The sequence below is a fragment of the Streptomyces sp. NPDC002785 genome, from assembly GCF_040295565.1.
In the GTDB taxonomy this organism is placed as follows: Bacteria; Actinomycetota; Actinomycetes; order Streptomycetales; family Streptomycetaceae; genus Streptomyces.
In genome coordinates, this window is the sequence record NZ_JBEOVN010000040.1 from 1 (window position 1) to 44645 (window position 44645).

38 protein-coding genes, 3 pseudogenes and 1 riboswitch are annotated in these 44645 nt (G+C 70.4%); of the genes and pseudogenes, 31 read left to right on the forward strand and 10 right to left on the reverse strand.

Annotated elements, in window-relative coordinates; genetic code table 11:
* Positions 1–538 precede the first annotated feature (538 nt).
* The 12 genes and pseudogenes from ABTZ94_RS12850 (at position 539) to ABTZ94_RS12905 (ending at position 12149) form a co-directional block, all read left to right on the forward strand.
* Entirely contained in the window at positions 539–1132 is a 594-nt protein-coding gene (locus tag ABTZ94_RS12850) for a sigma-70 family RNA polymerase sigma factor (protein ID WP_351200384.1), read from the forward strand.
* Entirely contained in the window at positions 1117–1797 is a 681-nt protein-coding gene (locus tag ABTZ94_RS12855; protein ID WP_351200386.1) for a hypothetical protein, read from the forward strand. The genes ABTZ94_RS12850 and ABTZ94_RS12855 overlap by 16 nt, the downstream gene beginning before the upstream one ends.
* A 545-nt stretch (positions 1798–2342) precedes the next feature.
* Positions 2343–3419 (forward strand): YncE family protein, encoded by a 1077-nt coding sequence (locus ABTZ94_RS12860; RefSeq protein ID WP_351200388.1) that lies wholly within the window; start codon positions 2343–2345, stop codon positions 3417–3419.
* A 238-nt stretch (positions 3420–3657) separates the two neighbouring features.
* Positions 3658–3828, forward strand: a pseudogene (locus ABTZ94_RS12865) (transposase); the annotation flags it as partial.
* A gap of 271 nt (positions 3829–4099) precedes the next feature.
* Positions 4100–4225 carry a hypothetical protein gene (locus ABTZ94_RS12870; protein ID WP_351200390.1) on the forward strand — a complete coding sequence of 42 codons (126 nt, stop codon included), beginning with the start codon at positions 4100–4102 and terminating at the stop codon, positions 4223–4225.
* Between the two features lie 207 nt (positions 4226–4432).
* Complete coding sequence (locus ABTZ94_RS12875) at positions 4433–5680, forward strand: substrate-binding domain-containing protein (RefSeq protein WP_351200392.1); 1248 nt, start codon at positions 4433–4435, stop codon at positions 5678–5680.
* Positions 5681–5683: 3 nt separating this feature from the next.
* Entirely contained in the window at positions 5684–6475 is a 792-nt protein-coding gene (locus ABTZ94_RS12880; RefSeq protein WP_351200394.1) for an ABC transporter ATP-binding protein, read from the forward strand.
* Entirely contained in the window at positions 6472–7236 is a 765-nt protein-coding gene (locus ABTZ94_RS12885) for an ABC transporter ATP-binding protein (RefSeq protein ID WP_351200396.1), read from the forward strand. Before ABTZ94_RS12880 ends, ABTZ94_RS12885 begins: the two co-directional genes overlap by 4 nt.
* Positions 7236–8123 (forward strand): branched-chain amino acid ABC transporter permease, encoded by an 888-nt coding sequence (locus tag ABTZ94_RS12890; protein WP_351200398.1) that lies wholly within the window; start codon positions 7236–7238, stop codon positions 8121–8123. Before ABTZ94_RS12885 ends, ABTZ94_RS12890 begins: the two co-directional genes overlap by 1 nt.
* A complete protein-coding gene (locus ABTZ94_RS12895; RefSeq protein ID WP_351200400.1) occupies positions 8120–9271 on the forward strand; it encodes a branched-chain amino acid ABC transporter permease in 1152 nt (383 codons plus the stop codon). Before ABTZ94_RS12890 ends, ABTZ94_RS12895 begins: the two co-directional genes overlap by 4 nt.
* Entirely contained in the window at positions 9268–10179 is a 912-nt protein-coding gene (locus ABTZ94_RS12900) for an alpha/beta hydrolase (protein ID WP_351200402.1), read from the forward strand. Before ABTZ94_RS12895 ends, ABTZ94_RS12900 begins: the two co-directional genes overlap by 4 nt.
* 500 nt (positions 10180–10679) lie before the next feature.
* Positions 10680–12149, forward strand: coding sequence for a M1 family metallopeptidase (locus ABTZ94_RS12905; RefSeq protein ID WP_351200404.1), 1470 nt, complete (start codon positions 10680–10682; stop codon positions 12147–12149).
* A gap of 67 nt (positions 12150–12216) precedes the next feature.
* Here ABTZ94_RS12905 and ABTZ94_RS12910 read toward each other — a convergent pair whose 3' ends face one another.
* Positions 12217–12525, reverse strand: coding sequence for a hypothetical protein (locus ABTZ94_RS12910; RefSeq protein ID WP_351200406.1), 309 nt, complete (start codon positions 12523–12525; stop codon positions 12217–12219).
* A gap of 386 nt (positions 12526–12911) precedes the next feature.
* Here ABTZ94_RS12910 and ABTZ94_RS12915 point away from each other — a divergent pair, with 386 nt between their 5' ends.
* Entirely contained in the window at positions 12912–13217 is a 306-nt protein-coding gene (locus ABTZ94_RS12915) for a hypothetical protein (protein ID WP_351200408.1), read from the forward strand.
* A gap of 23 nt (positions 13218–13240) precedes the next feature.
* Here the strand turns inward: ABTZ94_RS12915 and ABTZ94_RS12920 are convergent, their stop codons facing one another.
* Both ABTZ94_RS12920 and ABTZ94_RS12925 read right to left on the reverse strand, forming a co-directional pair.
* A complete protein-coding gene (locus tag ABTZ94_RS12920) occupies positions 13241–15229 on the reverse strand; it encodes a helix-turn-helix domain-containing protein (RefSeq protein WP_351200410.1) in 1989 nt (662 codons plus the stop codon).
* Between the two features lie 30 nt (positions 15230–15259).
* Positions 15260–16102: a 3-hydroxybutyrate dehydrogenase gene (locus ABTZ94_RS12925; RefSeq protein ID WP_351200412.1), complete on the reverse strand. Its 843-nt coding sequence runs from the start codon at positions 16100–16102 to the stop codon at positions 15260–15262.
* 371 nt (positions 16103–16473) lie between these two features.
* On the opposite strand from ABTZ94_RS12925, the gene ABTZ94_RS12930 reads away from it, so the two are divergent.
* Entirely contained in the window at positions 16474–17940 is a 1467-nt protein-coding gene (locus ABTZ94_RS12930) for an extracellular catalytic domain type 1 short-chain-length polyhydroxyalkanoate depolymerase (RefSeq protein WP_351200414.1), read from the forward strand.
* A gap of 104 nt (positions 17941–18044) precedes the next feature.
* On the opposite strand, the gene ABTZ94_RS12935 is transcribed toward ABTZ94_RS12930, so the two are convergent.
* The 3 genes from ABTZ94_RS12935 to ABTZ94_RS12945 all read right to left on the reverse strand — a co-directional run bounded on the left by ABTZ94_RS12935 (position 18045) and on the right by ABTZ94_RS12945 (position 20798).
* Entirely contained in the window at positions 18045–18929 is an 885-nt protein-coding gene (locus ABTZ94_RS12935) for an aldo/keto reductase (protein WP_351200416.1), read from the reverse strand.
* A 172-nt stretch (positions 18930–19101) separates the two neighbouring features.
* Entirely contained in the window at positions 19102–19335 is a 234-nt protein-coding gene (locus ABTZ94_RS12940) for a ferredoxin (protein ID WP_351200418.1), read from the reverse strand.
* Positions 19335–20798, reverse strand: coding sequence for an aldehyde dehydrogenase (locus ABTZ94_RS12945; RefSeq protein ID WP_351200420.1), 1464 nt, complete (start codon positions 20796–20798; stop codon positions 19335–19337). Before ABTZ94_RS12945 ends, ABTZ94_RS12940 begins: the two co-directional genes overlap by 1 nt.
* Before the next feature lie 286 nt (positions 20799–21084).
* Between ABTZ94_RS12945 and ABTZ94_RS12950 the strand changes: the two genes are divergently transcribed.
* From ABTZ94_RS12950 to ABTZ94_RS12980, 7 genes are all read left to right on the forward strand, one after another.
* Complete coding sequence (locus ABTZ94_RS12950; RefSeq protein WP_351200422.1) at positions 21085–22164, forward strand: Strvi_7410 family MBL fold metallo-hydrolase; 1080 nt, start codon at positions 21085–21087, stop codon at positions 22162–22164.
* 110 nt (positions 22165–22274) lie between these two features.
* Positions 22275–22348: riboswitch (cobalamin riboswitch) on the forward strand.
* 127 nt (positions 22349–22475) lie between these two features.
* Positions 22476–23750, forward strand: a complete 1275-nt coding sequence (locus ABTZ94_RS12955; protein WP_351200424.1) for an SCO2321 family membrane protein — start codon at positions 22476–22478, stop codon at positions 23748–23750.
* Positions 23747–24430: an SCO2322 family protein gene (locus ABTZ94_RS12960; protein ID WP_351200426.1), complete on the forward strand. Its 684-nt coding sequence runs from the start codon at positions 23747–23749 to the stop codon at positions 24428–24430. The genes ABTZ94_RS12955 and ABTZ94_RS12960 overlap by 4 nt, the downstream gene beginning before the upstream one ends.
* Positions 24427–25581, forward strand: a complete 1155-nt coding sequence (locus ABTZ94_RS12965) for an energy-coupling factor transporter transmembrane protein EcfT (protein WP_351200428.1) — start codon at positions 24427–24429, stop codon at positions 25579–25581. The genes ABTZ94_RS12960 and ABTZ94_RS12965 overlap by 4 nt, the downstream gene beginning before the upstream one ends.
* Complete coding sequence (locus ABTZ94_RS12970; RefSeq protein ID WP_351200430.1) at positions 25578–27296, forward strand: ABC transporter ATP-binding protein; 1719 nt, start codon at positions 25578–25580, stop codon at positions 27294–27296. The genes ABTZ94_RS12965 and ABTZ94_RS12970 overlap by 4 nt, the downstream gene beginning before the upstream one ends.
* Positions 27293–28111: an ECF transporter S component gene (locus tag ABTZ94_RS12975; RefSeq protein ID WP_351200432.1), complete on the forward strand. Its 819-nt coding sequence runs from the start codon at positions 27293–27295 to the stop codon at positions 28109–28111. The genes ABTZ94_RS12970 and ABTZ94_RS12975 overlap by 4 nt, the downstream gene beginning before the upstream one ends.
* Before the next feature lie 334 nt (positions 28112–28445).
* Complete coding sequence (locus ABTZ94_RS12980) at positions 28446–29072, forward strand: hypothetical protein (RefSeq protein ID WP_351200434.1); 627 nt, start codon at positions 28446–28448, stop codon at positions 29070–29072.
* 350 nt (positions 29073–29422) lie between these two features.
* On the opposite strand, the gene ABTZ94_RS12985 is transcribed toward ABTZ94_RS12980, so the two are convergent.
* Positions 29423–30592 carry a steroid 3-ketoacyl-CoA thiolase gene (locus ABTZ94_RS12985; RefSeq protein ID WP_351200436.1) on the reverse strand — a complete coding sequence of 390 codons (1170 nt, stop codon included), beginning with the start codon at positions 30590–30592 and terminating at the stop codon, positions 29423–29425.
* Between the two features lie 339 nt (positions 30593–30931).
* On the opposite strand from ABTZ94_RS12985, the gene ABTZ94_RS12990 reads away from it, so the two are divergent.
* Positions 30932–32218: a cytochrome P450 gene (locus tag ABTZ94_RS12990; protein ID WP_351200438.1), complete on the forward strand. Its 1287-nt coding sequence runs from the start codon at positions 30932–30934 to the stop codon at positions 32216–32218.
* A 133-nt stretch (positions 32219–32351) separates the two neighbouring features.
* Positions 32352–33332: an AEC family transporter gene (locus ABTZ94_RS12995; RefSeq protein WP_351200440.1), complete on the forward strand. Its 981-nt coding sequence runs from the start codon at positions 32352–32354 to the stop codon at positions 33330–33332.
* 130 nt (positions 33333–33462) lie between these two features.
* On the opposite strand, the gene ABTZ94_RS13000 is transcribed toward ABTZ94_RS12995, so the two are convergent.
* On the reverse strand, positions 33463–35511 hold the full coding sequence (locus ABTZ94_RS13000) for a bifunctional glycosyltransferase 87/phosphatase PAP2 family protein (protein WP_351200442.1): 2049 nt from the start codon (positions 35509–35511) through the stop codon (positions 33463–33465).
* Positions 35512–35845: 334 nt separating this feature from the next.
* On the opposite strand from ABTZ94_RS13000, the gene ABTZ94_RS13005 reads away from it, so the two are divergent.
* Both ABTZ94_RS13005 and ABTZ94_RS13010 read left to right on the forward strand, forming a co-directional pair.
* Positions 35846–36145 carry a hypothetical protein gene (locus tag ABTZ94_RS13005; RefSeq protein ID WP_351200444.1) on the forward strand — a complete coding sequence of 100 codons (300 nt, stop codon included), beginning with the start codon at positions 35846–35848 and terminating at the stop codon, positions 36143–36145.
* A 120-nt stretch (positions 36146–36265) separates the two neighbouring features.
* Positions 36266–36742, forward strand: coding sequence for a GNAT family N-acetyltransferase (locus tag ABTZ94_RS13010; RefSeq protein WP_351200446.1), 477 nt, complete (start codon positions 36266–36268; stop codon positions 36740–36742).
* 48 nt (positions 36743–36790) lie between these two features.
* On the opposite strand, the gene ABTZ94_RS13015 is transcribed toward ABTZ94_RS13010, so the two are convergent.
* Positions 36791–38839, reverse strand: coding sequence for an MFS transporter (locus ABTZ94_RS13015; RefSeq protein WP_351200448.1), 2049 nt, complete (start codon positions 38837–38839; stop codon positions 36791–36793).
* A 205-nt stretch (positions 38840–39044) separates the two neighbouring features.
* Here ABTZ94_RS13015 and ABTZ94_RS13020 point away from each other — a divergent pair, with 205 nt between their 5' ends.
* Positions 39045–40106, forward strand: coding sequence for a peptidoglycan-binding domain-containing protein (locus tag ABTZ94_RS13020; protein ID WP_502967233.1), 1062 nt, complete (start codon positions 39045–39047; stop codon positions 40104–40106).
* A gap of 165 nt (positions 40107–40271) precedes the next feature.
* Positions 40272–40934 (forward strand): HAD-IA family hydrolase, encoded by a 663-nt coding sequence (locus tag ABTZ94_RS13025; RefSeq protein WP_351200452.1) that lies wholly within the window; start codon positions 40272–40274, stop codon positions 40932–40934.
* 41 nt (positions 40935–40975) lie between these two features.
* On the opposite strand, the gene ABTZ94_RS13030 is transcribed toward ABTZ94_RS13025, so the two are convergent.
* Positions 40976–41710: an ABC transporter permease gene (locus ABTZ94_RS13030; protein ID WP_351200454.1), complete on the reverse strand. Its 735-nt coding sequence runs from the start codon at positions 41708–41710 to the stop codon at positions 40976–40978.
* A 267-nt stretch (positions 41711–41977) separates the two neighbouring features.
* On the opposite strand from ABTZ94_RS13030, the gene ABTZ94_RS13035 reads away from it, so the two are divergent.
* From ABTZ94_RS13035 to ABTZ94_RS13050, 4 genes and pseudogenes are all read left to right on the forward strand, one after another.
* Positions 41978–42622 carry an HNH endonuclease family protein gene (locus ABTZ94_RS13035; protein ID WP_351200456.1) on the forward strand — a complete coding sequence of 215 codons (645 nt, stop codon included), beginning with the start codon at positions 41978–41980 and terminating at the stop codon, positions 42620–42622.
* A gap of 104 nt (positions 42623–42726) precedes the next feature.
* Positions 42727–43549 (forward strand): annotated as a pseudogene (locus ABTZ94_RS13040) (alkaline phosphatase D family protein); the annotation flags it as partial.
* Between the two features lie 83 nt (positions 43550–43632).
* Positions 43633–44088: a DoxX family protein gene (locus ABTZ94_RS13045; protein ID WP_351200458.1), complete on the forward strand. Its 456-nt coding sequence runs from the start codon at positions 43633–43635 to the stop codon at positions 44086–44088.
* A gap of 242 nt (positions 44089–44330) precedes the next feature.
* Positions 44331–44645 (forward strand): annotated as a pseudogene (locus tag ABTZ94_RS13050) (hypothetical protein); the annotation flags it as partial.

Sequence of the window (44645 nt, forward strand, 5' to 3'; positions counted from 1 at the left end):
GCGAGGGCGTCAGACCTCGCCCCGACCGATTTGGATGGAGCCGCAGGTCCCGGCAACGGGACGGGGCTTGGGGTTGTCGCCGCACGTCGCTCTCCGGATGACCGGTAGGCCCGCTGACGGCATCGGGCTGAACACGTGCGCCGTCGTGACTGTCCGCGCCCGGGAGGCAGCGGGTGCCCGCAGACTTCGCATGTCCCCGGGGGTGTCGGTGTCGGGTTCCGGGGGTGGGCCGATGGGCGAGTTGGACGCGGTGGGGTCGCCCGCCAGCGGTATGCCGCCGGGCGCGGCGGTCGTCGTGGGTCTTGTCGACGCAGCGGTGATCGCCTCCTGCCGTTCGGCCGGATGGGTGGGATGAGCCCCTCAACACCGGGTGCGGCACTTCAAAAGGGAAGAGGGAGGACGTGGCCAGGGGGCACGGGTGGCAGCGACATTCTTTCCTGCCGTTTCAACACATGGGGTAGGGCCTGCGTATCCCCTCATGAACGTCGTCTCCGGAGATGGGGAAGCAGCTTGAAAGCCTGGCGCCGAACGGATGTGAGTGGCCGTGACGGTGAGCGGTAGTCCTCTGCGGTGGTTTCGCGGACGGACCGCAACGACCACCTCGGAACCCACCAGATTTCGCACCGAGCGCGAAGTGGGGGCCGCCTATGATCTTTACGGTGGTGAGCTCTTCGGGTTCGCCTTCAAAGCACTGGAGGACCGGCAGCTCGCCGAGGACGTGGTGCAGGAGACCTTCATCCGCGCCTGGAGGTCGCCTCGCGGCTTCGACCCGGATCAGGGCAGCTTGCGGACATGGTTGTTCGCCATTGCCCGGAACAGCGTGGCGGATGCCATGCGGCGGCGCAAGGTCCGGGAGGGACCCGGCCTCTCGTCGTGGGACGTCGTATCCGAGTCGTCGTCGGCGTTCGACGGTGTCGATCAGCTGCTTGACCGGATACAGCTCGGAGAAGCATTGGAGCGGCTGAGTCCGCAGCACAGGGAGGCAGTGGTGGAGGTGTACTTCAGTGGTCGTACCTGTGCCGAATTGGGTGAGGAGCTGGGTATTCCGGCGTCCACTATGCGCAGTCGTCTGTACTACGGCGTGCGGTCGCTCCGGCTCGTCCTGGAGGAGAATGGGTGGCTGGCGCCATGAACAAGGAATGCTTCCCCTACCGACCGCTCCTGACCGAGCATCTGCTGCTTGGAACGCCGCTACCGAAGGAACTCTCCCGGCATCTCGACCAGTGCCCGGACTGCACGCGTGAGGCCTCCGAGACCGAAGACGTAGTCCGAACGCTGGAGCGGGTGAACCCGCTTGCGGAATGGACCCGTACGCCGGCGTCAGAGCTGCACGCGCGGCCTTCGCGAGAGCTCAAGTCCCGGACCCGTCGGGAGATGGCCGGAGCCAAGGTCCCCCGGTTCAGTCCCGGCCGACGAATCGCCCTGGGCGTCGCCGCTGCGGCCGCCGCGGTCACCGCAGTGATCATTCCTCTCAACACGGCAGACCAGGAAGGCGGCGGAGCGCCTCAGGCCACCTCGGCCGTGATGGTTCGCCAAGGGAAGATGATCGACCGGCCGTGGGGCACCGAGGTTCCCGTGGCGCTGTCGGGCCTCAAGGCGGGGAAGAACTACCGCTTGATGACCGCCAACGCCGACGGCAAGCGCATTTCCAGCGGCAGTGTGCGGGCAGAGAGCGGCGAGAAGGTCTTCTTCCGCATGATGACCGCCATGCGCAAGGACACCATCACCGAGCTGATCGCGGAGGACGAGCAAGGGCGCGTCGTGACCCGCGTACCTGTGTCACCTTCCCAGACCTGACAGCCGAAGCGAGAGCCACCTGGCGCTGAGAGGAGCGGTAGCGACGGCCCGAAGGCAGGCTGGAGCAAGGCCTCCAAGCGGCGTCGCTGTCATGCAGGCCTGCCCCTGGCCCTGGTGACTCCGGACAGCGGATCGGCACGGGGCCCTGAGGTGCGCTCGTGCGTACACGGTGTCCTCGGAGCCAAGCTCTCCGAACCGACCTGCGGCATCTCGCCTGGCAGCGGGCAACTGGGGAAGTTGATCCATTTCCGTTCAACGCGATGTGGCGCCGGCGCGTATCCCCTGTGAAAGCAGTCGCCGAGCCATCAGGGAACGCGAGCGGAGTGCAACGCAGCAGGCACCTGAGTGTGGTCGCGGTCGTGCCCCATGCCTTCCGCTCGGCGGAGCAGAGGGGTTCTCTCCCACGTCGGTGAATCCTTCGGCCGGAATCCAGGTCGTAGAAGGCGTCGGGTGACCACGTCGTACGGCTTCTGCGGGCTGCTGTCATGCATGGCAATGAGGGCGTCCACAGCAGGTGGGTGTCCTGAAGCAAGGAGACAACCCAGGTGAATCACGTCAAGGCCACTCGTCGGACGCTTATCGGCGTCGCCGCCGTTGCCGCGCTGACCATCCCGGTCGCGATGGCTTCCGCGGACGGTGCCTCGTCCGAGACCACGGGACGGCACAGCACCGTATCGGCGTTCGGCGCCTACAGCGGAACCCTTAACGGGTCTCCCAAGCCGTTCGACCCCCAGATCAGCAACAACACTCTGGCAATCAGCCCCAATGAGCGCATCGCGGTGGCCACGAACTCCGAGTCGGACCACCTGGACGTGATCGATGTGCGGCGGGGCCGGAAGATCGCTGAGATCAAGGGGTATGTCAGCCCGCGCAACATCCTGTTCGCTCCGGACGGCAAGACCTTCACGGTGTCCGACAGCACACTGGGCGTCGTGGACCGCATCTCCCTGCGCAGCCACCGGGTGGTGAAGCGGCTGCCGCTCGGCGCCGGCGTGTTCGGCACCGCGCAGTCCAAGGACGGCAAGTGGCTGTACGCCAACAACGAAGCCGCGAGCACGGTCACGGTGGTGGACCTGGCCAACAGCAGGGCGGACTCCGTCCTCACCGGGTTCGCCGAGCCGCGCCAGGGAGTCAAGTTGGACCCTGCCGGCGACAAACTGTATGTCACCAACTACAAGGGTGACCGGATCACGGTCGTTGATACCAAGACCAAGAAGACGCTGCAGCAGATCGAGGGGTTCAAGCAGGTGCGGGGGCTGTCCATCAGCCGGGACGGCACCCGGTTGTACGCGGCCAACAGCGAGACCAACACGGTGTCCATCGTCGACACGGAGTCCGGCACCACCCTGAAGCGGGTCACGGTGGGACAGAAGCCCTACGGTGCCGCGCTCGCTCCCAACGAGAAGATCCTGCTCTCGGGGAACCTCGAGGGCAACACTCTGACGGCCGTCAACCCTGCCAGCGGCGAGACGTTCGGTACCGTGAAGGGCCTGAAGGGGCCTCGCCAGGCCATCAGCTTCAGCGCCGACTCGAAGACCGCGTGGGTTCTCAACGAGGACCTGACCGTGGCCGAGGTCGATGTCGATGCTCTCAAGGTGACCCGTACGCTCGGCGTCCGCTGACCACCTGTAGCAGGCCGCCTGTGGCCGTCTGTGGGCGGCGTGACAGCTGAGAAGCCGTATTCCTGTCGATCACGAGGGCGGTTCTGATCGAACAGGGTGCCTGGCCGGGTGATCTTGGCTGGGAGGGCGCATGGAGACAGGGCCTCCGGTGCAGCACGAGGGTTGTTGAAGCCAACTCGTGAGACTGGAGGCCCTGTTGATGCAGTTCTACGTGGTTTCGCCCTCGGGGTTCAACTCGATGCGTCCGGTGTGCGATTGCCTCGCTCACCGGTTCGGGAACGCGGCCGACCGTCCGGAGCGGGTGCGGCGGTATCCCTCGGACATGACGGACGCGGAGTGGGCGGTGGTGCGTGACGCGCTGTCGGTGCCGGTGCCGGCGTGGATGGAGGGCCGGGGCGGACAGCCGGAGGGCTACTGTTCCATGCAGGGCGTCGCCTACAGCTCCCCGCGCAGCGACGCGAACGTCTTCATGCTGATCTTCGGCTGGGGCATGTTCATCTACGCCGGGATGGTCGCCCTGTACTTCCTCGCCCGCGCACTGTGGTCCACCGACGACGAGACCGGCGAGGCCGTACCCGGCGAGGGAACCGCGCGGCCGGAGCTCCACGAGCCGGAGGCCGACACCTGAGCTCTGCTCAGTCCGCAGCCCGGCGTTCGTCGTTGGCGTCTCGGCCCGCCGCATGGCGGACCGGGGCGAGGGCGGAGCCCGCGGCCAGGCGACCGCCGGAATGGTGATGGGGATCATCGGCTGCGTGTTCGCGGGCTTCGGGTTCGCCGTGGCCACGATCCAGGCGATCTGGTACTGACGGGCCACCGCCCAGGCGGTTTCCCCGGCGCGGACGGGGCGTTGACGGGGCGTGTCCTGCGGGCCGCGCCCCTGCCCCCGCCTTCGGCCCATGTGCCGCCCCCACATGTACACCGCGTCAGGTGGGGTGCCCTGCACCATGTCGACGGCGGCACGGTGTTCATACGGTTCGGCGACATCACATGAATCCGCCGAGGAGCCGGTCACCATGCGTCGCAGAACCACAGGCACCGTCCGTCACCACAGATCCCTCTCCGCCGTCGTCACGCTGGCTTCGGCCGGCCTCCTGCTGGTCGGGTGCACCGCCGCCGGGAAGGCGGGCGAGGCCGATTCCGCGTCCGGCAAGGACGCGAAGGACCAGAGCGTGAAGGTGGGCCTGGTCTACTCCCGTACGGGGCTGCTCGCGGACTACGGGAAGCAGTACCGCGACGGGTTCATGGCGGGCCTGGACTACGCGACGAAGGGCACCGGCAAGGTCGCCGGGCACCGTATCGAGGTCACCGAGCAGGACGACGCGGGCGACCCGGGCAAGGCGGTCTCCGCGGCCAAGAACCTGATCGGCAAGGGCTACAAGGTGCTGGCCGGCACCACCGATTCCGGGGTGGCCCTCCAGATGGCGCCGCTCGCCGCCCAGAACAAGGTGCTGTACATCAGCGGCCCGGCCGCCACCGACGCCGTGACCGGTATCAACGAATACACCTTCCGCTCGGGCCGGCAGTCCTACCAGGACATCCTCACGGCCGGGACGATGCTCGGCGAGGCCAAGGGCAAGAAGGTCACGGTGCTGGCCCAGGACTCCACCTTCGGCCAGGCCAATGTCGCCGCCGTGAAGGCCGTCCTCGGTTCCAAGGGCGCGAAGGTGGGCTCCGTACTGGCTCCGCCCAGCGCCACCGACCTGACCCCGTTCGCCCGGCAGGTGAAGGCGGGCGGGCCCGATCTGGTCTTCGTCGCCTGGGCCGGCTCCACCGCACCGGCGCTGTGGACCGCACTGGACCAGCAGGGCGTGCTGGGGGCGAGCAAGGTCGTCACGGGCCTCGCCGGAACGGCCTCGTACCCGATCTTCGGGGACGCCGGTTCCAAGGTGTCGTTCCTGGCGCACTACTTCCCCGGCGCGGGCGGCGGCAACGTCGTTGAGAAGTCCATGCTCGACTCGGTCACCAAGGCCGGCGGCACCCCGGACCTGTTCACCCCCGACGGCTTCACCGCGGCGCAGATGGTCGTGCGCGCCGTCGAGGAGGGCGGCGCCACCGATTCCGCCGCCATGGTCAAGGCCCTGGAGGGCTGGAGCTTCGACGGGGTGAAGGGCAAGGAGCAGGTCCGTGCCGAGGACCACGCACTGGTGCAGCCGATGTTCGTCGCGAAGCTCAAGGGGAAGGGCGCCGGTGCCCAGCCGGAGCTGGTGAGCACCGCACCGATGGACAAGGTGGCGCCGCCCGCCAAGCCCTCGGCGGGCTGACCGATGGCCGTACCGGACACCACCGCGAAGCGCCCGGGCGGGGCACCGACCACCGCCCCGGTGCTTCAACTGGACGGACTCGGCTGGGGCGTCGGCGGGGCGACGATCGTCGAGGACGTCACGCTGAGCGTCCACGAGGGCGAGTTCCTCGCCTTCATCGGTCCCAACGGAGCCGGCAAGACCTCACTGTTCAACCTGATCAGCGGGCTGACCATGGCCACGTCGGGCACGATCGCGCTGGACGGTACGGACATGACGGACCGCCCCGCGCACGCCCGGGCGAGGCGCGGCATCGGCCGCACGTTCCAGACGTCCAGCCTCTGGCCCGGGATGAGCGTGGCCGACCACGTCCGGCTGGCCGCTCAGGCGGCCGGGGGCGGCTCGTACCGGCTGTGGCGGCGCGCCTCCCCGTACACCGCCGAGGTGAACGGCGTACTGGAACGCACCGGACTCGGCCACCGAGCACAGGCGATGGCATCCGAGCTGTCGCACGGCGAGAAGCGGAAGCTGGAGCTGGCGGTGCTGCTGGTGGGCGAGCCGCGGCTGATGCTGCTCGACGAGCCGATGGCCGGGGTGAGCGCGGAGGAGGTCCCCGCGCTGACCGAACTGATCCGCACCCTGCACCGGGACGAAGGCCGCACCGTCCTGATGGTCGAGCACCACATGGACGTCCTGCTGGGTCTGGCCGACCGGCTCGCCGTGATGCACCACGGAAGGCTACTGGCGCTGGACACCCCCGAGGCCGTGACCGCCGACCCGACCGTTCAGCAGGCCTACCTCGGGGAGGGACTGTGACGACAGAGACCCTGCTCGCCATACGGGACCTGCGGGTCCTGATCGGCGGCCGGCACATCCTGCACGGCGTCGACCTGGACGTCGCCCGGCACGGGGTGACCGCGCTCCTCGGCCGCAACGGCGCCGGGAAGACCACGACCGTGCGCGGCGTCCTGGGCCTCGTCCCGCGCACCGGCAGCGTGCGGCTGGACGGCGAGGAGACCGTGGCGATGCCCACCCACACCGTGGTGCGGCTGGGCATCGGTTACGCCCCCGAGGACCGGGGGATCTTCGCCGGACTGACCGTGGCCGAGAATCTGCGCCTGGCCGAGCGGCGCGGCGCGGGCGAGCCCGCGTACGCGCTCGTCCATGAGCTCTTCCCCGAACTGAAGCGCCGGGAGCGGCAGTTGGCCGGGACACTGTCCGGCGGCCAACAGCAGATGGTGGCCATCGGCCGCACCCTGCTCAACGGAAACCGGCTGATCATCGCCGACGAACCCACCAAGGGCCTGGCGCCCAAGGTGGTCACCGAGGTCGCCCAGGTGCTGGAGCGGGCCGCCGAGGCGGTGCCGGTGCTGCTCGTGGAGCAGAACCTGGCCGTCGTGCGACGCCTGGCCGAGCACTGTGCGGTGCTCGCCGACGGCCGGACCGCCCATCAGGGACCGGCCTCCGAGCTGCTGGGTGATGCAGAGGCGGCGCGGCGCCTGCTGGGCGTAGGACACGGCCCGGCGGCGTCCGTGGCACCACACTCCTCTTCTCCGGCCGTGGAGGCGGATTCCTGATGTCCACCGTCGTTCTGCTCACCATGACCGGACTCGGTCTGGGAGCGCTCTACTTCCTGATCGCATCGGGACTCTCACTGATCTTCGGCCTGATGGATGTGCTCAACTTCGCGCACGGGGCACTGCTCTCCATCGGCGCGTACGGCACCTGGTGGGCGGCGTCCGGCAATCTGCCCGGCGCCGGCCCGGGCGGAGCGGGCTTCGTCCTCGCGGTCCTGTTCGGTACGGCGGTGGGCACCGCGGCCGCCGTGCTGCTGGAACTCGCCGTCGTCCGCCCGCTCTACACCCGGCCGCGCGAGCAGGTGCTCGCCACCGTCGGGGTGGGGCTCGCCGTCCCGGCGCTGCTGTCGGGCATCTGGGGCTCGGACGCCCGGACCTTCCCGGGTCCGAAGGCGCTGTCCGGCACCTTCGGGCTGCTCGGCGCCCAGGTCCCGGTCAACCGACTGGTACTGGTCGCGGCGGCGGTCGTGGTCCTCGTCGCACTGCGGCTCTTCCTCGGCCGCACCCGGCACGGTCTGGTCGTACGGGCCGGGGTCGAGGACCGGGCGATGGTCACCGCCCTGGGTATCGATGTGCGCAGGGCGTTCACGCTCGTCTTCGCGATCGGCGGCTGCGCCGCCGCGCTCGGCGGGGCGCTCAGCGGCCTGTACTTCGGCTCGGTCGACCCCCGCCAGGGCACCTCGCTGCTGATCTTCGCGTTCGTCGTGGTGGTCACCGGCGGCATGGGCTCGGTGACCGGCGCCGCCGTGGCGTCCGTCGTCATCGGCCTGGTCCAGCAGTTCGCCAACTACTACACCGCAGCAGGCCTCGGCGACCTGGCCGTCGTCGCCCTGCTCGCCGCGCTGCTGCTGCTGCGGCCGCGCGGACTGACCGGGAGGCTCGCGTGAGCACCGTCACCGAGACACACGACCGCACCGGCGAAAAACACACGGCCGCACCGGCCCCCGGGAACACCGCCCGGCTGCTGCGCCGCTGGTGGCCCGCCGCCGCACTGCTGATCCTCTTCGTCGTGCCGTACAGCGCACTGCCGCTGCCCGGACTCCTGGACGGCCCGCTCGGCAGCCCCGGAAGTCTCCAACTGCTCGCCACCTGCCTGCTGTTCGGCGCACTGGCGACCGGTTACGACCTGCTGCTCGGCCGCACCGGGCTGCTCTCCTTCGGGCATGCGCTCTACTTCGCAGCGGGCAGCTACGCCACCAACATGTTCCTACTGGAGGCGGGCCTCCCGTTCGCCGTGTCCGCGCTGCTCGGCCTCTGCTTCGGGATCGCGCTCGCGCTGGTCCTGGGGTCGGTGAGCCTGCGGGTCACCGGCATCGGCTTCTCCATGGTGACGCTGGCCTTCGCCCAGGCGGGCTCGATCCTGGTCTCCCGCAACCCCGGTGGTTTCACCGGCGGCGAGGAGGGCCGGGCCGCCCCCGCAGATCTGCTGCCGTCCTGGCTCGTGGGCATCGACCACACCGCGAACCTGTACTGGGTGGCGCTCGGCTATCTGGTCCTCACCCTGGCCGTCGTCCACTGGGCGGTCCGCTCCCCCACCGGACGGGTCTGGGAGGGCATCAAGGAGAACGAACGCCGCGTGGAGGTGCTGGGGTTGAAGCCGTACGGCTTCAAGCTGACGGCCTTCGTCCTGGCGGGCGCGCTGGCCGCTCTGGGCGGCCTGGTTCACCTGCTGCTCACCGGCGGCTCGACCCCGCAGACGACCACCTCCGACTTCACCCTCTCCCTGCTGGTGATGGTGGTGCTCGGCGGATCGGGCACCCGCTGGGGTCCGATGGTCGGCGGCATCCTCTATACCTGGGCCGATCACCGGCTCGGCGATCTGGCCGGGTCGGGCGCGGTCGCCGATCTGCCCGCCGTGCTGCGGGTGCCTCTCTCCCAGCCGCTGTTCCTGCTTGGTGTGCTGTTCGTGGCCGTGGTACATCTGCTGCCGGGCGGCCTGGCCCGGCTGCCGTCCCGGCTGGCCGCAGTACGCCGCAGGCCCACCACCGAAAAACTCCCGGCCAGGAAGGCCCGGAAGGAGAACGGACGCCCGTGATTCCGTACGAAGAGGTACAGGTCCCCGTGGCCGGGGGCGAGTTGGCGGCACTGAGGTGGCCGGCCCGTGAGCCGGACGCACCGGTCGTCGTCGCCCTGCACGGCATCACGGCCAACGCGCTGTCCTGGGGCCCGGTGGCGAGGCTGCTGGACGGCCGCATCACCCTCATCGCCCCGGATCTGCGCGGCCGGGCCGGGAGTTCGTCCCTGCCGGGGCCGTACGGCATCGCCACGCACGCCGATGACATCGCCGCCCTGACCAAGGCCCTGGGCCTGGACCGGGTGGTGCTGGCCGGCCATTCGATGGGCGCGTTCGTGGCGGCGCTGGCCGCCGTACGGCACCCGGAACGGTTCGGGCCACTGCTGCTGGTCGACGGCGGCATAGGCTTCCCCGCCCCGACGCATCTCTCCCCGGACGAGCTGATGACCGCCGTGATCGGCCCGGCCATGGACCGGCTGTCGATGACCTTTCCCGACCGGGCCTCCTACCGCTCCTTCTGGCAGGCGCACCCGGCGTTCGCGGATGCGTGGTCGGCCGAGGTGGATGCGTACATCCAGCGCGACCTGACCGGGGACGAACCCGCCATGCACTCCACCTGTCGGATCGAGGCGGTACGCACCGACGGCATCGGCCTCTTCGACGAGGAGGTGCTGACGGCGGTACGGAAGCTGCCGGTTCCGGCGACGCTGCTGTGGGCGCAGCGGGGCCTGATGGACGAGGAGCAGGGCCTGTACGACGAGACGCGCCTGGCGGTGGCCGGCCTCGGGGGCACCGGGGTGACGCCGGTGGCGGTGCGGGACGTCAACCACTACACGGTGCTGACGGGGGACACGGGCGGCCGGGAGGTCGTACGGCACCTGCTGGCCCTGTCCGGAGAAACCGGCAGCTCGGGCCCGTCCAGCGCCTGAGGACACCCCGCGGCCGCCCGGACACCCCGGGCGGCCGGCTCGTTCCCGGACGCCCCCAGCGGCCGGCTACCGCTCTCGGCCGCACCAGCAACCGGATACGCGGCCTGCTCACCGAGTTCCACCCCCAGCCTGGAGCGCGTCCTGGGCCCGCGCCTGGACCACCAGGCCGTCACCTGGCTGCTTGAGCAATGACCGTCCGCTTCACCATCTGGGAGCAGATCACCGGCGTCACCGGCCGGCCCGCCGCGGCCTGAGCCCAGGGCCGGCACCCGGCCCCACCACACCTCGACACACCGTCAGACACCCACACACGCACCAACGTGACAACGCCAGCCGAAGGCCGGTGGTCAGCGCGGCCCATGCTCACCTTGATCACGGATCACGAACGTCGCTATGTCAGCCGCAAGGCACGTAAAGAAACTTTTGCCCATCTTGAAGCAACCAATAGACGATGCTGACTTTCTGGCGTCTCGCGTCCTGCGATCGATGGGAGACACGAGATGAAACCGCATATGGCGAAGGGCAGCCGGCCTCGGTCGGCGGTCCCGGGCCGTCTGTCCGGCTGGGCTCCGGCCACAGCACTCCTCCTGGCCGTGACGACGTCCTGCACCGGCTCCGCACCGGGAAACGGTGCCGTCGCGGTCGGAAAGCCCGGCACGGCCGGAGTGGGGGATCGGCTGTTCCCAGCGCTCGGCAATGGCGGCTATGACGTGGTGCACTACGGGCTGACGCTGGATTACGTGCCCGAGACCAACCACCTGAAGGGCACGGCGGTCATCACAGCGCGGGCCACCCAGGACCTGAGCCGCTTCAACCTCGACCTGTCAGGGCTGCGGGTACGCACCACCACGGTGCAAGGAGCCAAGGCCCAAGTCGCTCGCTCGGGTGACGAGTTGCTCGTGACACCGGCGAAGACGGTGAGGAACCGCGAAGTCTTCAAGACAGTCGTCACCTACGACGGCACACCGCGCACGCTCAAGGGCGACGACGGAGGCCTGGAAGGCTGGATAGAGACCGACGACGGCTCGACGGCCCTGGGTCAGCCGTCCGGCTCCATGACCTGGTTCCCGGGCAACCATCACCCGTCGGACAAGGCCACGTACGACACCACGGTCACCGTGCCCAAGGACGAGGACGGCGACCCCTACGACGTGATCAGCAACGGCAAGCTGATCACGGAGGAGGACAAGGGCAAAACGGTGACCCGGCACTGGCGCACCGAGGAGCCCATGGCCAGCTACCTCGCACACGTCTCCGTCGGCTACTTCGAGATCCACAAGGGCTGGACGGACGATGACGTGCCCGTCTACGTCGCCATCGACCCCGACGAGGCCGAGGACTCCGCCGATGTCGCAGACCTGGTGCCCGAGATCGTCGGCTGGGCCGGCAAACGCTTCGGTCCCTACCCCTTCTCCTCGGCCGGTGCCATCGTCGACCACCTGCCCGGGCTCGACTACGCCCTGGAGACCCAGACCAAGCCCTACTTCAACGAGGCGCCCGAAGAGGCGCTGCTTGTGCACGAACTGGCACACCAGTGGTTCGGCAACTCCGTCACCCCGCGCAAGTGGAAGGACATGTGGCTCAGCGAGGGTCTGGCCACCTACGCGGAGTGGCTCTGGGAGGAGGAGCGGGGCAACAGGAGCACCACGGAGATCTTCGAGGACTTCTACGACGGCAAGGACGCCGAGAGCGAGGGCATCTGGGCGTTCCCGCCGGCGGATCCGCCCAGCGGAGGGCGCGTCTCAGACCCGCCCGTCTACGGACGCGGTGCCATGGTCGTGCACAAGGTGCGCAGGGCCGTCGGCGATGAGACCTTCTTCGACATTCTTCGTACCTGGACCCGGCAGCACCGGCACGGCAATGCTGACACCCGGCAGTTCATCGCCCTGTGCGAGAGCAAGTCCGGGAAGGACTTGACCGCGCTCTTCGACACCTGGCTCTTCGACAAGAAGAAGCCCTCCCGGATGTGAGGAGGGCGATCCGACGAGAGAAGGGCTCTCCCCGGGGGGAAAGCCCTTCTCCAGCCGGCAGGAGGCCCTACGCAGGCGGGTACACCAGCGTGATCTCGCGGTTCAGGCCGGTCTCGTCGGCATCCGGGTACATGGACACCTCACCGTCGGACCACCGCACCAGGAAGTCGTCCGGGTGGCGGTTGTCCGTGTAGTCGCCGGCGCCCAGGATGGTGGCGTGCGTCCAGAGCCGGTTGGGCTTCTTGACCTGGATCTCGCCGTGGAAACCGTTCTGGTCGATGTCCTTGTAGAGGGTCAGTTCGCCGTCCGTCCAGCGCACCATGAGGTCGTGCTGGTCATGCCGCTGAACGCGGTACGACGGCGACATGCCCTCCACGGACGACCCCCTCCACCATGATCAGCCCGAAGGTCCTCCCACCCTGTCAGTCAACGTGACAGCGCCCGCGGGACGGCGGTGTGCCGTGGACTAGACGGCACACCGCCGTTACTGCCCGCTGATGCCCGTTACCACCAACCGGTGCACTTGCTGGTGCCACCTACCTGCTTGCCGCAGGCTCGGAACAGCCACTGGGAGTCGGTGTAGTTGACCACTTGGGCGGCACTGGTGTTGGGGGCCCCATCGCTCTGCACAGACCAGGGGCCGCACTGCAGCCACCCATTGCCCCCGGTTGTCGTCCAGTCCAGCCACACCTGGTCGCCCTTCAGCGTCGATCCGGTGATCTTCGCCCCCCTGCCTGGGCCGGTTCTTCGGCTCGTGCGCGGGTGCTGGCCGTCGCTATCAAGCACGCGCACACGTGGGTCGTCGCCGCCGATATTGTCGTCGACGACTCCGTGGCGCGCATCGCCGAATTCCGCGGTTCCTGCGAACGTTTCCGCGATCGACTGCGTCGCGGCAGTCGACAACCGGAACAGGGCCTGTACGACGAGACCCGCCTGGCATCGGCCAACCTGGACGGCACAGGGGTGGCACCGGTCCCGGTGAGGGACGTCAACCACTACACGCTGCTTACGGGCAACACAGGCAGCAACCGGATAGCCAACCACCTGCTGGCCCTGTCCGGCGCTTGAGGACACACGCAGCACAACGCCCTCTACCGCTCACGCACGCCCGCCCGCCCGCCCGCCAACAGATGCAACCGCAACGCGAGTTGCAGCTCCAACGCCCGCCCGGGCTCGTTCCAGTCCCGCCCCAGCAGCACCTGCACCCGGTCCAGCCGCTGCACCACCGTGTTGACGTGCACATGGAGTTCGTCCTTGGCGCGGATGAGACTGCCCCCGGACCCGAAATAGGCACCGAGCGTACGCACAAGGTGCGTGCCGCGCTGCGCGTCGTACTCCAGCAGCGGCCCCAGCGTCGCCGAGACGAAGCCGTCGACGTCCTGGGCGTTGCCCAACACCACGCCCAGGAATCCGAGTTCTTCGACGCACGCGCCTTCCCCCGTACGCCCCAGGACCCGCATGGCGCGCAGGCAGCGGGCGGCCTCCCCGTATGCGGAGGCCAGCTCCCGGGCGCCGCGTGCCGGCCCCGTGGCGGCGACGGTGACGGGGGCCTGGACCAGCTGCCCGAGCTGGGCCGCCGCCGCGCGTGCCGCGTCACCGGCGGCCGGTCCGGAGCCGTCGGCTTCTATCAACAGCACCACGTTCCCCGCATGTTCGGCGCTCACCCCATGGATGTCCCCGCCGAACAGATAACGCATCGTGGCTGGGGCCAGCCTCTCCCGGGCTCCGCCGTCGGCCACCAGCAGCAGGTGCGGGCGGTCGAGGTCGACGCCGAGGCGCCGGCCGCGTTCGGCGAGTCCGGCCGGGTCGCGGTCCGCTTCGGTCAGCAGATCGGTGATCAGCTCTCCGCGGATCCGGTTCTCGGTCTCGGCGACCGTGCGCCGCAGCAGCAGCAGGAGCCCGGTGACCACCGAGGCCCGCTCGAACAGCCGCCGGTCGGAGTCGTCGAGCTGTTCGCGCCGGTGCAGGACCAGACCGGCCAGAAGTTCCCGTCCGGCGAGGACGGCGCAGATCCACCGGCCGTCGCGGTGCACGGCGCGGGCACCCGTACGGGATTCCTCGGCCGTCTCGGCCAGCCAGCCGGCGTCCATGCTGTCGGCGGCGAGGTCCGCACCGTCGGGCCGGACCGCCGCCAGGGGCCGTCCGCCGGGGTCGTGAATAGTGAGCGGGGAGTCCAGCAGCCCCGCGACCGCCGCGGCGACATCCTGGACGTCACGGCCGCGCAGGACCAGGTCGGTCAGCCGGTCATGGGACTCCTCGGCCCGCCGCATGGCCGCCGAGTGGGCCCGTACGGCCGCATTGGCCTCGGCCAACTCGGCGTTGGCCCCGGCCAGTTCATCCAGCGCTGACCGGGTGTCGGCGAGCGCGCGGGCGGTGTCGATGGCGATGGCTGCGTGTGCGGCGAGCGAGCACAGCAGGGCGACCTCGTCGGGGCTGAAGACGCGGGGCGCGCGGTCGGCGGCGAAGAGCACGCCGATGACCTTTCCCGTACCGCCGCGGCTGGAGCCGAGGAGCAGGGGCACGCCCAGGATGGCGACGAGCCCCTCGTCCAGCACCCCGGCGTTGATGTTGCGGGTGTGATGGAAGCGGTCGTCGGTGCGGTAGTCGGGGGTCGCGTACGGGCTCGCGGTCTGCGCCACCAGACCGCCGAGCCCGTGGCCGAGTTCCAGCCGCAGTCGTTGGAAGAGCACCGACACCGAACCGTCGGTGACCCGCATGTAGGTGTCTCCCGCCTCCTCGTCGGGGAGCGTGAGATACGCCGTGTCCGTGCCGAGCAGCATCCTGGCCCGGCGCACGATCGCCTTCAGCACGTCGTCCAGGTCGCGGGACGCGGCCAGATCGCCCGCGGTGTCGAAGAGCGCGGTGAGCTGGAGCTCACGGCGCCGGTGCTGCCGCAGCGCACCCCTGATCCGCAGGGCGGTGGCGGTGGCCCGCTCCACCTCCGCCAGATCGCCCGCGGGCACACCGGCGGCCCGCGCCTGCGAGGAGACGGCGCCCAGCGCCTCGGCGGGGGCGTCGTCGGCCAGCAGGTCGAGAAGGCGCCGCAGATGGGACGCGGCGGAGGCGGACGGTTCAGACATGGGCGGCCATCGTTCGTAGGGGTCGGGGGATCAGTTGGCGGTCCAGCCGCCGTCCATGGAGAGCGAGGTGCCGGTGATGTGCACGGTACGCGGCCCGCAGAGCCACAGCACAGCCTCGGCAACGTCGTCGGGTTCGATCAGGCGCTTGATCGCGCTGCGTTCCAGCATGACCCGGCCCACCACCTCCTCCTCGGAGATGCCATGCGTACGGGCCTGGTCCGCGATCTGGTTCTCGACCAGGGGGGTGCGTACGTACCCGGGGCTGACGCAGTTGCTCGTCACCCCGTACTCCGCCGCTTCGAGCGCGACCACCTTACTGAGCCCCTCCAGTGCATGCTTTGCCATCACATAGGCCGATTTGTAGGGGCTGGCCCGCAGGCCGTGCACGGACGAGATGTTGACCACGCGTCCCCAGCCGCGTTCGTACATGCCCGGCAGGGTCCGGCGCAAGATCCGGAACGGGGCCTCCACCATGACGCGCTGGATCAACGCGAAGCGGTCCGGTGGGAATTCGTGCACGGGGGCGACATGCTGGAGCCCGGCATTGTTGACCACGACGTCCACGTCGGCGGGCAGTGTGTCCACCGCGTCCGGGACGGAGAGGTCGACCACCCACGCCGTCCCGCCGATCGTCTCCGCCAGGCTCTTGGCGGCGTCGGCGGCCTTGTCCACCACATGGACATGGGCGCCCGCGGCGGCCAGGGCCTGTGCGCAGGCCCGCCCGATACCGCTCGCGGCACCGGTCACCAGGGCGGTGCGCCCGGCAAGGAGCCGGTCTGCGGGCATCAGCGAAGGACCGGCGGCGGGCGGCGGGACGGTGGGCGGGGCAGCATACGGGGCGGGCCCGTGGTCCGGGCTCTGAGGAGTCTCCATGGTCGTCACCGTAAGGAGACCGAAGCCCACGTCACACGGGGTCGGTGCACACACCGTCGCACATCGGCATGGTGGCGGCGTACATGGTGCGGGCCCGCACCATCGCCGCGGCCGCCGGGCAGCCGGGTGCGGTAACGCATGCGGGTCCTTTCCCAGCAGCCCGTATTTGTGCGGGCGTTGACCGGAAGTCCGCATGCTGGAGCGCGCTCCAAGTCAAGGTGCGCAAGAGCGGCGCCGCACACAGCCGGGACCGGGGTGTGTCCGCCGGGCCCATGGGCGCGGGAGAGCCCGCCTCATAGCGTCCGCCCCGCACTCGTCCGAAACGCACACACCCCCGCACCGTCCGAACATTTCCGTACAAGGAGGCACCCGTGCGCCCATCGATCCTGCGACGCCTGCTCCGGCGCGTCGCTTCCACGGCCGCTCTCGCCCTCGTCGCGGCGACGCTGAGCACCGTGGGGGCCGCCCCGCCGGCCGCTGCCGCCGGAGGGTTGCAGCAGGTCACCGGTTTCGGCTCGAACCCCGGCAATCTGCAGATGTACGAGTACGCCCCCGCAGGTCTGCCCGCGAACGCGCCGCTGGTGATCGCCCTGCACGGTTGTACGCAGACAGCCAACGACTACTACACGAACTCGGGCTGGCCGAAGTACGCCGATCTGTGGGGCTTCGCGGTGGTCTTCCCTCAGACCACGTCCGCCAACAACGCGCTGTCCTGCTTCGGCTGGTTCGACCCGGCGAAGGACACCAGGGGCAAGGGCGAGGCCGCCTCGATCGTGCAGATGGTGGAGCACGCGAAGCAGAGTCACGGCTCGGACGCCCGCCGGGTGTACGTCACCGGGCTCTCGGCGGGCGGCGGCATGACCGCCGATCTGCTGGCCGCTTACCCGGACGTGTTCGCGGGCGGCTCCGTGGCCTCGGGCCTGCCCGCCCAGTGCGCGACGAGCCAGGCGGCCGCGTCCGGCTGCCAGACGGGCCCGCAGAAGCTGACGCCCGCGCAGTGGGGCGACAAGGTACGCGGCTCCTACCCGGGCTACTCGGGCCCCTGGCCCCGCGTGGCGATCTGGCAGGGCACGTCCGACTACACGGTGTACCCCGCCAACGCCACGGCCCTGCGCGACCAATGGACGGATGTCTGGGGCATCGGCCAGACCCCGTCGTCCACGGACACCCTCCCCGGCAACACAACACGCAGCACGTACAACGACGCCTCCGGGAAGCCCGCTGTCCAGACGTACTCGGTCTCCGGCATGGGCCACGGCCTGGCGGTGAACCCCGGCTCGGGCACCGAACAGTGCGGGAGCACGGCGGCATACTTCCTGAACACCATCTGCTCGACGTACTTCACGGGCGTCTTCTGGGGCCTGGACCAGGGCGCACCCGGCGGCGGCCAACTCCCCGCCCCGTCCGGCCTGCAGGTCACAGGCGTGACGGCGAACAGTGCTTCACTGTCCTGGAACGCGGTCCCGGAAGCAGCCTCGTACGCGGTCTACCGCAACGGCACGAAGGTCGCCTCCCCCACCGCCACGACGTACACGGACACGGGCCTCAAAGCCGGTACCGCCTACCGGTACGCGGTGGCGGCGGTCGACGGATCGGGGACGTCCGGCACCACTTCGCCGCAGGTGACGGCGACCACGACCGGCTCCGTACCCGCGCAGTGCTTCACAGCGACCAACTACGCACATGTGACCGCCAGAAGGGCGCACACCACGGGCGGCTATGTGTATGCCAACGGCTCGAACGAGAAGATGGGCCTGTACAACGTCTTCGTCACGCACACGCTGAAGGAGTCACCGGCGGGATACTTCGTGCTCGCGGACAGCGGGTGCACGACCTGAGCGGCGCCCGGTCCGCAGCCGGGCGGCGCCCCGCTTTCACGGATGAAGGCCGCATTGCCCGAGATCCACGGCGCCTGGCATTCGGCTTGCCGTTGTGTCGGTGTTCAGCGCCCTTCCCGGGGCATCCCCCGGGCGGCGTCGAGTTCGGCGAACTCCGCTTCGGTGAGCGTCAGGTCGGCCGCTGCCGCCGAGTCACGAATGGTGGCCGGCCGGGACGACCCCGGGATCGGGACGACGACCGGAGACTTGGCCAGCTCCCAGGCCAGGCACACTTGCTGCGGGCTGACCCCGCGTTCCTCGGCGATCCGGGCGAACGCGGCGTGTGATGAACCCAGGCTGCCCGCCCGGGAGATGCCGCCCAGCGGGCAGTAGGGCAGGAAGGCGATCCCCAGCTCGGCGCACAGGCGCAGCTGCGGCTCGCTGTCACGGGTGTCCGGCGAGAAGTTGTTCTGTACGGACACCAGCCGCTCGCCGAGGATGCCGTGGGCCTCGCGCAGCTGGTCGGAGTCCACATTCGAGATGCCGACCGCGCGGATCTTGCCCGCGTCGTACAGATCTCGCATCGCGCCCACCGATTCGGCGTAGGGCACCTTCGGGTCCGGCACGTGCAGCTGGTAGAGCCCGAGGGTGTCGACACCCAATCGCTTCAGCGAGCCCTCGCATGCCTCCCGCAGGGTCGCGGGATCCCCGTTGTAGGACCATGCTCCGTCGGCTTCGCGGGCCGCCCCGCCCTTCGTGCCGACCAGCACCTCGGAGGTGTCGCCGCCGTACGCCGCGAGCGCCCGGGCGATCAGCGACTCGTTGTGACCGGTCTCGGAGGAGTTCAGGCAGTACGCCATGGCCGTGTCGATGAATGAGATCCCGGCGTCGAGCGCGGCATGGATGGTTGCGATCGCGCGCTCCTCGTCCGGCCGCCCTTCGATGGACAGTGGCATCCCACCGAGCCCGATGGCGCTGACCACGGCGCTGCCGATGCGGCGGTTGTGCATGTCTGTGCCCCCTGGGGTGACGTGATGCGACGCCCCGCGACTTTACGCCTCTGGGCTCATCTCCACCTTCGTTCCACAGATACGGCTCCCCGGCGTCCAAGGAGTGCCCGCCCCGGCCCTCGTGCTTCCGGCCTTCGGCAAGGTGTTCTTCGAGTGTCTCCCCCGGGTCGTCCTACTCCTCCGGCGGGAAGACGGCCTCCCCCGAACCGGCCAGTGTGATCGTGATCGCCTCGACCGGGCACCCCTCGGCCGCCGCGAGGACCTTCTCGTCGGCGTGGGTCTGTGGGGCTGCCGGGTGGGACTGCCGGGCGGAATCCAGCGCGAATCCGCCCGGGGCGTGGTTCACGCACATCCCGGAGCCGATGCAGACCCCGCGGTCGACCTCCACGGCCCAGCGGTCCCCCATCACGCACCGCCCTCGTATCCGGCCGGCAGGTGGATCATCTTGTGCTCGAAGTACTCGGCGTATCCCTCGGGGCCGAACTCCCGCCCCAGGCCGGAGTTCTTGTAGCCGCCGAACGGCCCGAGCATGTCCAGGCTGAAGGTGTTCACGCTGTACGTGCCCGTCCTGACCCGGCGGGCGATGTCGATGCCGCGCTCGGTGTCGGCGGTCCAGACGCTGCCGCTGAGCCCGTAGTCGGAGTCGTTGGCGATCCGTACGGCCTCGGCCTCGTCGCCGTACGGCAGGAGGCAGATGACGGGGCCGAAGATCTCCTCGCGGGCGATGCGCATGGAGTTGTCGACGTCGCCGAAGAGGGTCGGTTCGACGTACCAGCCCCGGTCCTGGGAGGCCGGACGGCCGCCGCCGGTAAGGATCTTGGCGCCCTCGTCCTGGCCGATCCGGATGTAGTCGAGCGAGCGCTGCTGCTGGCGCTGCGCGACGAGGGGGCCGAGTTCGGTGGCGGGGTCGAGCGGGTCGCCGACCTTCAGCGCACCCGCCGCGGCGGCGAACGCCTCGGCCATCTCGTCGTAGCGGGAGCGCGGAACGAGGATGCGGGTCTGGGCCACGCACGCCTGGCCGTTGATCATCCAGGCGAAGGGGACGATGCCCGCGACGGCCGCGTCCAGATCGGCGTCGGGGAGGATCACGGCGGCGGACTTCCCGCCCAGCTCCAGCGTGACCCGGGTGAGGTTGCGCGAGGCGACCTCCATCACCCGGCGTCCCGCGGCCACGGACCCGGTGAACGAGACCTTGTCGACGCCCGGATGCCCGACCAGGTACTCGCTGACCTCACGGTCGGCGGGAAGGATTGACAGCACCCCCTCCGGCAGCCCTGCCCCGGCGGCGATCTCGGCCAGGATGTAGGCGTCCAGCGGGGATTCGGGCGACACCTTGAGCACGGCGGAGCAGCCGGCCAGCAGCGCGGGCGCGAGCTTGGCGGCGGCGGTGAACTGCGGAACGTTCCACGGCACCACGGCCGCGACCACCCCGACCGGCTCCCGGCGCACCAGCAGCGGTCCGAGCGCCCCGTCCCGCCGTTCCTCGTACGGGAAGGTGCGGGCGACGGTGATCGCCGCGTCCCACACCATCATCGCGGCGAGCGCCTGCACCATCACGCTGGACGTGTACGGAGTGCCGTTCTCCGAGCTGATGACCCGGGCGATCTCCTCGTACCGGGCGGCGAACGCGTCCTTGATCCTGGTCACCACCGCGATCCGCTCGTCCAGGGTCATCCGCGGCCAGGGTCCTTCGTCGAACGCCCGCCGGGCGGCGGCGACCGCCCGGTCCACATCCCCCTCACAGGCGTGTGGCACCCGGCCGATGACCTGTTCGGTGTGCGGCGAGACGACCTCGATGACGTCCCGGCCCAGCGGATCGACCAACTCCCCGCCGATGAACAGTTTTCCGTGTTCGACAAGCTCGGTCATGGCTGCTGCCTCCCGCGAACCGGCGCGCTATCTGATTGCCTGTCAGAACTGATACCAGTTCCAGTTCCAGGAGTCCACGGATCGGACATCACCCGAGACGCCCACCCGTCCGGCCTCGCGAACATGACGACTTGGCGCGAAGCGCAGGCGAACGACGCCGCGCCGGGCCCTCGCGGCACCACCGACCCGAAACTGATAGTCGACTTGGGCTACTACTGGAACGAGTTCTCGTTACAGTGGGCGTGGCGCAGCACCGTCGCAGGCCACGGAGAGAGACGGGGAACCCATGACGCAGGTGACCGACCACGGCGGGGGCGTACACAGCATCAAGGTCCCCATCCCGGACAACCCGCTCGGTCACACCCTCGTGCATGTCCTCGACACCGATCGCGGTCCTGTCCTGATCGACACCGGCTGGGACGACCCGGAGGCCTGGGACACCCTCACCGCCGGGCTCACCGCTGTCGGAACGGAGATCGCCGACATCCATGGCGTGATCATCACCCACCACCACCCCGACCACCACGGCCTTTCCGGCCAGGTGCGCGAGGTGTCCGGGGCCTGGATCGCCATGCACGCGGCGGACACGGCGATCGTGCGCCGCACCCGCGAGTCCCGGCCGGGCACCTGGCTGACGTACCTCGCGGCGAAGCTGACGGCGGTCGGCGCGCCCGAGGAGCATCTCGCGCCACTGCGGGCCGCCGCGGCCGAGGGAGGCCGGATGCGCACCCTGCCCGGACTGCGGTCGGCACTTCCGGACCGGGAGATCGTTCCCGGTGAACTTCTCGGTCTGGCAGGCCGCAAGCTGCGGGCCATCTGGACGCCGGGGCACACGCCCGGCCATGTCTGCCTGCACCTGGAGGAGGAGCATCCGAGGAATCTGCCGGGCCGTGGCCGGCTCTTCTCCGGGGATCATCTGCTGCCGGGAATCAGTCCGCACATCGGGCTGTACGAGGACCCGGACGACGCAACCGTGACCGACCCTTCCCCAAGCGCTCAGCTGCGTTCGGGCAGGGGAGACCCCATTGGCGACTACCTCGACTCACTGGAGCGCATCGGCAGGCTCGGGGTCGCCGAAGTGCTGCCCGCCCATCAGTACGCGTTCGCGGATGCCGCGGGGCGCGTACGGGAACTCCTGGACCACCACGAGGAGCGGCTGACCGGACTGCTCGGGCTACTGGCCACACCGCTCACGCCGTGGGAGCTGGCCGAGCGGATGGAGTGGAACCGGCCGTGGGAGCAGATCCCGCACGGCTCACGGAACATCGCCGTCTCGGAGGCCGAGGCGCATCTGCGGCGGCTGGTGAAGCTGGGGTGTGCGGAGGCGGTGGCGGGGAGCGAGCCCGTGACGTACGTCGCAGTGTGACGGGGCCCCCGCCCGGGCGGGCGGGAGGGCGGGCGTCGGCGCTCCTCCCGGCCCGGAGGCCGTCCGGACCCGCCCGGTACAGTGTGCGAGTCGTCATCATGCCCGTTCAGGGGGAAGCCGGTGCGAATCCGGCACTGACCACGCAGCCGTGAACCGTCGTCGGCGACGGTGAGTCGGAATGCCCTGTCCGCGGTCGTGACCGGCTCGCACCACCGGAACCCCGGTGGTCGGCACCGTCGAGGTATACGGAGCCGGAGCCTGGTGCCTGAGCGTGCCTGTGCCCGGTTCCCCCAGGAGAGGCCCCGCTCGCCATGACCGTACGCCGCAGCGCAGCAACGCTCGCCGTCACCGCCACCGTGCTCTGTGCGGCCGCTGCCCCGGTCGCGGTCGCGGCGCCGTCCCCCTCGCCCTCGCCGTCCGCCGCACTGCCGTCCGGGCTGTACGGCACGAAGGACCCCACCTACGACGGTGTCTGGCGGCAGTCGCTGGCCTTCCTCGCCCAGCGGGTCGAGGGCGTCACGCCCGCGACGAAGTCGGTGGACTGGCTGATCGCCCAGCAGTGCGGCAACGGCGCCTACGCCGCGTACCGGGCCGATGTCTCCCAGCCGTGCACCGAGAAGACCGTGCTGGACACCAATGCCACCGCGGCCGCCGTCCAGGCGCTCGTCGAGGTGGGCGGGCACCGGGACATCGTGAACAACTCGGTCCGCTGGCTGAAGTCCGTACAGAACGAGGACGGCGGCTGGGGCTACACCGCGGGCGCGCCCAGCGATGCCAACTCCACCTCGCTGGTGATCGGCGCTCTTGCCCGGCAGGGCCAGCGGATCGCGGACATCACGACGCCGGGCGGCAAGACCCCCTACGACCCGCTGCTCGCGCTCGCGATCCCGTGCGGCAGCAAGGACGGCGGCGCCTTCGCCTACCAGCCCGACAAGGCCGGGAAGCTCACCGCCAACGCGGACGCCACCGCCGCCGCCGTGCTCGGCACGATGGGCAAGGCCCTGGCCGTCGGGAACAACGCCGCGGTCAAGGCGCCCAACTGCCACCCGGGGTCCGGTCTCACGCCCGAGCAGACCGCACAGAACGGCGCCCACTTCCTCGCGGGCACCCTCGCGACCAGCGGTCATCTCAACCTGGCGCCGATGCCCGGCGCCGCCGACTCCACCCCGCAGCCCGACTTCGGCAACACCGCGGACGCGGTCGTCGCGCTGTCCGCCGCGGGCCACCAGGACAAGGCGGCCAAGGCCGTGGCCTGGCTGAAGAAGAACTCCGCGGCCTGGGCCGCGCAGAACGGTCCCGCCGCCTACGCGCAGCTGGTCCTGGCCGCGCATGCGACCGGCGCCGACGCCCGCGACTTCGGCGGCGTCGACCTGGTCGACAAGCTGAACACGACCGGTCCCGCCCCCGCGGCCATCACGACGCCCGACCCGTCCGCCGACACCGGGTACGTGCCCACGGAGAAGGACCAGGTCCACAGCGGGGACGACGTGATCGGCGGCGTGTGGTGGTTCGTCGGCATCGGCCTCGTCGTCGGTGCGGGCGCCGGCTTCCTGATCAGCGGCCGCCGGAAGAACCAGCAGCTGTGAGGCGGGCGGGAAGGGCCGCCGCTCTCCTGGTGGTCCTGGGCGCCGTACTGGCCGTGCTCGGCACGGGGACGGCTCAGGCGGCCGGGTACCGGTACTGGTCGTTCTGGGAGGGCTCCGGCACCGACTGGACGTACGCCACCCAGGGCCCGTCCCTGGTCCGGCCGGACGACGGCGCGGTGCAGGGCTTCCGGTTCTCGGTGAGCGAGGACTCCCAGGACTCGGCGAAGCCGCGCCGCTCCCCCGGCTTCACGGAGATCTGCGCGGACACCCCGGCCAAGGACGGCACCAAGCGGGTCGCGCTGGTCATCGACCCGGGCACGGCGGCGGACGCCCCGGCCGGGGAGACACCGCCCGCGCTGCGCACCGTGTGCGCGCGGGTCGCCGCGGACGCGAGCACCGCGGAGGCTCTCGCCTCGGTGGCCAAGCCGCTGCGCTACAGCAGCGACGCGCTGCTCTGTGCCATATCCGGCTATCCGGGCTCGGGCTGCGGCGAACAGGTCTCGGGCAACGGACACGAGACGCCTGCCGCGTCCGCGGCCTCCGATGCCGCCACCTCCGACGCCGCCACCGGCTCGGGCGGCTCCGGTGGCGGTCCGTCCGCCGGGGTGCTCGTCGGTGTCGGCGCCGTTCTCCTCCTCGGCATAGCCGCAGTCGTGCAGGCCCGCCGCCGCCGCGGATGACCGCCTCGACCAGCGGCCCGGTCCGGCTGCGCCGCCCGCCGCGCGCCCCCGAGGCGACCCGGAGCAACGCGCTGCCCGCCGGGGCCTGGTGGCTGTGGGCGCTCGGCCTCGCCACCGCCGCGTCCCGGACCACCAATCCGCTGCTGCTCGGGCTGCTCGTGGGGGTGGCGGGCTATGTGGTCGCGGCGCGCCGGACAGATGCGCCGTGGGCCCGCTCGTACGGGACGTTCATCAAGATCGGGCTGTTCGTCGTCGGTGTGCGGCTGGTCTTCTCCATCTTTCTCGGTTCGCCGATCCCCGGTACGCATCCGGTGTTCACGCTCCCCGAAGTGCCGCTGCCCGACTGGGCGAAGGGCGTCAGGATCGGTGGCCGGGTCACCGCCGAGCAGCTGCTCTTCGCGCTGTACGAAGGGGCGAAGCTGGCCGCCCTGCTGATCTGCGTCGGTGCGGCGAACTCGCTCGCCAACCCGGCCCGGCTGCTGAAGTCGCTGCCGGGTGCGCTGTACGAGGCGGGGGTCGCCGTCGTCGTCGCGATGACGTTCGCGCCGAACATGGTCGCCGATGTGGCGCGGCTGCGCACCGCACGGCGACTGCGGGGCCGTCCGACCGGCGGCATCAAGGCGGTGCTCCAGATCGGACTGCCGGTCCTGGAGGGCGCGTTGGAACGGTCGGTCGCGGTGGCGGCGTCGATGGACGCGCGCGGATACGGGCGCACCGCGCAGGTCCCGCCCGCTGTCCGGCACACCACGAACGTCCTCACGCTCGGCGGGCTGCTCGGAGTGTGCGCGGGTACCTACGGCCTGCTGGCCGCGCAGGGTGCGGTGTACGGACTGCCGCTGCTGATCGCCGGACTCGTCGCCGCGATGGCCGGGCTGCGGCTCGGCGGGGCCCGCTCGGTCCGTACCCGCTACCGGCCCGACCGGTGGGGTGCGCGGGCCTGGCTGGTGGCGGGTTCGGGAATCGTCGTGGCCGTGGCGATGATCTGGGCGGGCGGTGTCGACGCGGAGGCGCTGCGCCCCGGAGTCGTACCGCTGACCGCGCCGGTGCTTCCGCTGTGGCCCGCGGCCGGGGTGCTGATCGGGCTGCTGCCCGCGGTGGTGGCGCCCGTGCCGCCCCCGGTGGGTGCCCCGAACTCCAAGGAGAGCCAGTGATCCGGTTCGAGCATGTCTCGGTGCAGTACGAGGGGACGGAGCGCCCCACCCTCTGTGGGGTCGATCTGACCATCCCCGAGGGCGAGTTGGTGCTGCTCGTCGGCCCGTCCGGGGTCGGCAAGTCGACGCTGCTGGGCGCCGTTTCCGGTCTCGTACCGCACTTCACCGGCGGCACGCTGAGCGGCCGGGTCACGGTCGACGGGCGCGACACCCGTACCCACAAACCACGCGAACTCGCCGATCTGGTCGGCACGGTGGGCCAGGACCCGCTGTCCCACTTCGTCACCGACACGGTCGAGGACGAGCTGGCGTACGGGATGGAGTCACTGGGCCTCGCCCCCGATGTGATGCGGCGGCGGGTCGAGGAGACCCTCGATCTGCTGGGTCTGGCCGGGCTGCGCGACCGGCCGATCGCCACGCTCTCCGGCGGCCAGCAGCAGCGGGTCGCGATCGGCTCGGTCCTCACCCCGCACCCGAAGGTCCTGGTCCTCGACGAGCCGACGTCCGCGCTGGACCCGGCCGCGGCCGAGGAGGTCCTCGCCGTGCTCCAGCGACTGGTGCACGACCTGGGCACGACGGTCCTGATGGCGGAGCACCGGCTCGAAAGGGTGGTGCAGTACGCGGACCAGGTCGTCCTGCTGCCGTCGCCGGGCGCCGCTGCGGTCATGGGCGCGCCCGCGGACATCATGGCCGTCTCCCCGGTCCATCCGCCGGTCGTCGCACTGGGCCGGCTGGCGGGGTGGGAGCCGCTGCCGCTCTCGGTCCGCGATGCCCGGCGCCGGGCGGCGGACCTGCGCGAGCGGCTGGCGCAGGCACAGCCGCCCGCTCCGTCGCCCGGGCCGGCCGGGGCGGCCGTGGCCCCGCTGCGCACCGCCCCCGCGCGGCGCGGCGCCCTCGCCCGGCTGCTGGGCCGCGGCGCCCGGACGACCGCCGCCGCTCCCGAGCCCGTCGTCGATGCCACCGCCCGGGTCGAGCGTCTCGGCGTACGGCGCGGACGCGTCGAGGCGCTGCGCCGGGTGACGCTCACCGTCGCCCCGGGCGAGACCGTCGCTCTGATGGGCCGCAACGGGGCAGGCAAATCCACCCTGCTGGCCACGCTCGTCGGCATGATCGAACCCACCACGGGCACCGTCCTCGTCGGCGGCAGGACACCGCACCGCACCCAGCCGCGCGAGATGGTGCGCCGGGCCGGGCTCGTGCCACAGGAACCACGCGATCTGCTGTACGCGGACACGGTCGCCGCCGAGTGCGCCGCGGCCGACGCCGATGCGGGTGCCGCAGCGGGCAGCTGCCGGGCCCTGGTCTCCGAGCTGCTGCCCGGCGTGCCGGACGACACCCACCCCCGTGATCTCTCGGAGGGCCAGCGTCTGGCGCTCGCCCTGGCCGTCGTGCTCACCGCGAGGCCCCCGCTGCTGCTCCTGGACGAGCCGACCCGCGGCCTGGACTACGCGGCGAAGGCCCGGCTGGTCGGGGTGCTCCGCGGTCTCGCGGCCGAGGGCCATGCGATCGTCCTGGCCACGCACGATGTGGAACTCGCCGCCGAGCTGGCACACCGGGTGGTGATTCTCGCCGACGGGGAGACCGTCGCGGACGGGGAGACCCGCCAGGTGGTGGTCTCCTCCCCGGCGTTCGCCCCGCAGACCGCGAAGATCCTCGCCCCGCAGGAGTGGCTGACCGTGACACAGGTGCGCGGTGCGCTGGAGTCCGGGTCATGAGCGGGCGCGGAGGCAGACCGATACGTCTCGGACCGCGCGCGATCGCCGCGCTCGTCCTCATCAGTGCGATCGGTGTGGTCGCGTTCGGCTGGCCGCTGCTGGCCGGTGCGGACTCCGGTCTGGCGCACTCCCAGGACGCGCCGTGGCTGTTCGCCGCGCTGCTGCCACTGCTGGTCGGCGTGGTCGTCGCGATGATCGCGGACTCCGGCCTCGACGCGAAGGCGGTGGCGATGCTGGGGGTGCTGGCCGCGGTCGGCGCCGCGCTGCGTCCGCTGGGCGCGGGCACGGCGGGGCTGGAACCGATGTTCTTCCTGATGGTGCTGAGCGGCCGGGTGCTCGGGCCCGGCTTCGGCTTCGTGCTCGGCTCGGTGACGATGTTCGCGTCCGCGCTGCTCACCGGTGGAGTCGGTCCGTGGATGCCGTTCCAGATGCTGTCGATGGGCTGGTTCACGATGGGCGCGGGCCTGCTGCCGGGACCGGACCGGCTGCGCGGGCGCGCGGAGCTGTTGATGCTCGCGGTGTACGGGTTCCTGGCGGCGTTCGCGTACGGCACGGTGATGAACCTGTACGGCTGGACGACCGTGCTCGGGCTCGGCTCGGGGATCTCCTTCCAGCCGGGTGACCCGCTGCCGGAGAACCTGGTTCGCTTCCTTGCGTACTGCACGGCCACATCGCTCGGCTGGGACCTGGGCCGCGCCGCGCTGACCGTGGTACTGACCCTCACCATCGGCGCGACGCTGCTGAAGGCGCTGCGCCGGGCCACCCGCCGCGCCGCCTTCGAGGCCCAGGTCACATTCGACACTCCCGGCGAGTGAGGACTCCCGCAGGGCCTTTGGTCCTCCACAACCCGGGGCAGTAGCTGCCCCTGTCCCGGACGAGCCGCTCCATTGCATCCCCTGAGCTGGGGTGTCGCAACGACCACTGGGGCCGGTCGGGGCTTTCGACACGCCCCGACACGGGTCAACACTTGATAAAGCTTCAACTTCATATAACTTGGCCAGCCTAATAAAGCGTTGGTCCATCTAGGCGCATTTTGCTCGGGTGTCCGTTCCCGTCAGCCGCCGGAGCGTTGTCACGTACGTGGAACCTCGAGAATTCTGGGATCGGAACACCGTACTGGCGGAAGCATTCTGCGCCAGCGACGAACGCATGCGACTGGCGCAGGCGTTACTGGACGAGGCGCAGGCGGAGCGGAGCAGGACGCTTGCGGCTTTCGCCGTCACAGTCGGCGACGACGGCTCGATCGCAGACATGATGGGCCTCAACGAACGCGAAGTGCGATTGGCGCGACGCACGGTGGGCCGCGGTGACGCCCGGTCCCTTGCCGGGGAGCTTCTGAGCCAAACCTCGCAAGCGGCGAGGGAAGCTGTGGCCGCCCCTCCTTCCGCACCCGAGATCGCCGTGCCGAATCCGCGCGAAGAGGTGATCGTGCCGCCACTGGACACGCCACCGCCCGCCCCGCCGCCGACCCCGCCCACTCTTCCTGTGCCGTCCGTCGAGGTGGAGAACACGGTCGTCTGGTCGCCCAGCATGGACTCCGTGCTGCTGTGGAGCTGGGAGTCCGGCCTCGATGTACAGACGGTCGCCGCCGAACTCGGTCTGGATGTACGGGCCCTGCTGATGCGCGTGCAGGAGCTCGCCAACGACGGACTGCTCACGCTCGCGACCCCGGTCGCCGAGGTGAGCCGGTCCGGGCGGCACCGCCGCCAGCACGAGGAGGGGTACGCCACACTGTTCGGACCCACCACCACCTTCCCCACCCACGTGCGGTACTGACCGGGCGCACCCGCCCGTCGCCCCGGCGGCGTGGACCCGGCCGGGAGACCGGTCGGCTCCGCCCCCGGGGGCGCCCGGTTCAGTGCCGCGCGGCGACCGTGTCGAACCAGCGCCGACGCTATACAGCGGAGCGCGGCGCCAGTACCGGCGTGGGCCCCCGGCCGGGGGACTTCCTCCACAGCGCCTCGTTAGACCGACCGGCACATGGGGGGTGGGAGAAGGAGCGGGACTGGGTGCGTGCAGCTGCAAGGCGGAGGATTGAGCCAACGCGGAGCGTTGGTGATTGACGACAAACGCGGCAGATGCGCGTACCCAGCCCCGCGACGCCGCCCCCCATGTGCCGGTCGGTCTTACAGCCGCTGGATGATCGTGCCTGTCGCCAGCGCGCCGCCCGCGCACATCGTGATCAGTGCGAACTCCTTGTCACGACGCTCTAGTTCATGCAATGCAGTGGTGATCAGCCGGGCCCCGGTGGCGCCCACCGGGTGGCCGAGCGCGATGGCTCCGCCGTTGACGTTGACCTTTTCGAGGTCCTGCTCGAAGACCTGGGCCCAGCTCAACACCACGGAGGCGAAGGCCTCGTTGATCTCGACGATGTCGATGTCCTTGAGCGACATACCGGCCTTGCCGAGCACCGCGCGGGTCGCGTCGATCGGTCCGTCGAGGTGGAAGTGCGGGTCGGCGCCGACCAGCGCCTGCGCGACGATCCGGGCGCGCGGCTTGAGTTTGAGCGCGCGCGCCATCCGCTTGGACGCCCACATGATCGCGCAGGCGCCGTCGGATATCTGCGAGGAGTTGCCCGCGGTGTGGATCGCGGTGGGCATGACGGGCTTGAGCCGGCCGAGCCCCTCCATCGTGGTGTCCCGTAACCCTTCGTCCCGGTCGACCAGACGCCACATGCCCTGCCCGGCCGCCTGCTCCTCCTCGGTGGTCGGCACCTGGACCGCGTACGTCTCCCGTTTGAACCGTTCCTCGGCCCAGGCGACGGCGGCCCGCTCCTGCGAGATCAGCCCGAGCGAGTCGACGTTCTCCCGGGTCAGTCCGCGATTGCGGGCGATGCGCTCGGCGGCCTCGAACTGGTTGGGCAGGTCGACGTTCCACTCGTCGGGCCAGGGCTTGCCCGGTCCATGCTTGGAGCCGCTGCCCAGCGGCACCCGCGACATGGCCTCGACGCCACAGCTGATGCCGACGTCGATCACTCCGGCCGCGACCATGTTGGCCACCATGTGGGAGGCCTGCTGAGAGGAGCCGCACTGACAGTCCACGGTAGTGGCGGCGGTCTCGTACGGAAGGCCCACGGTGAGCCAGGCGTTGCGGGCCGGATTCATGGACTGTTCGCCGGCGTGGGTGACCGTGCCGCCGACGATCTGTTCGACGCAGTCGGCGTGAATGCCGGTGCGGCCAAGAAGTTCTCGGTAGGTCTCGCCCAGCAGATAGGCGGGATGCAGATTGGCGAGCGCGCCTTGGCGCTTGCCGATGGGGGTCCGTACGGCTTCGACGATGACGGGTTCTGCGGCCATGAGCTGGTCCTCTCCTCGCACTTCCGCAGGGGCGTCCCGGCGCCCGCGGAGGGGGAACCAGTGCCCCTCCCGGCAAGCTTTGCCCCGTGGGGCAGACATCGCCGTTCACGGCACTAGTACGTGTTCTAGTTCTGCAAGCAGTCTTATGAGGCTTACCCCCGGTACGCAAGGGTCTTGCACGCACCTTGCGCCCGCTTCACGCCTGCCTCACCCACTCTTCACGCAACAAATCGGACCACCCCTCTTGCCAGTTGTAGAACTCGTTACTACCTTTCGGGCAACTTCTGATGGGTCGTCAGACATCGTTCGGGCGACTCTCGGCCCGACCTGGAGTTGCCGATGCCCTGCCCCCATCTGCCCGAAGGGTTCGACTTCACCGACCCCGATCTGCTCCAAGACCGCATTCCGCACCCGGAGTTCGCACAGATGCGGCAGACCGCACCGGTCTGGTGGTGCACCCAGCCGGCCGGTATCTCCGGTTTCGACGACGAGGGCTACTGGGTCGTCACCCGGCACGCGGACGTCAAGTACGTCTCCACCCATCCCGAGCTGTTCTCCTCCAACACCAACACCGCGGTCATCCGGTTCAACGAGTCGATCAGCCGCGACCAGATCGAGGTCCAGAAGCTGATCATGCTGAATATGGACCCGCCCGAGCACACCCGGGTCCGCCAGATCGTCCAGCGGGGCTTCACACCCCGGGCGATACGCTCCCTGGAGCAGGCCCTTCGCAGCCGCGCCCGCTCGATCGTCGAGACGGCTCTCGCCACCGCCGACGACGACGGTTCGTTCGACTTCGTCACCAACATCGCCGTCGAACTGCCGCTCCAGGCCATCGCGGAACTCATCGGCGTACCGCAGGAGGACCGGTCCAGGATCTTCGACTGGTCCAACAAGATGGCCGCGTACGACGATCCCGAGTACGCGATCACCGAGGAGGTCGGCACCGAGGCGGCCATGGAGATCGTCTCGTACTCGATGAATCTGGCGGCCGCCCGCAAGGAGTGCCCGGCCAAGGACATCGTCTCCCAGCTGGTCGCCGCAGAAGGCGAAGGGAACCTCTCCGCCGACGAGTTCGGCTTCTTCGTGATCCTGCTCGCCGTCGCCGGGAACGAGACCACCCGTAACGCCATCAGCCACGGCATGCACGCCTTCCTCACCCACCCCGATCAGTGGGAGCTCTACAAGCGCGAGCGGCCGGAGACGACCGCTGAGGAGATCGTCCGCTGGGCCACCCCTGTGGTCTCCTTCCAGCGGACCGCCACCCAGGACGTCGAACTGGGCGGGCAGCAGATCAAGAAGGGCGACAGGGTCGGGCTGTTCTACTCCTCGGCCAATAACGACCCCGAGGTCTTCGAGAACCCGGAGACCTTCGACATCTCCCGGGATCCCAACCCCCACCTCGGTTTCGGCGGCGGCGGTCCGCACTTCTGCCTCGGCAAGTCCCTTGCCGTGATGGAGATCAACCTGATCTTCAACGCGATCGCGGATGTGCTGCCGGACCTGCGGCCGGTCGGCGACCCGCGGCGGCTGCGCTCGGCATGGCTCAACGGGATCAAGCAGCTTCAGGTCAGCACCGCCGCAAGCACCACGAGCGCCGCGGGCGTCGGTACCGCCGGGAGCTGACCGCTTCCGGCAGCTTCGGACGGCGGGGGCCTCCCCCTCACGCCCCGGCCCCCTCCGTCCGTACCGGCAAAGCCGCCACCCCCGCCCGAACCCCGCGCGGGACACGAACAACAGCGCGAGGATCATGGCGGGCATGCACGCCCTGCTCTCCGCCTTCGCCCCCATCTGGACGCTCACAGCCATCGGTTACGCGGTCGGCCGCAGCGGTCTCCTCGGCGAACAGGCGGAAGCCGTGCTCGGCAGGTTCGTCTTCCATGTGGCCATGCCCGCCGCCCTGTTCACCATGGTTTCCGGAGCCCGGCCGGCCGCCTTCGCCAACTCCTCGATGGTGGCCTTCGCGGCGGGTACGGCGCTGGTCTGCGGTCTCGGCTTCGTGGCGGCCGGCCGGCTCTTCGGCCGCGGCACGGCCGACCGGGCGATCGGCGGCATGGCGTCCGGCTACGTCAACTCCTCGAATCTCGGTATTCCGGTGGCCGTCCAGGTGCTCGGCGACGCGTCGTTCGTCGCCCAGATCATCCTGTTCCAGGTGCTGTTGGTCTCCCCGGTGATCCTGACGCTGCTGGACGCGGGCACGGGGACGGGCTCCGGAAAGGGCATCGTGGTCCGGCGGATGCTGACCATGCCGGTCCGCAACCCCATCATCATGGCCTCGTTGCTGGGTGTCGTGGTCTCCGCACTCGGAGTGCGGCTGCCGCACATCCTCGACCACTCCTGCGACCTGCTCGGCGCCGCCGCCGTGCCGACGGCCCTGATCACGCTGGGTCTGTCCCTGAACGGCCGCCCGGCGGCCGACGGTCCGGCGGAGCACGCGGAGCCTGCCGGGCCCATGGTGCGTACGAAGCGCGCGGAGGTCGTTGTGGCGGTCGCCCTCAAGACGTTGGTCCAGCCCCTGATCGCCTTCGCCGTAGGCGGCCCGCTGCTCCATCTGCCGGACCACCAGTTGCTGGCCGTCGTGCTCTGTTCCGCGCTGCCGACCGCTCAGAACGCCTTCATCTACGCCCAGCAGTACGGCCTGGACACTCGTGTGGCCCGCAACTCCGTGGTGGCCTCGACGGTGGTGTCCATGGCCATGCTGTCCTTCACCACCTGGGCTCTTGGGGCGACCGGCCCCTGAGCCGTTCGAGTGGCGGACCGGGGCCGATGGGCGGATGCTGATCGGGCGGCGATCCACGCCGAAGGGGTGCCGGGACGATGTGTTCGTCCCGGCACCCCTTCGCCCCTCGCAGGGCCATACACCTGGGCCTCTAGTGCTGCTTGCTGCCCACCGCATCGTCGGTCGATCTCGGACCCGGCACGGACACCACAATCTCGTCCCGCGGCTTCGCCGCCGCAGGCACGGCCGGCAGCTGCAGCCTCCGCGGCCCCGACAGTACGTAGGTCAGCCCGAAGCCGAGCGCGACGACGGCCGCGCCGCCCACCGCGTCCAGCACCCAGTGATTGGCCGTGGCCACGATCGCGGAGACCGTGAACAGCGGGTGCAGCAGCCCCAGCGCCTTCATCCACATCTTCGGGGCCAGCATGACGATGACCACACCGCACCAGAGCGACCAGCCGAAGTGCAGCGAGGGCATCGCCGCGTACTGATTGGTCATCGAGGTCAGCGTTCCGTAGTCCGGCTTCGCGAAGTCCTGGACGCCATGGACCGTGTCGATGAAACCGAGCCCCGGCATCAGCCGCGGCGGGGCCAGCGGGTAGAGCCAGAAGCCGACCAGCGCGAGGATCGTGGCGAAGCCGATGGAGCTGCGGACCCAGCGGTAGTCCGCGGGACGTCGTATGTACAGCACACCGAGGATCGTCAGCGGCACGATGAAGTGGAACGTCGAGTAGTAGTAGTCGAAGAAGTCCCTCAGCCAGGTGACCTCGACGACCGCGTGGTTGGCCCAGTGCTCGATGTCGATGTGCAGCCACTGTTCGAGGGAGTGGATCTGACGGCCGTGGTGTTCGGCGGTGGCACGTCCTGCCGTCGCCGCGAGCCTGACATGTGCGTACGCGGAGTACACGACCCTGATCAGGAGCAGTTCCAGCAGCAGATTGGGCCGGCTGAGCACCCGCCGCCAGAACGGCAGCAGAGGGATGCGGCTCCAGCGGGCCGCGACCGGGGCCGCGTAGTCCGTGGGGATCGGCTGTTGCCAGTACGGCGAGGTGCGCGGCAGGAACGGTGCGGCGCAGGCCGCGCCGAGCGCCGCGATCAGCAGCACGTTGTCGCGTACGGGGAAGACCACCGCCAAGTTCGGCAGCAGCATCTTCCCCGGCAGGGTGAGCACGAGCACCACGACCGTCGGCCACACCAGCCGGTCGGAGGCCCGCTTGCCGACGCGGCCGACCACAGCGAGCAGCACCCACAGCAGTTGGTGCTGCCAGGCGGTCGGTGAGACGGCGACGGCGACGCAGCCGGTCACGGCGACGGCGAGCAGCAACTGCCCGTCGTGCGCGTACCGTACGGCGCGGCGCAGTCCGAGGTAGCAGACGGTGGCCGCCAGCACCACGAACAGCGCGATTTCGAGCGGGCCCTCCAGGCCGAATCGGAGCAGCGCGCCGTGCAGGGACTGGTTGGCCAGGCTGTCCGCGTTGTCGCCGAGCCCGGCGCCCGCGACATGGTGCACCCAGTAGGTCCACGAGTCGTGCGGCATCGCGGCCCAGGCCAGCGCGGTGCAGGCGGCGAACGCGGCGCCGCCGGTAACCGCCGCCCGCCGGCGGCCGGTGAGCCAGAGCAGGACCGCGAAGAGCAGCACGGTCGGCTGGAGCGCGGCCGCGAGCCCGATCAGGAGGCCCGAGGCGCGTTCCCCGCGGACCGTGAAACAGGCCAGCAGCACCAGCAGGACCGGCAGGATGCTGGTCTGCCCCAGGTGGAGTGCGTTACGGACCGGCAGGGAGAGCATCAGCAGGCTGATCGCGACGGGGGCGGCCAGCAGTGAGGTGCGGCGGGTGACCGGGCCCGGCAGCGCGCGGGCGGCGATGATGCCGAGGGCCGCGACGAGCAGCAGCGAACCGAAGGTCCAGGCGACGCCCAGGCTCTGTTCGGCGGTCCGGGTCAGTGGCTTCAGCACCAGTCCGGCGAACGGGGTGCCGGTGAACCGGTCGCTGTCGTACAGCGAGCCCGTCACATGCAGGACACCGTTCTCACCGATCCAGGTCTCCAGATCGGCCAGCCGTTCGCCCGGCGGCTGCCGTAGCACCACCGCCATCTGCCGTACAGCCAGTGCGGCCACGACCAGCCAGAGCAGAGCCCGGGCAGCCCCGGTCCTCGCCCCCGTCGCCGTACTTCCGCGCACACTGTGCTCCACATTCGCCACGCTGCGCCGACCCTCCCGCCGTTTCTGTGCCCGTCCCTCGACCTGGGCGTGCTGGGAAACCTTCGCATTGCACTATGAGGTAGACACAATCAACCCCCCCTTCGCCTGACTGTCATCCTCCTTTTTTCCGAAAGAATGACCGAAAGACCTACCAATGCGGGCCTCGGCGCCGGAACCGGATCGGTGGTTCCCATGTCCTCTGCCGTGTTCGTCGATCGAGGGGGAGCCCCGATGCGGCTGTCGAAGCTCGCCTCGACACCGCAGCAGCCGGGCCTGTAGTCCTGGCGGGCGCACCGGATGGAGCCGCCCCCGGTTGGTACGGGACGGCACTGGGGTGCTGGAGGCGGTGACGGGCGGGAAGCCGGTGTTCGTCACCGCGATCGAGCAGTCGTTGCCACACCCGGAGCGGATCGACGGCGATCATGAACTGCGCGCGGCCGAGGCCGACACCCCGTACCCGGCCACGGTGTACACGGACAGGCTGCTGACCATGGGCGGCGTCCCCGTCTGGGTGCCGGCGCTGCTCGGGGCCGTACTGGCGGCGGCCGCGACGGTGCTGCTGGTGCTGCGGGTCCGACGGCAGCGGCCGGTGGTGCCTCCGCCGCCGGTCGTGGTTCCGCCGTCGCTGCGGTGAGCGCCGGGGCCGCTTGCCGCAATCCGAACGCTTGCGTATGCCACCGATCCGTTCGTTCCTCCTGGCCGGTCCGGCAAATCTGTTTGCTCCTCTGATCGTGATCACGTCAGGATGACCGGCATGACGTGGACCGTGGCCCCCGACCCCTTCGACTCCCCCGACGCCGCGCTGCTGCGTCGCGACTATTACGACGAGGTCGCCAGCCGCTACTGGGGGCGGCCCGCGACCGCCGAGGAGATCGACGAGGGGCTCACCGACGACGGCGCCGACCGGCTCTCCCCGCCCACCGGCCAGTTTCTCGTCGGCCGGTTCGAGGGGAAGCCTGCCGCCTGCGCCGGGCTGCTGGTGGTGGACGCGGACATCGCGGAGCTGACCCGGGTGTTCGTACGCCCCGAATACCGCGGCACGGGCGGCGGCGGGCTGCTCCTGGCGGCCGTCGAGAGCGCGGCGCGCGCCTTCGGCGTACGCACGGTCAGGCTGGACACCCGCAATGACCTGGTCGAGGCACGGGGGCTGTACGCCAAGCACGGCTATCGGGAGGTTCCGGCGTTCCACCGACGGCAGTACGCGGAGCACTGGTTCGCCAAGGCGCTGTAGGCGGAGCACTGGTTCGCCATGGAACGCAGGAGGTGCCCACGGGGCGGCTCACCCGGCTCCGGCCGCGTGGTCCCGTCTCGGCTCGGGGCTGTGGGGCCGTTCCTTGCGCGACCCGTTCGTCTCGGCGGTCAGCTCCGCCACGAGTTTGACGAGATCGGTCGGCCGTTTTGGCCCCCACCAGTCGCCCAGCAGCTCGGCCATCGACTCCTCACGGGCCTTCGCGAGCTTCACCACCACCTCCGCACCGGCCTCGGTGAGCACCAGCTGTACGCCTTCGCGCCGGACCAGTCCGCGCTCCTCCAGCTGACGCGCGGCCTCGCTGACCACCCGCAGCGGCACCGGGGCGACCTCGGCGAGCATGGCCGGTTCGACCGTGCCGTGCCGGGCTATGCGCAGCAGCATCCAGCTCGCCGCGGGCAGCAGGTCGTACCCCGCCCTCTTGGTGATCTTCTCGTAGACCTGGCGGCGCCCCGCGCGGGTGGCGAGCACCGACAGGGCCCTGGCGCATTCGTCGTACGAGGACCGCTCGACCGGGTTCGACGCCAGGGTCTCGGTGGGCTCCGGGGCGGTCACCGAGCCGCGCAGCTTGTCCTCCTTGAGGAACCACGCGAAGACGAAGGCGACCAGGACGACGGGTGCCGCGTACACGAACACATCGGTGATCGAGGTCGAGTACGCGTGGAGCACCGCGGGCCGCAACGCGGGCGGCAGCCGGCCGATGGCGCGTGGGTCGGCGGCCAGCCCCTCGGCACTGACCCCGGGGGGCAGTGAGAGGCCGGTGAGCGCCGCGGCCAGTTTGTCGGTGAGCCGGTTCGTGAAGATCGTGCCGAAGACCGCGACGCCGAACGAGGCGCCGATGGAGCGGAAGAAGGTGGCTCCGGACGTGGCGACGCCGAGATCCTCGTACCTGACGGCGTTCTGCACGACCAGCACCAGGACCTGCATCACCAGGCCGAGGCCGGCGCCGAAGACGAAGAAGTAGATGCTCATCTCCCAGGTGCTGCTGGTCTCCGTGAGCCGGTGCAGGAGCTGCAGTCCGATCGCGGTGATGCCGGTGCCCGCGACCGGGAAGACCTTCCAGCGGCCGGTGCGGCTGACGATCTGCCCGGACACGGTCGAGGTGAGGAGCAGACCGAGCACCATCGGGAGCATGTGCACACCGGACATCGTCGGCGTGATGTTGTGCACCACCTGCAGGAAGGTCGGCAGATAGGTCATCGCGCCGAACATCGCGAAGCCCACGACGAAGCTGATGACGGCGACGAGAGTGAAGGTCCTGATCCGGAACAGCTTCAGCGGAATGACGGGCTCCGCGGCGCGGCGCTCCACGTACACGAAGGCGATCAGCAGCAGCACGCTCAGGACGGCGAGACCGATGATCTGCGCCGAGTCCCAGGCCCAGGTGGTGCCGCCGAGCGAGGCGACGAGGACCAGGCAAGTGGCGACGGAGGCGATGAGGAAGGTGCCGAGGTAGTCGATGGTGTGCTGTGTACCGCGGACCGGGATGTGCAGCACGGCGGCGATCACGAGCAGCGCGACGACGCCGATCGGCAGGTTGACGTAGAAGACCCAGCGCCAGCTGAGATGCTCGGTGAAGAAGCCGCCGAGGAGTGGCCCAAGGACGCTCGTCGCGCCGAAGACCGCTCCGAACAGGCCTTGGTACTTGCCTCGTTCGCGCGGCGCGGCGATATCGCCGACGATCGCCATCGAGAGCACGATGAGGCCGCCGCCACCGAGGCCCTGAAGGGCCCGGAAGCCGATGAGCTGCGGCATGTTCCGGGCGACGCCGCAGAGCGCCGAGCCGATGAGGAAGATGACGATGGCGGTCTGGAAGAGCTTCTTGCGCCCGTACTGGTCGCCGAGTTTGCCCCAGAGCGGGGTCGCAGCGGTCGCCGCCAGCAGATAGGCCGTGACCACCCAGGAGAGGTGTTCCAGACCGCCGAGGTCGCTGACGATGGTCGGCAGCGCGGTGGAGACGATGGTCTGGTCGAGTGCGGCCAGAAGCATGCCGAGAAGCAGCGCACCGATGGCCACCATGACCGGGCGCATGGAGCGGTCCTTACCGGCCGGGGCCGGAGGGCTCAGGTGCTGGGCCATAGAACGTCTCCTCGGGTCCGCTACATCCCCATCCTGGCTGTTCCGCACGGTTATGGCCTGCCGAGCGGGACTCGGCCGGGACCTGCGTGAACGGGCCCCTGGGGTGTCGAAGCGGATTCATACCGGGTACCGCATTTCGGTACGGCATTGGGCATCCCGGCAGCGGGCTGCATAATCGCAGGCAGTTCAAGGGGAGGGGCCCACAATGACCGGACATATGTGCCCGGAGTGCGGTATGGACAGCAGGCCGGACGAGAGGCAGGGGCCTGATGCGGGTCCGGGCGGAAGGCCCGGGACAGGCCCTGGGTGTGTGTGCAGGGAGCGGGCGGCACAGCGGGTCGCCGAGCAGCACCGGGCCGCCGAGCAGCAGCGGGCCGAGCGGTCGGCGGCCGACTTGGCTGAGATCGCGGCGGCGGAGGACTTCGATCCGCTACGGATCCGGCCGTACGTGACGCTGGGGGGCGACGAGACACCGGCCGCCGACAACGAGGAGCACCACCGACCGGCAGGGGACGCGGCCACGACGATGCCGCTCTTTCTCGGCCCCGCGACGGCAGACCCGCTGCCGGACGCCGTCGAGCCGGCCGCAGCCCCCGGCGCCACGGCCTTCGCACCGGCCTTCGCACCGGACGATGATCCCGTTCAGCCGCGCCGCCGACGGCCCTTCGCGGCACTCGCCGTAGGAGCGGCCGTGGCCGCGGTGGTGGGCACGGCAGCGTTCGTGGGCGGGCTGTTCGACGGAAGCGGCAACGGGGACGTCGACGGGGAACAGGCCCTGCCGAGCACAGTGGCGAGCTCCCCGGCGGAGGAGACGGCTTCAGCCTCCGCATCACCCTCCCCCTCCCCCTCCCCCTCACCCTCCGGGCCTGCCTCCACGCCCCCGACCACGTCGGCCTCCGTGTCCCCCTCGGCGAGCACCTCGCCGCCCCCCTCCGCATCCGCCGCCTCGCCGTCGGCCTCCGCCGCCTCGCCCCCCGCGCCCACGCCGCAGGCGAGCCGTTCGGCGCCGACCGCACCGCCCCCTTCACTCACCGGCCCCGCACTGCGCCGCGGCGACCAGGGGCCCGCGGTGGCAGAGCTGCAACGCCGACTGGAGGAGATCTGGCTGTTCCACGGGCGGGACGACGGCGACTTCACGGGCCAGGTCGAGCACGCCGTAAGCGTCTACCAGTCGTACAAGTCCATCGAGGGCGATCCGTCAGGGGTGTACGGACCCCATACGCGCCGCGCCCTGGAGGCGGAGACGACGGGCCGGGGACGCTCCTGACCACTCGGCCCGGCACCCCCGCCCGGAAAGGGATTGGCTTTCCCGGACAGGTTTTTGTATCGTGATGGAACAAAGTAGCCTCCGCCCACCACTCCCTGACCGGTGGGCGAGGCTGCTTGTTCTCTTTCCCGCGTCATCGCCTCCCCCGCGCTCTGGAGCCCGCCCATGCCGGCCACCGTCCTCACAGCCCGCGCCCTCCTTCTGGACATGGACGGCACCCTCGTGAACTCCGACGCCGTCGTGGAGCGCTGCTGGCGGCGCTGGGCACTGCAGGAGGGGCTCGACCCGGAGGCCGCACTCAAGGTGGTTCACGGGCGACAGGGGTACGCCACGATGGCGGTGCTCCTCCCGGACCGCCCGATGGAGCAGAACTACGCGGACAACCGGGTGATGCTCGCCGAGGAGACCGCCGACACCGACGGCGTCGCCCCGATCGCGGGCGCACCCGCCTTCATGGACGCGATCGCCGGGCTCCCGCACGCCCTGGTCACCTCGGCCGACGAGGCGCTGGCCCGGGCCCGGATGACCGCGTCGGGCCTTCGGATGCCGGTCACCCGCGTCACCGCCGAGAGCGTCGGCGCGAGCAAGCCGGACCCCGAGGGCTTCCTCAAGGGAGCGGCCGAGCTGGGCTTCGCCCCGGCGGACTGTGTCGTCTTCGAGGACTCCGAGGCGGGCATCGCGGCCGGCCGGGCTGCGGGCATGCGTGTCGTGGGCGTCGGCCCGCGGGCCGCAGCGCTCTCGCCCGACGCGCACGTCGAGGACTTGACGCAGCTCCGGGTGGAAGTGGCGGCCGACGGTTCGATCCGGCTGCACATCAGCGCGCGCTAGTTGCATTGCCCCGGCGGGCCCAGGTCCGCCGGCAGCGGGCCTCAGTCCCGGTTCAGCCGCCCCCGCGCCACCAGTTCGAGCACGACCGCGACGGCCACCGCCTGAACGGCTATCAGCGCCACCAGTACGAACAGCTGCACGGCCCCCGCCTGGACCGGTGAGGCGCCACCGAGCAGCATGCCCACAAAGGCACCCGGCAAGGTGACGAGCCCCACCGTCCGCGTCTGATCGAGCCCCGGCAGCAGCGCATCCGCCGCCGCGGGCCGGGCGATCTCCAGCCTCGCGTCACGGTCGAGCAGCCCGAGCGCCATACCGGCCTCCACCTCCCCGCGCCGGGTCGTCAACTCGTCCAGCGCCCGCCGCCCGCCGAGCACGGTCGCCGTCAGCGCACCCCCGATGAGGATGCCGGTCACCGGGATCAGCGCGATGCCCCGGACCGGGACGAGTCCGGTGAGCAGCAGCAGGGCGACCACCGGCGCGACCCCCGCCCCGATCGGCAGAGCGGCCCACCACCAGGTGCGATTGCGGGTGATCCGGCGGCCCGCGGTCCGTACTGCCACGGCGTACATCAGCGCCACGAACGCGAGCAGTGGCGGCAGCGAACGGACCACCCAGCCGATGAGCAGGGAAACCGCGGCAAGTTGGACCGCGGCCCGCAGCCCGGCCAGCAGGATCTCGCGCGACCGGCCGAGCGAGGCCAGGGCGGCGACGGTGGCTGCCGCCGCGAGCAGCAGGGCGAGCACGACCCCGAGCGTGATGTTCACCGGTAGCAGCACCCCGTAACCCTATGGCCGGCCCGGCTCGGACCACCTGCGCGAATCGGCCCACCCCGCCGCCGCGTTGTCGGTGCCTCTGCACGTACGCCCGCGCAGATGCGGACGTACGCCCCCATGCCCCAGCCCTGTTCGTCAGAACTCTTGATGTGACGTGCCCATGTCGCCACTCTGTTACCTGGCGCCCACCCCACGGAAACCTGGCGCCGCCACGATGGCCGTGCCCCACGGGCCGCCCCTCCAAGGTCCCCCCACATCAAGGGAGTTCACATGTCAGGTGTCTACGCGCGTCGCATCGCTGTCGTCGCCGCATCCGCCGCCCTAGCCGCAACCACCGGACTGCTCACCGCCCCCACCGCCCAGGCGGCCATGCCCACCCCGGTCTCGGCATCGACCGCCCGTACCTATCTGAGCGGGCTGACCGTCTCCCCGGAGGGCTCGTCGACCGGCTACAGCCGCGACAAGTTCCCGCACTGGATCACCCAGTCGGGCACCTGCAACACCCGTGAGGTCGTCCTCAAGCGGGACGGCACGAACGTGACGCAGGACTCCAGCTGCGCGGCCGTCAACGGCAGTTGGTACTCGGAGTACGACGGCGCCACCTGGACCGCCGCATCCGATCTGGACATCGACCACGTGGTCCCGCTCGCCGAGGCCTGGCGATCGGGAGCCAGCAGCTGGACAACTGCCCAACGGCAGGCGTACGCCAACGATCTGACGCGCCCGCAGCTCATCGCGGTCACGGACAATGTCAACCAGTCCAAGGGCGACCAGGACCCGGCCACCTGGCTGCCCTCACGCACCGCGTACCGGTGCACGTACGTGCGCGCCTGGGTGCATGTGAAGCACTACTACAACCTGAGCGTCGACTCGGCCGAGAAGAGCGCCCTGCAGTCCGTACTGAACGGCTGCTGAACGACACGGCGAAGACCACGCCGGGCAACCGCGCCCGGCCCCCCGCCGAAGAGCCGGGAGTCGCTGAGCGGAACCGGCCCGCCCTCTCCCGTCGTTCCGTACCGTACGGAGCCGTGCACGCCGCATGGCTCCGTACGCTGCGCCGCTTCGCCGCCGAGTCGGACGCCGAACCGACCCGTACGCGCGGGAGCCACCGGCGTGTTTTCGGCCGAGTACGGCTGCTGATGGCGGACACCCGCGCGACCCGCGAGCTCGACGAGCAGCGGCGGTCGATGCTCGACGCCGATGAGGCGCGCCGGGTGCGTGAGAAGGCCCTTGCCGACCCCGGTTCGCACGACCGTCTCCTGATCGGCGCCTCGCCGCCGTGGCTCCTGCCGCCGCTTGTCCACGACGCGGAGCAGTGGACCGCCGCGCTGTGCCGTGGCGGGCGCGGCGGGCCCGAGGGGCGCTGGGTGCGCTTCGGCGAGAAGCTGCGCCCAGCGCTCCGACCTTGAACGTTGGGCGGCCTTTCCCGGCTTCTTCCGGGAGCTGACCGAGCTGATCCGGCAGGCGGGCCGGGGTCTGGACGCTCCGGCGACCATATGCGTGCTGTCGGGCGATGCGCACCATGTGTACATCGCGGATCCCGCATGGCCCGCCGGGGGTGCCCGGCAACGCCCCCGAGGCGCGCGCCCTTCGGCTGACCTGCTCCCCTTGGCACAACTCGATCCCCGGCGCCCGCGTCTGCGGCCGGCGGCCGGCGGCCGACGCGACGCGGGCTAAAACAAGGTGCCGGCCCAGCGGTTGTGAACCCTGCATGGCCGGAAAGCTGCGCCGACATTGGTTCAGGCCAAGGCGACGAAGAAAAGTGCGCAGCTGGAGCCGGTGCCGGCCCAGCCTCTGACCGGCAACCGTGGGACGACTTTCAGCCAGTCGATAGAATGTTGAACTTGCAAGCATTGGTGAGGTTTCCCTAACCTGGGGCACTCAATCGGTTCACGTCCCCACCAGACCGAAGGAGCTCTCCCCCCATGTACACACGTCTGAACCAGGCTCAGCCCTATGCCCTCGGCCTGTTCCGGATCGTCGTAGGCCTGCTTTTCGCCTGCCACGGCGCCGCCTCCCTCTTCGGCGTCCTCGGCGGCGCGATGGGCGGTGGCTCCATACCCGCCGGAACCTGGCCCGGCTGGTACGCGGCGGTCATCCAGCTCGTCGGCGGGAGCCTGGTGGCGCTCGGCCTCGGCACCCGCATCGCCGCCCTGATCTCCTCCGGCTCCATGGCGTACGCGTACTTCAAGGTCCACCAGCCCGAGGCGCTCTTCCCGCTGCAGAACGGCGGTGAGCCCTCGGCCGTCTTCTGCTGGGTGTTCCTCCTGCTGGTCTTCACCGGCCCCGGCGCGCTGGCTCTGGACCGGCTGTTCAGCCGGGGCGGCGCGGAGAGCGGCGAGGACTGCGCACGCGAACAGGCACCGGCCGTTACGGTCTGACGGCTGTGGCTTGCGTGACGGCCACAGCGGCCCGATCCGCACGAACCGGCTCTTCCGCCCACGGGCCATTCCTCGTACGCCCGGAACCTGCGCTTCCCATTCCGGGCGTACGTGAGCTTTCCAACATCGTCCGTATTTGTAGATCAACGGACGAGCCTCAGGCGTACGCTGTACAGCTGGCCCTGCCGCTCCTGCCGCTCCCCTGCGACGTCGCGGCGTTGTTCCTGATCGGGGAGTAGTAGGTGCTTGAGAGTGTGGGTGCGCTGACCGGCAGCCCATGGATCTACGCCGTGGTCGCCATCTCGGTGCTCCTGGACGTCTTTCTGCCCGTGCTGCCCAGTGGAGTCCTGGTGATCGCCGCTGCCACGGCAGCCACCGCCGGTTCGACGACCGTCGCAGGTGCGACCTCCGCTACGCGCGCCGCCGAGCAAGTGCCTGAGGTCCCCTCCCTCCTCGCCCTGATCCTGTGCGCGGCCACCGCCTCGGTACTCGGCGACCTCGTCGCGTACCGGCTGGCCTGGCGCGGCGGCGAGCGCCTGGACCGGGCCACAGCCCGG

Coding starts and splice junctions, on each gene's coding strand:
- ABTZ94_RS13025 (WP_351200452.1), top strand. CDS start 40,272: ATGCCGGCCACCGTCCTCACAGCCCGCGCCCTCCTTCTGGACATGGAC.
- ABTZ94_RS12870 (WP_351200390.1), top strand. CDS start 4,100: ATGGCGGACCGGGGCGAGGGCGGAGCCCGCGGCCAGGCGACCGCCGGA.
- ABTZ94_RS13045 (WP_351200458.1), top strand. CDS start 43,633: ATGTACACACGTCTGAACCAGGCTCAGCCCTATGCCCTCGGCCTGTTC.
- ABTZ94_RS12920 (WP_351200410.1), bottom strand. CDS start 15,229: ATGTCTGAACCGTCCGCCTCCGCCGCGTCCCATCTGCGGCGCCTTCTC.
- ABTZ94_RS12875 (WP_351200392.1), top strand. CDS start 4,433: ATGCGTCGCAGAACCACAGGCACCGTCCGTCACCACAGATCCCTCTCC.
- ABTZ94_RS13020 (WP_502967233.1), top strand. CDS start 39,045: ATGACCGGACATATGTGCCCGGAGTGCGGTATGGACAGCAGGCCGGAC.
- ABTZ94_RS12955 (WP_351200424.1), top strand. CDS start 22,476: ATGACCGTACGCCGCAGCGCAGCAACGCTCGCCGTCACCGCCACCGTG.
- ABTZ94_RS12995 (WP_351200440.1), top strand. CDS start 32,352: ATGCACGCCCTGCTCTCCGCCTTCGCCCCCATCTGGACGCTCACAGCC.
- ABTZ94_RS12990 (WP_351200438.1), top strand. CDS start 30,932: ATGCCCTGCCCCCATCTGCCCGAAGGGTTCGACTTCACCGACCCCGAT.
- ABTZ94_RS12965 (WP_351200428.1), top strand. CDS start 24,427: ATGACCGCCTCGACCAGCGGCCCGGTCCGGCTGCGCCGCCCGCCGCGC.
- ABTZ94_RS12905 (WP_351200404.1), top strand. CDS start 10,680: ATGAAACCGCATATGGCGAAGGGCAGCCGGCCTCGGTCGGCGGTCCCG.
- ABTZ94_RS13010 (WP_351200446.1), top strand. CDS start 36,266: ATGACGTGGACCGTGGCCCCCGACCCCTTCGACTCCCCCGACGCCGCG.
- ABTZ94_RS13035 (WP_351200456.1), top strand. CDS start 41,978: ATGTCAGGTGTCTACGCGCGTCGCATCGCTGTCGTCGCCGCATCCGCC.
- ABTZ94_RS12945 (WP_351200420.1), bottom strand. CDS start 20,798: ATGACCGAGCTTGTCGAACACGGAAAACTGTTCATCGGCGGGGAGTTG.
- ABTZ94_RS12950 (WP_351200422.1), top strand. CDS start 21,085: ATGACGCAGGTGACCGACCACGGCGGGGGCGTACACAGCATCAAGGTC.
- ABTZ94_RS13015 (WP_351200448.1), bottom strand. CDS start 38,839: ATGGCCCAGCACCTGAGCCCTCCGGCCCCGGCCGGTAAGGACCGCTCC.
- ABTZ94_RS12890 (WP_351200398.1), top strand. CDS start 7,236: ATGTCCACCGTCGTTCTGCTCACCATGACCGGACTCGGTCTGGGAGCG.
- ABTZ94_RS12940 (WP_351200418.1), bottom strand. CDS start 19,335: ATGGGGGACCGCTGGGCCGTGGAGGTCGACCGCGGGGTCTGCATCGGC.
- ABTZ94_RS12925 (WP_351200412.1), bottom strand. CDS start 16,102: ATGGAGACTCCTCAGAGCCCGGACCACGGGCCCGCCCCGTATGCTGCC.
- ABTZ94_RS12880 (WP_351200394.1), top strand. CDS start 5,684: ATGGCCGTACCGGACACCACCGCGAAGCGCCCGGGCGGGGCACCGACC.
- ABTZ94_RS12980 (WP_351200434.1), top strand. CDS start 28,446: ATGCGACTGGCGCAGGCGTTACTGGACGAGGCGCAGGCGGAGCGGAGC.
- ABTZ94_RS12975 (WP_351200432.1), top strand. CDS start 27,293: ATGAGCGGGCGCGGAGGCAGACCGATACGTCTCGGACCGCGCGCGATC.
- ABTZ94_RS12935 (WP_351200416.1), bottom strand. CDS start 18,929: ATGCACAACCGCCGCATCGGCAGCGCCGTGGTCAGCGCCATCGGGCTC.
- ABTZ94_RS12985 (WP_351200436.1), bottom strand. CDS start 30,592: ATGGCCGCAGAACCCGTCATCGTCGAAGCCGTACGGACCCCCATCGGC.